This window comes from Kitasatospora sp. NPDC056800 (assembly GCF_042789775.1).
GTDB lineage: Bacteria > Actinomycetota > Actinomycetes > Streptomycetales > Streptomycetaceae > Kitasatospora.
Genome location: NZ_JBHUAL010000046.1, coordinates 1 through 46,439 on the forward strand (window position 1 = coordinate 1; position 46,439 = coordinate 46,439).

Consider the following 46,439-nt stretch of genomic DNA (forward strand, 5'->3'; position numbering starts at 1 on the left):
CGCGATCAGGCCGGTCCGGTCGCTGTCCGCACCGGTGGAGGCCAGGTTCGCGTCCACCGGCCGGGCGGCCGCGGCGGGAACGTTGTCCGCGGACAACACGCCGGGCTGCGAAGCGGCCGGAGCGGGGGCGGCGGGCGCCGTGGTGGTGTCGCCGGCCGGCTGGGCGACGCCCGCGCCGCCGTCCGGCTTCGACTGCGAGCCGTCGGAGCCGGCCGGCCCGGTCGGGGGCTCGCCGGCCTTGTGGGTGCCGGTCGGGGAGGGCTTCGGCGCGGGGGCGACGACCTCGGTGGTGGCGCCCTGCGAGCACATGGTGGTGCCCCGGAAGGGCATCTCCTCACCCTCGTTGACGAACACGCAGGGGTTCAGCGCCGTCCTGCCCAGCGGGCTGTCGGCGGGGTAGCTGACCCGGACCCGCCGGGTGGTCGAACTCTGGGGCGCCGCCGAGGAGTTGCGACCGTCCAGGTAGTGGCCCGCCACGGGCTCCGCCGGGGCCGTGACGCCCGGCACGGTGGTCCACTTCCCGTCGGCGCCGCGGACCTCGACCTTGGCGAGGCGGTCGGTGAACAGCACGTTGCCGAGGTTGGTGTAGGCGGACGGCGTCGGGTTCGAGAGCACCGCGTCGAACTCGACGGGCTCGCCGCCCGCGACGACCTCGGCCGGGACCCCGGACACGCCGTTGCTGATCCCCTCCACCTTGACCACGTGGCTGTCGGTGAGCGGCGGCTCGACCGGGGAGTCCTGCGACCAGCCCTTGACGCCGGTGCGGAAGGTGAGGCTCGGGCCGGTGCCGCCGTTGGTGGCCCCGTCATGGGGCCTGCCCATCGGGACGCCGAGGCGCAGCCGGACGTCGGTGCCGCCCGCCGGGACCACGACCTTGCCGGTGCCGCCCGCGTTGACCACCTTGTCCGCCCCGGGGCGCTCCGTCAGCTCCACCGGCAGCCAGCCGCCGGTCAGCTCGCTGAAGTAGTCGAGGCTCAGGGCGTTCGGCGGCGTCCCGAGGTCGCTCTCGATCTCGAAGTCCAGCACGACGGAGGTGCCCTGGTCACCCGGGTTGCCGAGGTGCTCGGTGAACTCGACCGGCCCGCCCGCGAAGCCGACCACCGCCGGGGTGTGCACGGTGAGGCTGAGCGGCCCGGCGGCGGCGAAGGCCGGGGGCGCGGTCACGGCGCCGCCGGCGAGCAGCGCGGCGGTCAGCGCCAGCGCCGGGGTGAGCCGGCGGGCCCGGTTCAGGGCACGGTTGGTCTTGCGCATGGGATTTCCCCCTGGATATCCGTCCCGGACCGGTACGACCGGATCCGGGCAGCACGAAGCGGGCCTGATGAGTAGTGTGATCGCGTCCGTGCCCGACGGGCCGGCCGTTCCGGCGGCGTTTCCCGCCGCTCACTCACAAGGACGTGCGGGGGGCGCGGAGGTTGCGGGTCGTCCCGAAGCTTTTTCCGGGAATCCCGCCCGACCCCGCCGGCCCGCTCTCAGGCCTCGCCGGTCCGCTCTCAGACCTCGTACACCGCGCCGGCCCGGGCGACCTCGACCGGCCCCGGGTAGGCGGCCGCGGCGTCCCGCCGGTTGTGCTCGGCGTCGGTCCACGGGGGGATGTGGGTCAGGACGAGCCGGCGGGCGCGGGCCGCGGCGGCGTGCTCGCCGGCCTCGCGGCCGTTGAGGTGGACGGCCTGGTAGGTGTCGCGCCCGTCGATGTACGCGGCCTCGCAGAGGAAGAGGTCGGTGTCGCGGGCGAGTTCGACGAGTTCGGCGCTCTCGCCGGTGTCCCCGCTGTAGACCAGCGAGCGGCCGTCGTGCTCCAGCCGGAAGGCGAAGGCGTCGACGGGGTGGTTGACCTGGGCGACGTCGATCCGGAACGGGCCGAGCCGGAAGCCGCCGGGGGTGAGGGTGCGGAACTCGAACACCTCCTTCATGCCGGGGTTCTCCGGCATGTCGTAGGCGCGGGCGAGCCGCTCGGCGGTGCCGGCCGGGCCGTACACGGGCAGCAGTTCGGGGCAGCCCTCGGCGCGGTAGTTGCGGGCCACCCAGTAGGCGCACAGGTCGACGCAGTGGTCGGCGTGCAGGTGGCTGAGCAGGACGGCGTCGACGTCGTAGAGGCCGGTGTACTTCTGGAGGGCGCCGAGGGCTCCGTTGCCGAGGTCGAGGACGACGCGGTAGCCCTCGGCCTCGACCAGGTAGCTGGAGCAGGGCGAGTCGGCGGCCGGGAAGCTCCCCGAGCACCCCACCACGGTCAGTTTCATCCGAGCCCCTCCGCCCCGACACATCCTGGCTGCTGCTGGAAAACGGCATCGCCGTCCTCCACGGGCACAGCGTGGAAAACAGCATGGAAAACGGCAGGCCGGGCCCGGTGGACCGGCCGGTAGCACTGCGTTGGTGTGTCGAGGGTAAGGGCGGAGCGGCACTTTGCCCCCGTCCCCGTGCCGGGCTGTGGGCGGAATCACCAGAACGCCCGGGGCGGGGGCGCGGGCGGTTGACGGGCCGGGGGATCAGCGGCGGCGGGGCCGGTTGCGGGCCCAGCTGCGGATGGTGAACGGGTACCACCGCGGGTGGCCGCTGCCGTCGATCACGTCCGGATCGGGCAGCAGCCGGTGCCTCCGGTAGCTGCGGACGGTCTCGCGCCGGACGTTGATGTGGCGGGCGATCTCGGCGTAGGACCACAGCTCGGGGCCACGGGCCACGGGGCACCTCCGGGGGACGGGGGCGGACGTTCGTGACGCAGCCTTGCCGGGACGGCCGGGGCTCCGGGCGCAGAACGGGCATTGTGGCAGTTCCGTGACGAACCGGGAGCAATGCGCGGACAAATGCCCGGACGGGTGTCCGGCCGTCGCGGTGGTGGCGTTCACCCCCGGCCCGGTACGGTTCGCCGCATGAACGGCATGACCGCTACCTGGCTCGTCCTGTCGCTGCTGGGCGTCGCGCTGCTGGCCGCCGCCGCGGCGGCGCTGGTGCGGCGCACCCGTCCGGCGCCGCGTCCGTCCGGGCCGGCCGGTCCGCGGCCGCGGCCGGGGCCGGGGCCGGGGGCCGGCCCGCGGCCGCAGGAGGTCTGGTGGGCGCTGGTGCCGTTCGAGGACGGCCCCGGTGCCAAGGACCGCCCGTGCCTGGTGCTGCGGGTGCACGGCCGGACCGCCACCGTCGCGAAGATCACCAGCAAGCACCACGCGGAGCGCCCGGGCGTGCTGCCGCTGCCGCCCGGCGTGGTGGGCGACCGGCAGGGCCGGGCCAGCTGGCTGGAGACCGACGAGCTGCGCGAGGTGCCGCTGGCGGACTTCCGCCGCCGGGCCGGCACGGTGGACCGGCAGGTCTGGGCCCGGGCGCGGAAGGTGTTGCAGGGCGGATAGGCCCTACGCCCAGAGCTGGCCCTGCAGCGCCTCGACCGCGGCCTCGGTGGACTCGGCGGTGTAGATGCCGGTGGAGAGGTACTTCCAACCGCCGTCCGCGACCACGAAGACGATGTCCGCGCGCTCGCCGGCCGCCGCCGCCTTGCGGCCGACGCCGATCGCCGCGTGCAGGATGGCGCCGGTCGAGACGCCCGCGAAGATGCCCTCCTGCTGGAGGAGTTCACGGGTGCGGCGGACGGCGTCCGCGGAGCCGACCGAGAACCGGGTGGTGAGCACCTCGGCGTCGTACAGCTCGGGGACGAAGCCCTCGTCCAGGTTGCGCAGCCCGTACACCAGGTCGTCGTAGCGCGGCTCGGCGGCGACGATCCTCACGCCGGGGACCTTCTCGCGCAGGTAGCGGCCGACGCCCATCAGGGTGCCGGTGGTGCCGAGGCCGGCCACGAAGTGGGTGACGGTCGGCAGGTCGGCGAGGATCTCGGGGCCGGTGCCGGTGTAGTGGGCGCCGGCGTTGTCGGGGTTGCCGTACTGGTAGAGCATGACCCAGTCGGGGTGCTCGGCGGCGATCTCCTTGGCCATCCGGACGGCCGTGTTGGAGCCGCCGGCGGCCGGGGACGGGATGATCTCGGCGCCCCACATGCGCAGCAGCTCGCGCCGCTCCTCGCTGGTGTTCTCGGGCATCACGCAGACCATCCGGTAGCCCTTGAGCTTGGCGGCCATGGCCAGCGAGATGCCGGTGTTGCCGCTGGTGGGCTCCAGGACGGTGCAGCCGGGGGTGAGCCGGCCGTCGGCCTCGGCGCGCTCGATCATGTGCAGGGCCGGGCGGTCCTTGATCGAGCCGGTGGGGTTGCGGTCCTCCAGCTTGGCCCAGAGGGTCACCAGGCCGTCGGCGTTGCCGGGGACGGCGGCGGACAGCCGCGGCAGGCGGACCAGCGGGGTGTTGCCGACGGCTTCGAGCGGACTGTCGTAACGCAAGGGAGGCCTCCGGCCACGGCGGTGAGGGTGGAGAGGGATGGTTCCCCCGCCGTGGCGACGGGGGAACCGGTCAACGCTAGCGGGCGCCGCCGGCCACGGCGGGCAGGATGGTGACGCTGTCGCCGTCGGCGAGGACGGTGGAGATGCCCTCCAGGAAGCGGACGTCCTCGTCGTTCAGGTAGACGTTGACGAAGCGGCGCAGCTCGCCGCCCTCGACCAGGCGGGCGGCGATGCCCGGGTGGCGGGCGTCGAGGTCGGTGAAGAGTTCCCCGAGGTTGCTGCCGTTGCCCTCGACGGCCTTGGCGCCGTCGGTGTAGGTGCGGAGGATGGTCGGGATGCGGACCTCGATGGCCATGGGTGCGCTCCTGTGCGAGTCGTGGAGTGGGTGGGCCGCGGCGGACGCGGCGGGGCGGGCGCCCGGGCCCGGCGTCGCCGCGGGGCGGTGGGCCCGGGTGAGGTGGTGAAGCGGCTCTCAGCGCGAGCGCGCGGGCGTGCCGGGACAGATCGCACCGGCGTGCCGGCACAGGTCGATGTGCAGGCGCGCCACGAGGCGGGTGCCCGGGGCCTGGGTGCTCACATCGACGGAACGCATGGGCTCATCGTATAGATTCCCGGGCTCGCTTCGACATGCCCGTCTCGGGATCCGGATGTTCCCGTTCCCAGGGCTGAGACGACGACGGCCCGCCGCCCCCACGGAGGGGTCGGCGGGCCGGGTCCGCGCCGGTACCGGTCACACCTGGTAGGCCTCGACGACCTGCACGTCTTCCTCTGTGATCTCGCCGTCCACGATGCGGAACGAGCGGAACTGGTAGGGGTCCTCCTCGCCGTTGCCCTCGGCGGTGGAGACCAGGACGTAGTGGGCGAACGGCTCGGAGGCGTAGCTCACGTCGGTGCGGGAGGGGTAGGCCTCGGTGGCGGTGTGCGAGTGGTAGACGATCACCGGCTCCTCGTCCCGGTCGTCCATCTCGCGGTAGAGCTTGAGCAGGTCGCCCGAGTCGAACTCGTAGAAGGTGGGCGAGCGGGCCGCGTTGAGCATCGGGACGAACCGCTCGGGCCGGCCGCTGCCGGCCGGTCCGGCGACCACGCCGCAGGCCTCGTCCGGGTGGTCGGCGCGGGCGTGGGCCACGATCCGGTCGCGGAGTTCTCGGGTGATGGTCAGCATGCGGTCAGGATAGCCACGCCCCGGCGGCCGTCCGCCGGGTGTCCGAGGCTCGGTCAGCGGGCGTCCACGTTCCCCTCGAGGGTGTTCCCGGTGGAGGCGGGCGCCCCGTCCGGCGCGGCGCCGAGGACGGCCTGCGGGTCGCGGCGCTTGAGCACCTGGTAGCCGCCGACCAGCAGCAGGGCCCAGACCGGGAAGACGAACAGCGAGATCCGGTTGTCCCGGTCCAGCGCGATCAGCACCACGACCACCGCGAGGAAGGCGAGCGCGGCCCCGCTGACCCAGGTGCCCCCGGGCGCCTTGAAGGTGGGCGGCGGCAGGTGGCCGGCCCGCCAGGCCCGGCGGTAGCGGATCTGGGAGATCAGGATCATCGCCCAGGTCCACAGGCCGCAGACCGTGGCGACCGAGGTGATGTACTCGAACGCCCGCGCCGGGACGACGCCGTTGAGCACCACGCCGATGCCCATCAGCAGACAGGAGACGGTGATCGCGAAGGCCGGGGTGCGGCGGGAGTTGAGCCTGGTGAGCCGTCCCGGGGCCTGCCCCCGCAGCGCGAGGTCGCGCAGCATGCGGCCGGTGGAGTACATCCCGGAGTTGCAGGAGGAGAGCGCGGCGGTGAGTACCACGAAGTTGATGATGCCGGCCGCCGCCGGGATGCCGATCTTGCCGAAGGCGGCGACGAACGGGCTGACGCCGGGCCGGAATTCGGTCCACGGCACGAGCGAGAGGATGACCACCAGGGCGCCGATGTAGAACAGCATGATCCGCCACGGCAGGGTGTTGATGGCCCGCGGCAGGGTCTTCTCGGGGTTCTCGCTCTCGCCCGCGGTGACACCGACGAGCTCGACGCCCAGGTAGGCGAACATGACGATCTGAAGGGTCATCACGGTGGAGCCGATGCCCTCGGGGAAGAAGCCGCCGTCCTGCCAGAGGTGGCCGAGTGACGCGGTGTCACCGGCCTTGCTGAAGCCAAGGGTCAGCACGCCGACGCCGATCAGGATCATGCCGATGATGGCGGTGACCTTGACCATGGAGAACCAGAACTCGATCTCGCCGAACAGCTTCACCGAGATCAGGTTGGCCGCGTAGAGCAGGACCAGGAAGGTCAGCGCGCTGGCCCACTGCGGTATGCCGGGCGCCCAGAACCGCACGTAGACGGCGGCGGCGGTGGTCTCCGCCATGCCGGTGACGACCCAGAACAGCCAGTACGTCCAGCCGGTCACATAGCCGGCGAAGGGACCGAGGAACTCCCGGGCGTACTCGGCGAAGCTGCCGGAGACCGGGCGGTAGGTGAGCAGTTCGCCGAGCGCCCGCATGATCACGAAGATCACCAGGCCGGCGACGGCGTAGGAGAGGATCAGGCTGGGACCGGAGCGGGAGATCGCGGTGCCCGCGCCGAGGAACAGGCCGGTGCCGATCGCACCGCCGATCGCGATCATCTGGATCTGGCGGCTGCCGAGCCCGCGCTCGTAGCCCTCCGCATCCGGTGGAGTATCGACCCTTTCGTCGTACAACTTCTCGGCCACTGTGCACCGTCCTGGTCGGTCTCGGGGGTGGAGAAGTCGTACCACGCAGGGTTCGGATAGCGGCGTCCATCTGAGCGTTATTTGAGCATGACCTGGTATGTTCTGTCCCATTTTGATGGGAAAAGCCCCGGCTGATCGTCCATATTCTGGACAAAACGGCCGGGGCTTGCCCGGAATCGGGCAGGATCGACCCCGCAGGGCGATCCGTGCGACACGGTGCGCATACGGCGACCCCCGCGGAGCGGTCCGCGCGTAGCGGTCCGCGCAGGTCAGTCCGCCATCGCCTCCAACAGCGACTCCTGCAGCGCGCCCAGCCACAGGTACGCCATCACCAGCGGCTTGCGCTCGTCCTCGTCGGGCAGCTCGTAGAGGCCGTCCTCGTCGTCCTCGGTGACCTCCAGCCGGACGCCGACGGCCAGCCGCAGGTCGTTCAGCGCGCCCAGCCAGCGCAGGCAGTCCGGCGCGGCCAGCTTGAGCACCCCGCCGCCGCCGAGCCCGTCCAGCGCCCGGACGACGAACAGCGCGTCGTCCCGCTTGCGGGCCCGCAGGTCCAGCTCGGTGAAGCGGCGGAACTCCCCGGACGCGACCTCGGCCTCCTCGTCCGCCGGCTCCTCCGGGTCGCTGTAGGCGTCCGGGAAGAACCGGGCCAGCACCGGGTCGGCGGGCGCCTCGGTCGGGCCCTCGGCGAACAGCGCGGCCAGCGGGTCGTCGCCCTCCCCGCCCGGACCGGGGCCGATCAGCTCCAGCACCTGCACTTCCAGCGAGCGCAGGATGGAGGCCTCCCACTCGTCCAGCGCGATCGCCGCGCCACCACCGCCGGCGCTCTCGAACAACCCAGCCATCTGTATCGGTCAGCCCGTCTTCGTCGTCTTCGGTCGTACGGCCGGCGCCGGTCGGCCCGGTGTCAGTCGGCTCGGCGTCAGTCGGCCCGGCATCAGTCGTGCTGCAGCGTCGCCCAGAGGCCGTAGCCGTGCATCGCCTGGACGTCGCGCTCCATCTCCTCGCGGGAACCGCTGGAGACCACCGCCCGGCCCTTGGTGTGGACGTCCATCATCAGCTTCCGGGCCTTGTCCTTCGGGTAGCCGAAGTAGGCCTGGAAGACGTACTGGACGTAGCTCATCAGATTGACCGGGTCGTTGTGCACGATGGTCACCCAGGGCGTGTCCGGCTCGGTCACCGGCACCCCCTCGACCTCCGGGCGCTCGATCTCCACGGGCGCGACGCTCACCCCGGTCCTCCTCGCTGCACAGTCGTCCGTAACCACTCATGCCCCATGCTGCCATCCGGGGGACACCCGGGCGATTCCGCCCCGGCACGCTCGACGAGAAATCGTCACTCTGACGCTAAGTGGTAGTAGCATCATCCGTATGGACGCCACTTCCGTGCGAGCGGCCGCTTCGACCGCCCTGCTCACCGACCGCTACGAGCTCACCATGCTGCAGGCCGCCCTGCGCAGCGGGGCCGCGCACCGCAGCTCCGTCTTCGAGGTGTTCACCCGCCGCCTGCCGAGCGGCCGCCGCTACGGCGTCATGGCCGGCACCGGCCGGGTGCTGGACGCCGTCGAGAACTTCCGCTTCACCTCGCCCCAGCTGGACTGGCTGGCCGACCAGGGCGTGGTCGACGAGGAGACCCTGCGCTTCCTCGCCGACTACCGCTTCCGCGGCGACATCCACGGCTACCCCGAGGGCGAGGTCTACTTCCCCGGCTCTCCCCTGCTCACCGTCGAGGGCACCTTCGCCGAGGCCGTGATCCTGGAGACGGTGATCCTCTCGATCCTCAACCACGACTCGGCCATCGCCGCCGCCGCCTCCCGGATGACCGCCGCCGCCGGCGGCCGCCCGGTGATCGAGATGGGCGCCCGCCGGGCCCACGAGCACGCCGCCGTCTCCGCCGCCCGGGCCGCCTACGTGGCCGGCTTCGCCGCCACCTCCGACCTGGAGGCCGGCTTCACCCACGGCATCCCGACCACCGGCACCGCCGCCCACGCCTTCACCCTGGTGCACGACAGCGAGCGGGACGCCTTCAAGGCGCAGATCGCCTCCATGGGCAAGGGCACCACCCTGCTGGTCGACACCTTCGACCTGCGCGAGGCCGTGCGCACCGCGGTCGAGGTGGCCGGCCCCGACCTGGGCGCCGTCCGGATCGACTCCGGCGACCTCACCCTGCTGGCCCACCGGGTCCGCCGCCAGCTGGACGACCTCGGTGCCGACCGGACCAGGATCATCGTCACCTCGGACCTGGACGAGTACGCGATCGCCGCCCTGGCCGCCGCCCCGGTCGACGGCTACGGCGTCGGCACCAGCCTGGTCACCGGCAGCGGGCACCCGACCTGCGCGATGGTCTACAAGCTGGTCGCCCGGGCCGAGACCGACGGCGGGCCGCTGATCCCGGTCGCCAAGCGCGCGGCCGGCGGCAAGACCAGCATCGGCGGCCGCAAGTGGGCGGCCCGCCGGCCCGACGCCGACGGCGTGGCCGAGGCCGAGGTGGTCGGCACCGGCCCCGTCCCGGACTACCTGCGCCCGCACCTGACGCAGGTGCCGCTGGTCCTGGGCGGCGAGACCGTCGGCCGGGAACCGCTCAGCGCCGCCCGCGACCGGCACGTGCGCGCCCGCGCCGCGCTGCCGCTGTCGGCCACCCAGCTGTCCAAGGGCGACCCGGTGCTGCCGACCGAACTGGTCCTGCCGGCCGGCCCCGGCCGCTGACCGGAACCCGGGGCCGGACCACCGGACCGGCCCCGGGTCTCCCGTCGCCGCCCCCGTCCCTGTCCCCGTCCCCGCGGACGGGATGTCCCGGACCGGCCCCGGGGCTTCCGCCCCCGGGCGCCACTCCCTAGAGTCAGCCGTAGAGTTCCCCGAGTTCCCCCGGAGCTCCCCGAGTACCCCCCGCGCCCGGCACGGCCGGGCCGCGTACTCCCGAGGGCTCCCCCACCGGGGCGCCGCCTCCCGCGGGCCCCCGAGATCCGAGGATGCGAGTCATGCACCGGGCACTGATCGTCGTCGACGTGCAGAACGACTTCTGCGAGGGCGGCAGCCTGGCCGTCGCCGGCGGCGCCGAGGTGGCCGCCGCCATCACCGACCTGATCACCGAGTCCTCCCCCGGCTACCGGCACATCCTCGCCACCCGCGACCACCACATCGACCCGGGCGACCACTTCTCCGCCGAGCCGGACTACGTCGACAGCTGGCCGCCGCACTGCGTGGCCGGCACCGAGGGCGTGGGCTTCCACCCCAACTTCGCGCCCGCCGTCATCTCCGGCGCGGTCGAGGCGGTCTTCGACAAGGGCGCCCACTCGGCGGCGTACAGCGGCTTCGAGGGGCTGGACGAGAACAACCGCGGTCCGGTGGAGTGGCTGCGCGAGCGGCAGGTCGACCAGGTCGACGTGGTCGGCATCGCCACCGACCACTGCGTCCGGGCGACCGCGCTGGACGCCGCCCGGGCGGGCTTCACCACCCGCGTGCTGCTGGACCTCACCGCCGGGGTCAACCCGGAGACCACCGCCGCCGCGCTGGCGGAGCTGCGGGCGGCCGGGGTCGAGCTGGTCGGCGCACCGGTGGTCCGTTCGTAACGGCATTCGGGGGCGTGCCGTGCGGGCGTGTTGTGGGTGCGGCCGGCGTGTCCCGGTCGGCGGCGTCGCCCGCTCAGACCACCAGCAGCTCCACCACGTCCGTCCCGCCGACCCGGTACGCCTCGCGCAGTTCGCCGCCGACCGCGTCCGGGTCGGCGGCCAGCGCGGCCCCGCAGACGTACACCACCCGGATGCCCAGGTACTCCATCCGGTGCTGCCCGCCGCGCACCCAGGCGGCCTCGCCCTCGCTCACGCTGCGCAGCTCCGAGTCCACCTCCACCGCGACGCCCCGCTCCGGCCAGTAGAGGTCCGGGACGGCGATGTACGTGCCGCCGCGCATCCGCAGCTCGGGGGCGTTCAGCGGGGCGGGCAGCAGCCGCTCGTCCACCAGGCGGCCGATCCGCTCCAGCGCCAAGTCCCGCTCGACGGCCAGCAGTTCGTCCAGGGCGGCCCGCACCCGCGGCTCGCAGGTCAGCCCCGAGTCGGTCAGCTCGGACACCAACTCCCGTACCGTGCAGCGGTTCCCGGGCAGGGCGACGGCCTCCCGCAGCACCTCGCGCACCGGCGCCGCGCCACCCGGCTCCGCCGTCCACTCGACCAGCGCGTCGGCGACCGCCCGGGCCACCGGCGCACAGGCCAGGCCGTGCACCGAGCGGGCCACCAACTCCCGTTCGGTGCGCCGGATCCGCACCTCGCCGACGTCCTTCAGCCGGCGCTGCCGGGGCACCAGGACGTCCACCCCGGTCACCGCGGGCAGCCGGGGCACAACCGTGAAGCCGTACAGCGCCAGCGCGGCCGTACCGGTGATCACCGCGCCCTCCCGGCGGCCCTCCTCCCGGCCGTTCTGCGCGGCGTACAGCAGCGCGGCCCACATCCGCTGCTCCGGGGTGGGCTCGGCGGACTGCAGCAGGTAGACCCGGGGCAGCACCCGCCGCCAGGGGCCGCCCCGGCGGCAGTGCTCGGTGATGATCCGGGCCGGCACGCCCCGGGCGCGCAGCTGGCTCGCGGTGACGACGTTCTGTTGACGCTTCGCCAGCTCCTCCAGGGACGGCGGCGGCGACGGAATCCGGTAGCTCATGCCGACACCATCCCCAACCGTCCGGACCCGCCACCGAGACCCTGACGCACTGTTACCCAACCGTCGCGAAACCGGGATCAGCTCGCACTAAAGTCCTCATACCCTCACTCATTTGGAGTAATTGACGCTCATCAGGTTGTCATATGTGATCGAAAACGATCGCCGACCTGGTCGCCTGACCCAGAGTGATCAAAGGCATACGGCGAGGGACCCCCAAGGCGTCAATCCCGCCCCGGGGATTGCCTAGGCTTACGTCATGTCACGTGACGAGACCGCCGGCCTCCGCGCGGCCCAGCTCCGCCTCGGCCGTCTGCCCGGATACGTCCGCCGCCCGGACCCCGCCCGCCGCAGCGGCGAGAAGGGGCATACGTACAAGAAGGGCTGGGAGGTCCGCTTCACCGCCCGCAGTGAGGCCGAGATAGCAGAGATCCGCGACCTCGTGGTCGCCGCCGGGTTCGCCCCGGCCAGGCCCTTCTTCAAGGGCCACCAGCTCATCCAGCCCGTCTACGGCATGGCGGCCGTACAGGCCTACCTGGCCGCTAGACAGGCCGCCGAGGAGCATGCCGCCCGGGCCGCGCTCGGCCGCCGACGACGGGCCACCGGACACGCCCCCGGGGCGCTCACGGGGGGCGTGCACGCCCCTGCCGCGCACGCCACAGGTGTGCACGCGGCGAGTGCCCACGCCGCGGGTCCGCATGCCGCCGGCGCCCACGCCACGGGCGCGGCGCACGCGGGCCCGGCGCACCGGTGCGAGCGCGAGGAGGCGGCCGCCGGGGCAGCTGCGGCGGCTGCGGCCGCGGCCGCCGCGGCGGCGCAGGCGGCCCGGCGACGGGCCGTCGAAGCCTTCCCGACCCAGGTCGAACGGGACACCGCCGTCGACCGGATCTCCCCCACGGAGGCCCGGACGACCTCCTGACGGACAGCCGGCCGCTCCGCCCGCCCTCCCGCCCCCGGCGTTCCGCCCGGCCCGATCCGGGCCGCCGGGGTGTGGCGGACGCGCCCGGCGGCACACCGGCGGTCGCGGGACCACCCCGTCCAACGGCCGCCCCACCAGCGCGCCCTCCGCCCCGGCGCGCGGCGGGCGCCGGGTCCACCGCGTCCACGGCGCACCCGTTCCGCGCACGCCGTCCGGCCCGCCCGCGCGGACGTCATCGCGGTGACGACCATGCCCTCTTCCGTGGCGATCTTCCCCACGATCGTGAGTGCGGTTGTGCGGGTGGTTGTGCGCACCCAGGTTCGCGCCCTGGGCGTGGACGCCAGCCTCCACAGGGCCTACGGTGGCACATCAACCGCCCTGCGGCCGCCGTCGCCCCACACCCTCTGACCAGCCGCGACACGCTCGCACCTACGAATCCCGCGCCACTGCGCAGCACCGCCCCACCGGCCCTCGCCGGCCCTCCGCCCGGCCGTCCCGCCACCTCGCCGCACCCGGTCGCCACCGGAACCGGCCTGGCGGCGGCGGGTTCCGGGCATTCCATCGGATTGGTCACCCAGCGCACCGAGGGCCTACCGTAGAGTGAGCACAGATGATCGACCGTCAGAAACCCATCTCCCTTTCCGAGAAGCCGAGATGACCAACCGTCACGAGAGTTCAGCCGAGCCGCCCCCGAGGCCCGGCGAGCCGGCGGAGGTGCCCCTGGAGTTCACCGCGTTCTGCGAACTCCACCGCCCCCGGTACCTCAGCTACGCGCGCGTGTGGCTGACCGAGCACAGCGCCGCGGCCGTCGCCGTCCAACAGGCCTTCGCGGAAATCGCGGTGCACTGGCGGGAGTTGATGGGCAGCTCCAACCCCACCGCGCACGCCTGGGAGATCCTGCGCGGCACCGTCGCCGACCACACCCGCCAGGCGACCCCCGCCCCGGACCGCCACCCGGCCGACGACGACCTGGCGATCCTGCACTACGTCGTCGGCCTCGCCGCCCCCGAGATCGCCGACGTCATCGGCACCGACGCCGCCAGCGTGGCCGGACGGCTGCGCCGCACCATGCTGCGCGAGGCCTCCGGCTGGTGACCCCGCGCCCCGGCCGCGTCCGGTCCGGCCTCAGACCGGGCCTCGGCCCCGCTCCCGGGGCCGGCTCCAGGACCGGCTTCAGACCCGCTCGCCCGTCACGTCGAACAAGTGGTGCACCGGGTCGTGGATCAGGTACCGGGAGAACGACTCGACCGTGAACCGCGCCCCGTCGCTGCGGTTCCCGGTCCGCGCCCACTGCGCCCCCGCCACCCGCTCGAAAGCGGCAGCGAGCGTCTCCGCGGCCTCCGCCAGCTCCCCGGCCACCACCTTCGGGTCCTGCTCCCCGTAGCGCTCGGCGACGGCCGTCTCGTCCTGGTCCCAGTTGGGGAACAGCGGGTCCTCCAGGTCCAGCATCAGGTTCAGCCGGACCTCGAACAGCCGGAAGACGTCCCGGACGTGGCACGCGTACTCCAGATCCGACCACACCCCCGGAGCCAGCCGCCTGCGCAACCCCTCCACGTCCCCCGCCAGCACCGCCAGCCAGCCCTCCGCGTTGGCCCGGACCATCCCGGCGACGTCCTCCCGCACCACCTGCGGAGTCTCCAACCCGCACTCGGGGCACGGGCGTTCCAGCACCCAGGTCCAGTCCTTGGTGTCGGGGACGATCCCGTCGTCGGCGGTGTTCGTGGCGGCGATCGACGTGCTCTCGACCCGCGTGCGCTCAGGAGTGCTCATGGGCCCAGCATCTCCGCCACCGGGGGAACCCCACCAGCGGCAATGACGCCAGCGGTCGCCGAAATACTGCCACCCCCGGCGCATTCACCCGGCGCGTCCGCCCGACACACGCCCCTGTCCCCGCGCGCACCCCAACCGGTGCGCGCCCGCACGCCAGGACTAAACACGTGGACGAACCGGAAGCCGACCATCCATCCTGGCCGCCATGACCGCTCCCACCGATCTCGCCGCCCTCGCCGTGAAGCCCACCCTGCACGGCCCCACCATCCGACTCGTCCCCCTCGACGAACGGCACACCGACCCGATGTGGGAACTCTGCGCCGACGAGACCACCAGACGGCTCACCGGCACCCGCACCGCCTTCACCCGCGACCGGATCCACCAGTGGTGCACCACCCGCGCCCAACAGCCCGACCGCCTCGACCTCGCCGTCGAAGACCCCGCCACCGGCCGCTTCCTCGGCGAGGCCGCCCTCAACGACGTCGACCCCGACAACTCCTCCGCCGGCTACCGGATCGCCCTCACCCCGGACCACACCGGCCGCGGCATCGGCACCGAAACCACCCTCCTGGTCCTGCGCCACGCCTTCGAGACCATCCGCCTCCACCGCGTCCACCTCGAAGTCTTCGAGTTCAACGAACGCGCCGCCCACTCCTACCTCAAGTCCGGCTTCACCCTCGAAGGCCGCTCCCGCCAAGCCCACCACTGGGACGACCGCTACTGGGACATCCTCCAGATGGCCGCCCTACGCGACGAATGGCTCGCCACTCACTGACCCAGCCCCCGCCGCCTCCGCACCACCAACACCCCGACGAGGGCAACCACCAACACCAACCCCCCGGCCGCCACCCCCACGACCACCCCGACCCCGTTCCCGCCGTTCCCCTTGTCCCCCTCGGGGACCATGGGCACGACGGCGGGCTCGTCGGTCTCCTCGTCCACCGGAGGCGGAGTGCCCTTCGCCTCCATCCGCCCGAGCAGGGGGTTCTCCCGGGGCCCGTTGTCCACAGCGGGATTCGCCTCCAGGGCCTTCGCCGGCGCGACGAGCCCGTAGCCGTACTGACCGTTGGGCACCGCCGGCCCACCGACCGGGCTCGTGGCCGACTTGATCATCCGATTGATCACCTGCCCAGCGGACAGGTTCGGGTACTTGGAGCGGATGAGCGCCGCCGTCGCGGAGACGTAGGCAGTGGAATCCGAAGTACCGTTCCTCCGCTCGTAGCCCGTCGAGGACTTCGGAGCGGAACGGTAGATCCCCACGCCGGGTGCAGTGAGCGTGGTCTCGGGGCCGGACGTGGAACGCTCCCACACAACCCCGTTGGAGTCCACGGCTCCCACCGCCACCACGCCGGGGAAGGCGGCCGGATACTCGACCCCCAGACCGGCCCCGTTGCCCGAACTGGAGACCAGCACGATGTCCTTGGACACCGCGTAGTTGACCGCCTTCCGCAGCTTCGAGTCGAAGCGCGAATATCCTCCGATGGACATGTTGACGACCTTCGCACCGTGGTCCGCCGCGAAGCGGATCGCGTCCGCCAGGTCGTTCTGCTGAGGATCCGGGGTCGGCTGCGGCTCGGAGGTGGACTGGGAGTCCGGGCCGTCGCCGCCAGACTTGATCTTCACCGGGAGGATCTTCGCCTTCGGGGCAAGGCCCATGATCCCGTCCTGGGAGCCGTGTCCGTGTCCGGCGATCAGGCTCGCCATCCCGGTGCCGTGGCCGTCGTTGTCCACTCGACCGTCCGTGTTGCCACCGGAGAAGTCGCCCCCGGGAAGCACCTGTCCGGTGAGGTCCGGCTGATCCTGGCTCACCCCCGTGTCGATCACGGCGACGACCACACCATCGCCTTGGCTCGTCGGCCAGACCTTCGTCTCCGCCTCGAGCGCCTTCAGAGCCCACTGCTGGTCCCTGATCTGATCGGCCGATGCCACCGGTGCCCCGACACCCCAGATCAGTGCCCCAGCGGCAAGGGCCGCCGTACCACGTGCCAACCGGCGGCTCGTCAAACCTGGTCACCCCACTCAGCGCGGCATCCCACAGGTCACCGACCTGCGGGATGCGATCAGAACCGTTGTCCGCTCACGGACCGGCTTTCATTCCACCACGTTCGGATTCGCGGGCTTCTTCGACGCCCAGGTCTCCTCGTCCTCAACGAGGTAGTCGGGCCGCTTGCCGTCCTTCCCCCGCTCCTTCTTGCGTCCTTGTGCTCCACCCAGCGGGATACCGGGAGACGCGCCGTTCGTCGTAGCGGGGCCCGACTCACCCCTGAGGCGATTGCGTGCTCCCAGCCCGGACCCGCCTTCCGTGAACGACTGCTTGCCCTGTGCGCCACCCGGCTTCGCCGTCTCTCCCGCGACCCCGCCAGGTCGCGCCAGAGAACCCCCGGACTGCCGGCCACCAGAAGCTCCAGTGCCTCGGGCGCCCATGACCGGACTGACCTCACCGGAACCACCGGGAGCCCGACCGCCACGCGGACCGGAACCCTCGACCGGCACCACACCACCCGCGATCTCCCGGCCTCCGGGGCCGACCTTCCCCGGGCCGACGATCGGCGCGGCCGGAGAGACGGTCGTCGGGCCGGTGGTGCGAGGCGTCTCCGGACCGTTGGCACCCCCGAACGGCCCGGTGGCGGTGCCCCCGGCCTGCACGAGCTCCACTCCGGAGGTCTGTGTCCCGGCCAGCGCCGGACTCGGCATGCTTCCGCTCGCGGGCGCCACTGGCCTGCCGGAGATGCCGTCACCGGAACCACGACCCGGTGGGACCGAGGGCTTCGACGGAGTCTGCGCCGTACCGCCCTTGATCCCCGAGTCGGTCGGAGCAGGCGTACTCCTCGCCACGGGCCGAGCCGTCATCGGCGGCTGGGCGGAACTACGTTGAGAAGGCGGGACGGTCGTCGGCCGTGTCGATGCTCCCGCCGCTCCCACCGAGGTGCCCGACATCATCGCGGCCGCCGTCGCCGCGGCACCACTCGGATCACCCTGGGCGCCGTCTGCGGGGTCGTCCCGGATCGGCTGCCGCGGCCTCGTATCCAACGCCGGCGGGGGCTTCAGGGCCGGGGTGGCGACGCGGTAGTGCATGGCGAGGGTTTGCATGATGGCGGCCGCTTCAGCCTTCTTGCGGTCGGCGAGGGGGATGTGTTCGTCGTCGTCGCCGAAGAGGGCGTCGCCGACGGTGTCCTTGACCTTGTCCCAGTTGCCGGGTTCCTCGGGCATGTCGCGCTTGGCCTTGGCCATGGCTTCGGAGGTGTTGTGGAGGGTGTTGGCCGCGTCGTTGGCGTAGGCGGCGGCGTTGTTGATGCTGGCGGCCAGGGTGAGCATGCGGGTGTGGAAGGCGTCGCTGGTGGTGCCTTCCCAGGAGGTGGCGGCTTCGGTGCTGGCCTTGGTGAGGGTCTGGCGGATCTGCTTGAGGGTGTCGGCGGCCTTGCGCCAGGGGTCGCCGGCGGCCATCACCGCGCCGGGGTCGAGGGCCTGTGCCATGGTGCGGAGCTGGGCGTGGCTGTACTTGGTGAAGTCGGTGTAGACCACGGGCGGTCGGCCTCCGTTCGGGGCGGGCGGGCGGCGGTCAGACGGTGGCGTTGCCGCGGGTGGACGGGGTGCGGTTCTGCTGGGCCGCGGCCTGGCTGCTCGCGGAGGGCTGGGCGACGGACCAGCCGTCGTCGCCGAGCTTGAGCTTCGTGGCGGTGTGCTGGTCCTGCTCCTCGTAGTTGGTGGCGGTGAGGTCGGCCTTCTGCTGGGCCTCGTTCACGGCTTCCTGGAGCTGGTTGAGGACGTCGCGCAGCGCGTCCCGCATGGTGCCGTAGCGGCCGTGGATCTCGGCGGCCTCGGCGAAGGTCCCGAAGGCGGTCTTGCCGATGCCGCTGCGGCCGTGGGCGTCGGTGCCGTCGGCGTGTTTCTGGAAGTCGGCGAGCAGCAGCCGTACTTGGCCGGCGAAGGCGCGGAGCTGTTCGACCTCGACGCGGTAGCCCTGTCCGGCTCCGCCGGTCGATCCGGTTCCGGTGGTTCCTGTGCCCATGTCGGCGCCTCCCCCGTGCGTCCGTCCCCCTGGCGGCCGGGGCCGGGCCCCGGTGTCTCATGTCTAACACACCGGGCCCGAATCCCGCCGGGGGCATGGTCAGTTCGCGTTCGTCCCGGTGCGGCGGGCGTCGGCGAGGGCGCGGCGGCAGAGTGAGTCGGCGTGCCGGGTGGTTTCGGGGAGGCGGTAGTGGCGGGCGAGGTCGAGGGTGGTGCGGACGGCGGTGTCGAGGCCGGTGCGGTGGCCGACGGAGACGAAGACGGGTTTGACGCCGGCCCTGGTGCGTACGGCGCGGCCGACCTCCTCGCCGGTGGCGGGGTCGGTGAGGGGGGTCCAGGAGCCGCGTGGTGCGTCGGGTTCGTGGTGGTCGAAGGTGAAGGGGGTCTTGGCGACGCCGAGGGTGCGGAGTCCGGTGAGGATGCCGAGGTGGCTGGCGAGGCCGAGGCGGCGGGGGTGGGCGAGGCCGTAGCCGTCGCAGACGACGGTGTCGGGGGTGCGGGTGAGGGCGGCCAACGCGTCGAGGACGGCGGGGAGTTCGCGGAAGGCGAGCAGTCCGGGGACGTACGGGAAGGCGATCCGGCCGACGGCGGTGGCCTGTTCGACGACGTCCAGGGTGTCGCGGTCGAGCAGGACGGCCGCGGCGGCGACGAGGTCGTGTTCGTCGTCGTAGGCGACGTCCACGCCGGCGATCAGGGTGCCGGGGGCGGCGGGGTCCCGGCCCGGGTCGTCGTGGGGCTGGACGAGCGGGCGCAGCCGCTCCTGTTCGGCGAGTGCCTCGGCCTCGGTGGTGGGCCAGTCGGCGGGGATGGGCATGGTCGGTTCCCCCGGGTACGTGGTGCTCGGTGATACGTGCTCTGCGACAGTGCGTGGCAGGTGCCGGTCTCACCGTACCGAGCGGGCCGGACGACCCCGGGGTGAGCCCGTGCGCCCCCTGTGCCCCCGCCTCCGGGGGCTAGCCTGGACGTACCCGTCCTCCCCGCGGGGTAGCACCACTGGAACCGGCTCCACTCCCGCCCGTTTCCCCCGACGTGCGAAGGACCCCCGCCATGCCGCGCCCCTCCGTCGCCCAGGCCTGCCTCGGCTCGTTCACCGTCGTCGCCACCACGGTGGCACTGCTGGCCGTCTCGGGCGCCTCGGGCGTCCTGGCGGTCGTGGTGCTGGTGGGGTTCGCGCTGGCGCTCGGCACCGTGGTGACGGTGCTTTCGATGTCCGCCGCCGCGGCCAGGTCCGCCACCGTGGCGTCGGGCCCCGGGGCCCCGGCCGCCCCGCCGCACCCCACCGCGACCGCTGCCGGGCACGCGTACGCCCGGCAGCGCTGATCCGCCGCCGGGCGCGGGCGCGTCCCGCCGCGCCGCTCAGACCTCCGTGGTGACCACCACGGTCTTCGCGGCCTTGTCGTGCAGGCACTGCCGGTAAGGCTTGTCGAAGACGCCGAAGAGGCCGTCGACGATCCACCAGAGCGCGGCGCAGCAGAGCACGGCCGGGAGGATGAAGACGGCGGCGCGGGTCCAGGCGGCGGACTGGGTGGGCTTGTTCCCGTCGACGAGCATGGCGACGCGGATCTTCATCGCCTTCTTGCCGAGGGTCTGGCCGTCCCGGCTGAGCATCAGGGCCTCGTAGACGAGGTAGATGGCGCAGCCGAGCCAGAACGCCTCGGTGGAGCCGTTGCGCGTGCTGAGGTCGGTGAAGGGGCCCACGATGATCACGCCGACGGCCTGCATCAGGAGGTAGTCGATCAGCCGGGCGAGGAACCGCTTGGGCCAGGTGCCGATCGGCGGCATGCCGGGGACGGGGCCGGCGCCGGGGGTGCCGTACGCGCCGGGGCCGTAGCCGGTGCCGTGGCCGGGCGGCGGCTGGTCGTACGGGTTCTGGCCGTACGGGTTCTGACCGGGGGTCGGTTCGCCGTACGGGCTTCCGCCGTAGGTGCCCTGGTAGGCGCCGGGGCCGCCGGACCGGTCACCGGACGAGTCACCGGACGGGCCGTGGGACGGGTTCGGGCCCGACGGCTCGCCTTCCGGCGTGCCGCCGCCCGGCTGCGGGGGCTGCTTGTCGAAGGAGGGCGTACCGCCCCCCTCCGGCTGGGGGCCTGAGGGGTCGTGGGTGCTCATGCCCCCGAGTAGAACATCACACATTCTTGATGTTCGGGACATTTTGTCCGTTTTGCACCGGGCCCTACCGGCCCTCAGCCGCGCACCACCCGGGTCCGGGCCACGCGGTCCTGCCAGCCCCGCCGCGCCGTACGGTCGAACACCGGCCAGACCAGGCCGAGCAGCAGCACCGCGCCCAGCTGCCGCACGGCCCAGCGGAGCAGCGAGCGGCCGAGGCTCAGCCTGGTGCGGGCCGCGGGGGCGGCGGCGTCCACCACGCGGATCCGGACGATCCGCTTGCCGAAGGTCTGTCCGGTGCGGGCGACCGGCAGCACCTCGTAGAGCAGGCTGACGAACAGCAGGATGCCGATCAGCACGGCGATCTTGCCCAGCACCACGTCGTCCACCAGCCAGACCTGGACCTGGCGCCGGGTGAGGGCGCTGGCCATCCGGGCCTGGTCGACCTTCTGCCGGAGGTGGTCGGAGACCGAGTTGCCGAGCGGGATCCCGGCGGCGACCGCGACCACCAGCAGCACGGCGGTGTCCACCGTCCGCGCCGCCAGTCGGCGGCCGAGGCCGGCCGGCCCGGGGATCCGGGTGGTCCGGGCGGCCCGGGAGGGCGCGGGGACGGGGGTGGCGGCGGACGGGCGGGGCTGGACGGCGGTCTCCCGGACCGCCCGTACGGCGGGCAGCGGAGCGGCGTGGGCGGAGGCGGTCGCCGCCGCCGCGGCCAGGGGCTTCGAGGCGGCCGCGGTCGGGACCGGGGCCGGGGCCCGAAGCGGGCTCCGGAGCATCTCCTCGCCGACCACCGGCACCGGGCCCGAGGCCAGGACGGCCGGCACCGGGGCCTCCCGCACCGCCACCGCCACGGCGGGAGAGCCGGCGGCGGCCAGTTCCGCGGCAATCGGAGCACGCTCGGGCTCCGCACGCCCCTGTTCCGCGTCGGGCGCCTCCGGAAGCACCCCCCAGGAGACCCAACGCGGCGCGTCGCCCGTCTCCATCAGGCCCCGCTGCGCCCGCGGATCGGCCTGCCAGCCGGACTCGAAATCCCCGGCGACCGGAGCGGCGGCCGGGGCCGGAGCCGGGCCCAGCCCCAGCCCCGGGACGGGGGCCGCCTCGGGCACCGCGCCGAAGGCCACCGACGCGTCCACGACCCCGGGCGGCTCGGCACCGGCGAAACCCGGCGGCCCCCCGGACGGCACCCCGAACGGCACCCCCGGCGAAACCCCCGACAGCACCCCCGGCCCGTCGACCGTCCGGAACACCGGCCCGCCGATCACCTCCGCCACCCGCGGCCCGAGCACGAAGGACGCCCCGCCCGAGGTCTGGTCGAAGTACACCGGCCCGGTGTCGCCCCCGCCCGCCGGCAGCCCGCCCCGCACCTCCGCCACGGACCCCGGGGGCGCCACCCCGGAAGGCACCGCCCCCAGGGCCACCTGCTCCGGAGCCACCGGTTCCGGAGCCGCCGGCCCCGCACACCCCGCCTCCGGCGCCACCGCCTCCAGCAGCACCACCGGCGGCGGCACCGCCCGCGCCGCCGGCCCGCCCGGGACGGGAGGGCGGGTCGCGTACCGGGGCGGCGCCGGCACCTCGCCCTCGGCGGGCGCGGGCCGACTGGTGCCGGGCACCCAGGCCGAGCCGCCCCAGTACCGGATGAAGCCGGGGATGGAGGGGTCGGGGTAGTAGCCGGGCTCGGGTGCGACGGCCGGGTCGCCGGCGGCGGCGAAGGGGCGGTCCGTCATGGGGGTCTTCTTTCCTGGCAGGGCCTGACGAGGACGGTGCGGGCCGACCGGGCCCGACCACCGCAGACGCGTCCCCCCGCGCGCACGACCAGGCGCGCGCCCGGCGTTCGGCGCGCGTGGGGGAGCCACCGATGGGCGGACAGTCGCCGGGCAGTCACAAAGGGTAGTACCTCATCGAAGCCGTGACGGAAAGTTCGCGAATCCCCGGACAGTGGAGGGTGGCTCAAGGTAAGGAACCCAGCGCACGACGATGGCCCGCGCGCCGTGCCACCCGCCGTTCACCACCCCTCACCAAACTTCCCGAAGAAATCCCGGAAACGTGTGTAAGAGCCGGTGCGGACCGCCCTCTCAAAGGTCACAGGGGCCCGGAACCGGGCACCGCCCGAAGGCAGAGAGGAAGACGATCATGGAGCGTCCCGTCAGCGTCGTCGAGCACGAGCTGGAGCTCAACCTGGTGCTCTCGCCGGAGCACAGCGTCCCCGTCCCGGCCCGACTGTCCTACGGCAGCCACGACCCGTACGCGGTGTACATCACCTTCCACCTGGACACCGGTTCCCCGGTGACCTGGGTGTTCGCCCGCGAGCTGCTGGTCGAGGGCACCTTCCGCCCGTGCGGCCAGGGCGACGTGCGGATCTGGCCGACCCGCTCGGGGCGGCGCAGCGTGCTCTGTCTGGCCCTGAGCTCGCCCGCCGGGGACGCCCTGCTGGAGGCCCCGCTGCCGATCGTCGCGGCCTGGCTGGAGCGGGCGCACCGGCTGGTCCCGCCGGGCAGCGAGCTGGCCGCGCTGGACATGGACGGCTCGCTCGCCGAGCTGCTCGCCTAGGCGTGCGCCGCAGCGTGCACCGGCACGGACAGCAGCAGGGACACGAACACGGACACCTGCGAGAGCACGGCCACGACCACGACCACGACCACGAGCACGGGCAGCGGGCTCGGCAGGAACCGCGAGCGCGGGAACAGGGAAGCAGGAGCGGCGCCCCCGCCGGCTCAGCGGGCCGCGGGGGCCTGCTGACGACCGCGGGCGGCGTCCGGGCCGCCGGTCTCCCGCTGTCCGGGCAGCCGGACCAGCGGCGCGCCGGCCGAGCGCCGTCGGGCCCTTATCCGGACGGCGGCGGCGATCAGGAAGCAGAGTCCGACCCACGGGTAGACGGAGGTCGGCAGCTGGCGCCACGGTGACATGTCGAGGACGGCCAGGCCGACCGGCTTCGCGGCCCACATCGCGAAGGACAGGAAGGCGACCAGCGTGGCCCAGAAGGCGGCCCGCCAGCGCAGTCGGCGGACGCCGGCCGGGCGGGCGTGCTCGACCGAGGCCTCGGCGGCGAGCAGGACGAGCATCGGCACGCACCAGACCCAGTGGTGGGTCCAGCTGATCGGCGAGATCAGGACGGCGGTGACGGCCGCGCAGCAGACGCCCCAGGCCTCGGCCCGGGGCAGCCAGCGGCCGCTGCGCGCGGCCCAGGCGGCGACGGCGAGGCCGGCCACCGCGACCAGGCCGGCGCCGAGGGTGGCGACGGTGCCGGGGTCGGCGCTGTGCAGCAGGCGGGCGAAGGCGCCGCGCATCGACTGGTTGTCGACGATCCAGGTCTTGCCGACCCGGGAGGAGTCGTAGAGGTACTTGGTCCAGAAGCCCCAGGTGGCGTCGGGCAGGACCAGGGCGCCGAGCAGGAAGGTGCCGAGGAAGGTGAGGCCGGCCACGAAGGCGGCCCGGATCCGTCCGGTGACCAGCAGGTAGACCGCGAACAGGCCGGGGGTGAGCTTGATGCCGGCGGCGATGCCGATCGCCACGCCCTTGCTCCGCCGCCCGTCCGGACGGGTGAGGTCCCAGAGGATCAGGCAGGCCAGCGCGAGGTTGATCTGGCCGTAACGGAGCGTGGTGAAGACCGGTTCGAGCCAGACCCCGAGGCCGGTCACCAGGATCACGCCGATCGGCCGCAGCTCGCGGCGCGGCCACCCGGCCAGCTTGAAGGACAGGTGGGTCAGCAGGGCGAGCAGCCCGATGTTGCCGAGAGTGATCGCCACCCGGAGGAAGGGGACCGGGAACCAGGTGGTCGGGACGAACAGCATCGCCGCGAACGGCGGGTAGGTCGCGGGCAGGTTCCACTCGGTGACGCGCAGCGCGTACAGGTCGGTGCCGTTGGCCACGGCGGCGCCCTCAGCCCGGTAGACGATCATGTCCACCATCGAGGTGTGCACGAAGTGGCGGACCACCGCGTACACCAGCAGGGACAGCAGCGCGACGGCGGAGGCCGCCAGCAGCGGGCGGCGGGGGGCCTCGCGCAGCGCCCGGACGGGGGCGCCGAGGGCCCGGCGCAGCCGGTCCGACAGGGGGGCGGGCGAGGGGTCGGGTGCGGTCCGCACCGGGCTGCGCTCGTCTTGCACCGCTGTCACTGTCCACTCCGTCCACGGCTGGGCCAACCAGCGACGATACCGGATGCCGCCCGGACGGAACCGGACACGATCGACTACCCGGCGTGACGAACCGGCCCTGACCAGCCGTCCTCCGCCGCGAGCGGGGCACGGACGGCCAGGGCCGGGAATCACGCGATCACGCGATCGCGACCCTCAGCCCGTGTACGCCCCCAGGGCCCGGGTGAAGTCCAGCTGCTGCTGGACGACGCTGGAGCACGTCGCGTCGGCATGGGCCTTGGCCCCTGCGACCAGGTCGTACGGCGGGTGGAGCGGGGTGTCCACGCACAGGGTGTGTCCGGCCCCGGCGCCGACCGGGGGAACGGGCACACCGGTCGCCGTGGGGGTGACGGCCGGGGTGGGGTCGGCGCCGGGGTGGAGGTCGGCGCGACCGACGCTAGCGGTGGGCCGGGGGCGCGGCGGGCGGGCTGAGCGAGCGGTAGAGGTCCCTTAGGCCGCCGTTAAGGAAGAGCGCACGGGCGCCGTACCGCCACACCTGGCGCCCGGCCACCCCGAAACCCCGTCACTTCTGGAACAGCGCGCCCCGGCTCCGCCGCCGTCCGCCCCGCGCGGGCGCCGCCTCCTGCGGCCCGGTGCGCAGCCGCAGCCGGGTCTCGGCGCCGCCGAGCACCGCGGAGCGGCCGAGCGCGAGGTCCCCGCCGGTGGACTCGGCGAGCTTGCGGACGATGTCCAGGCCGAGGCCGGTGGAGCCCTCGCCGCCGTGCCCCTCGCCGCGCTTGAGGGCGGCGGCCGGGTCGCTGTACCCCGGTCCGGCGTCGCCGACCAGCACGATCACCGAGCAGTCGGTGGCCAGTACGTCCACCGAGAAGGCGGTGCCGACGGCGGTGTGCCGGAAGACGTTGCCGAGCAGCGCGTCGACGGCGGCCGCCAGGTCGCCGCGCTGGACGGGCACCGGCGCCGCCCGCTCGGCGCCGGCCAGCTGCCAGCGGCGCCCCTCGTCCTCGGCCAGCGCCGACCAGAAGGCGACCCGTTCCCGGATCACCTCGGCGGCGTCGCAGCCGACCACGACGACGGGCGCGTCCTCGGGGGCGCGGCGGGCCGAGCGGATGATCTGGTCGACCTCGCGCTCCAGTTGGGCGACCGCGTGCCGGGTGGCGTCGGCCGCGTCGCCCTCGCCGAGCGAGGCGGCGTTGAGCCGCAGCACGGTCAGCGGGGTGCGCAGCCGGTGCGACAGGTCCGCGGCCAGTTCCCGTTCGGCGGCGAGGAGTTGGACCACCCGGTCGGCCATGGTGTTGAACGCCTGGCCGGCCTCGCGCAGTTCCTCCGGGCTGCCCGCGACCAGCCGGCCCTCCACCGGGACCCGCACCGCGAGGTTCCCGGCGCCGAGCGAGCGGGCGGCGGCGGCGAGCTTCCGCGCGGAGGCGACGATGCGGCTGCCCATCCGGTCGGCGACCAGCACCGAGATGGCGACCAGGCCGAGCGCCACGGCGGAGAGCACCTGCCAGGCGGTGGCCACGCCCCGGGTGAGGTCGCTCTCGGCCACGAACACCTCGACCACCGCGGTCCGCCCGGTGTCCACCGCGACCGGCTGGAGCAGGGCGTACCCGCCGGCCACCTTCACGGTGAAGGAGCGGCCCTTTCCGCCGGCCGTGGCCACGTCGGCCGCGGCGGCGCGCCCCTCCCCCAGCATCGGGCCCTCGGGCTCGCCGGTCCCGGCGGCCGCCACACCCGGGCCACCCCCGCCCGTCCCCACGGCCGCCGCCTCGGCGCCGCCCGCTCCGGCGGGCTGCCCGGCCGCCGGAAGGTGCACCGCCATCCGCCCCTGCCCGCCGGCGTCCGTACTGGCCAGGGCCCGGTTGACCGCGTCCTCGTCGGTGGTGATGGCCAGGGCGGGCCCGAGCGCCGCGGCCTGCCGTTCGGCGGCGGTGAAGGCCCGGTCCCGCGCGGTCTGTTGGACCATCAGCCCGAGCGGGATCAGGAAGGCCAGCGCGACCATGGTGGTCCCGGCCACCGCGGCCTTGATCAGGGCCCAGCGCAGCGAGCGCCCGAACCGCCTCATGTCCGGTGCTCCGGCAGTCCTCCGGCGGCCTCCAGTCGGACCCCGACGCCCCGGACGGTGTGCAGGTAGCGGGGGTTGGAGGCGGTCTCGCCGAGCTTGCGGCGCAGCCAGGAGAGGTGGACGTCGATGGTCTGGTCGCCGCCGTAGGTCTGCTGCCAGACCTCGGCGAGGATCTCCTTGCGCGGCACCACCACGCCGGGCCGGGCGGCCAGGAAGGCCAGCAGGTCGAACTCACGGCGGGTCAGGTCGAGCGGCCGTCCGTCCAGCGCGGCCTCCCGCCGCTGGAGGTCGATGGCCAGTCCGCCGACCCGCAGCACCTGGGCGACGGGGGCCGCGCCGCTGCCGAAGCGGCGCAACACGGCGGTCATCCGGGCGCTGAGGTGCTCCCCGGAGAAAGGTTTCACCAGGTAGTCGTCGGCGCCGTCGTTGAGCAGCCGGATGATCTCGGCCTCGTCGTCCCGGGCGGTGGAGATGATCACCGGAACGTTGGTCAGGCCCCGGATCATCTTGAGCGCCTCGCTGCCGTCCAGGTCCGGCAGGCCGAGGTCGAGGATCACCAGGTCACAGCCGACCTGGGCGACCTCCCGCAGCGCCTCCAGAGCCGTGCCCACACTGCGGACCGCGTGACCGGTGTCGGTCAGGTGCCGGATGAGGGCGGATCGTACGAAGGGGTCGTCCTCGACCACGAGCACTGTTGCCATGGGCCTGCACGGTACGCCATCGCCGGTCAGTGGTCTGTACCTCGGGGGTGGGTCCGGACATTGTGCAACTGCCCTGCTGAATACCGGGGGTGCCGGTCTCCATCCGTATGGAAATACGGCAGGATGTGCGGACGATGCGGAACGGACTGGTACAGCTCGGCGCCTGGGCGGCGGCCACCGGGGCGGCGGTGGCGCTGTCCTGGCTCGGCGTGCACGCGGTGCTGACCGGCGCCGCGTTCGAACGGCCCACGGCGCTGCCGCTGCCCTCCCCGAAGGCCGACGGCACGCTGCACTCCGCGCCCGCCACCGCGGACCAGCCGCGCTCCGCCGCACAGTCCACGACCCCTTCCCCGGCGGCCTCCCCGACCACCGGCACCACCAACGCCGCCACCGCCGCCACCGCCCCGCACGGCCCGGCCCCCGCCACCACCGCCGCCGCGCCGCCCACCCGCCGGCCCGTCCCCACCGCCACCACGACGTCCACGGTGAAGAGCTACCCGATCCCGGGCGGCAAGGTCGCGCTGGACCTGAAGCCGGACCGGGCCACCCTGGTCTCCGCCACCCCGGACCCGGGCTGGCAGATGCAGGTGTGGACCGACGGCCAGTGGCTGCGGGTCGACTTCACCCGGGGCGACGAGGCCAACTCCGTCTTCGCCTCCTGGAACGGCCACCCGCCGATCGTGGAGACGGCGATCCGCTGAGGCGCTCCCGGCGGACCGTCAGGAACCGGTCCGCCACTCGACGTCCCGTCAGAGGCCGTCGCACGGCACGTACCCCGGCAGGTACGGCCCCACGTACCCCGCCCGGTCCACCAGCGTGTGCCTGGTCCCGCCCGGCACCCCGATGGTGGCCAGCACCACCGCGCCGTAGTCGTCCCGCGCCTCGTACGGCTCGGCCAGCGACAGCGCGCCCCGGTCCACCGCGTAGTCGTAGGCGTAGTAGACGTCCGGCACGCTCACCGCGAGGTCCAGCACCCCGTCCCCGTACCGGTCCAGGTACGCGGTCAGCTCCCGGCCGCGCGGGCCGCCGGTCCGCACCCGGGACGCGGTCCGGGAGGCGGTCCGCACCGGGGCGGCGGGCCCCGGCGAGGCGGCGGGCACCGGGGAGGTGAGCACGATCCGCGTCCCCGGAGCCGCGAGCACGTACGAGAGCAGCTCCGGCTCGCCGGTCTCCGGCCCGGCGTACGCGGTACATCGCAGCCCGAGCGCGGCGCAGTAGCGGCGGGCCGCCCGCTCGGCGTCGGCGACCGCGAAGACCACCGCGTCGGCGCGGCCCATCGGCAGCGGCCCCGCCTCCGCCGGGTCCGCTGGGAGGTCTGCCCCGAACAGGGCGGGTTCGGCGGCGGTGTCGGTCATGACTGCCCTCCCGGTAGGCGTACGGACCATCGTGGCCGCCCCCGGCACCGGGGGTGGGGCCCTGCGCACGGGGGTGTGGCTGGAGGGTGTCGCCGGGCCGACCCGCGCGCAACTGTTCCGTTTCCTCCTGGTCAAGCTGTGCCCCGGAGCGGGAGAATCGGCCGCGCCGCTGTACAGAATGCCCACCACAGGACGGTGCCGCGAATGCCCCCCGCCCACTCGCCGAGCTCCCCCGGCTCCCCCAACTCCACTGCCCCTCAAGGGAATTCCATCGTGGGCAGTACGAACGACACGATCGACCCGCTGGACGGCCGGCTGATCCGGCTGCTCGCCGAGGAGCCCCGGATCGGGGTGCTGGAGTGCTCGCGCCGGCTGCAGGTCGCCCGGGGCACCGTCCAGGCCCGGCTGGACCGGCTCCAGGCCAAGGGCGTGATCGGCGGCTTCGGCCCGGAGGTGGACCCGGCGGCGATCGGCTACCCGGTGACGGCCTTCGCCACCCTGGAGATCTCCCAGGGGCAGGGCGCGGACGTGCGGGCGCACCTGGCGAGCGTGCCGGAGGTGCTGGAGCTGCACACCATCACCGGGATCGGGGACATGCTGGTGCGGATCGTGGCCCGGTCCAACGCCGATCTGCAGCGGGTGATCGACCGGGTGCTGGGCTTCGACGGGATCGTCCGCTCGTCCACCGCGATCGTGCTGGAGAACCCGGTGCCGTACCGGATCCTGCCGCTGGTGGACCAGGCCGCCGCCGAGTAGGAGGGTCCGCGCCACGCCACGCGCCGATTCGGCATAGGCAGGAGGCGTCGGGGGCCGCAAGATTTATGTATGAACGTTCTACAAATCCTGGCGCCGCTCTCCGGCCCGCTGATACCCGTGGCGGCCGCGCCCTCCCCCTGGTCGGCCCCCGCATGACGAACGCCGTCGCGGCCGACGGTACCGCCCCCACCCTCATCGCCTCCGCCCAGCGCGCCCTGCGCCTGCTGGCGGCGGCCGCCCGCTACCCCAAGGGCGCCACCGCCAAGCAGCTCGCCCGGGACACCGACCTCGCCCTGGGCACCGCCTACCACCTGCTGCGCACCCTGGTGCACGACCACTACCTGGAGCGCCACAGCGGCCGCTACCTGACCGGCCCCGCCGTCACCGGGCTGGTCCGGGACGACGGCCCGGCCACCGACCGGGCCCGGCTCAGGGCCCTGCTGGGCCTGCTCGCCGACGAGCTGTCCGCCGCCGTCTACTTCACCTGGTACCGGCACGGCGAGGTGGAGCTGATCGAGGCCGCCGAGGCCCCCGGCGCGCCGCTGATCGACCGGCACAGCTGGCGGGTCGGCGCCCACGCCCACGCGGCCGGGAAGACCCTGCTCGCCCTGATGACCGCAGAGGAGCGCCGGGCCCACCTGGCCCGCTACCCGATGGTGCCGTTCACCCCGTACACCCTGCGGGACCCGGCCTGCCTGCCGCTGCTGCCCCGCCAGGGCCCGCGGCGGGCCGTCCCGATCACCCAGTTCCAGGAGTACGCGCTCGGCTCGGCGGGTGCGGCGGTGCCGATCGTCGCGGGCAACGGCATCGGCGCGATCTCGGTCTCCCTGCCGATGGCCCAGGCCCACCGGCTGGCCGGGATCGCCGCCGAGCTGCGCACCCGGCTCGGCGAGGACTTCGCCGCGGTCGCCTTCGGAATCTGACCGCGCGGGCCGGGCCGACCCCGTGCGGGGGGACGCCCGGCCGGTCGGAGGCCCGCACGAGGCCGGCCGGAGGTCAGCAGGACGGGACGCTGCCGCCGCTCTTCAGCGCCTCCAGGGCGGAGACCGCCTCGCCGAGGGTGCCGACCGGCACCAGCCGCAGCGACTTCGGGGTGTTCACCTTGGCGTCCGAGCACTCGTCCTTGGGCAGCAGGAACACCGTCGCGCCGTCCCGGGCGGCCGCCTGCGTCTTCAGGGGGACGCCGCCGACCGGGCCGACGGTGCCGTCCGCCTCGATGGTGCCGGTGCCGGCGACGGTGAGCCCGCCGGTGAGGTCGCCGCCCTTGCCGTCGCCGGCCAGCTTGTCGACGATGCCCAGCGCCAGCATCTGGCCGGCGCTCGGGCCGCCGACCGCGCCCAGGTCGACCTTGACCTTCACCTGGTCCGGCGACAGGCGGAGGTAGTTCAGCGCGGCCGCGGTGGCGGCGTCCTGCGACTCGGCCATCTGCGCGGCGGTCACCTCGTCGGCCTTCACCGGGTTGCTCTCCGGGTAGACCGTCTCGGTCGGGCGCACGGCCTCCTTCGGGTCGAACCAGGCCTGCATCGAGCGCCAGAAGGTGTTCTTCTGCCCCGGGTTGGTCGCCGTGATGGTGACCATCCGCAGCTCGCCCTCGGTGGTGCGCAGCGGCGCGCCCGTGATCGTGAGGACCGGCTTGTCCTCGTACGAGCCCAGGGTGTCCGCGGTCAGGCCCGGCCAGGTGATCGTGTACGGCAGCGGGACGAAGGCGGCCACCCCGAACAGCGCGGCGACCAGCACCCCGCACAGCGTGAGCGCGCGGGTCCGCGGGGAGGTGAGGGCCTTGGAGAGCTTGGTGTCGGACACAAGGGGAATCCAAACACACCCGACACCGGGTGCGGGCGCTACCTCAGGGCGTCGGCCACCTCGGTCGCCGCCTCCACCACCCGGGGGCCGACCCGCTCGGGCACCATGCCGTTCAGCATCACCACGCCGACGCTGCCCTCGATGCCGCTCAGTCCGACCAGCGCGGCGGCGGCCCCGCTCGCCCCGGACTGCTCCTCCGCCCGGGTGATGACGAAGCCCTGCTCGGGCCGGCGCTGGCTGGGGAAGGTGCGCGCCTCCAGGATCGCCCGGCCGGCCGCGCTCTCGGTGAGCGGGTGGCGCAGGCCGGTCCGGTAGGCGACGTGGAAGTCGGTCCAGCTGGGCTCGACCACGGCGACGGCCAGCGCCTCGTTGCCGTCCACCAGGGTCAGGTGGGCGGTGGCGCCGAGGTCCTCGGCGAGGCTGCGCAGGGCCGGCAGCGCGGCCTCGCGCAGCAGCGGGTGCACCCGGTGCGCGAGGCGCAGCACGCCGAGGCCGACCCGGGCGCGCCCGCCGATGTCCCGGCGGACCAGGCCGTGCTGCTCCAGGGTGGCCAGCAGCCGGTAGACCACGGTCCGGTTGACGGCCAGCCGGGCGGCCAGCTCGGTCACGGTGAGCCCGCGCTCGGAGTCGGCGAGGAGCTTGAGGACCCGGACGCCGCGGTCCAGGGTCTGGGAGGTCTCGGCTGTCACGACGGGCAATCCTTTCCGCGGCGCTCGCGGGGCGGGCGGCGCCGTTCCAAGGTCGGTGTCGCGCGCAGGTGGGGGTGGCCGCGCTCGGGCCGTACGGCGTCGTCGTTGACGCGCACGGCCCTGCGACGCCGTCCCGCAGGGGTTGCCCGACGGAAGAGCGTGGGGGAAAGGTAGTGAAGGAAATGACGCGACGGAAGTGGTTGTCCAAAATTCGGGCGTGATCAACTCCAACAGCGCCTCGAATTCGGGACGAACCCCCGCGATTCGCCGGGTGCGTCGGGCTCCGGACGCGCCCCCGGTCCGATGACCGGACGCACCGCCCTTCGAAGCCCCTCCGCCGACAGGCCCCGCCGGGCCGCCGCCCGGACTAGTTGGCCCACTCCCGGATCTTCACGATCCGCGCCTTGAGCTGGTTGGCGGTGGCCTGCGCGGTGAGCGGCCCGCCGCACTGGCGGCGCAGCTCGTTGTGGATGGTGCCGTGCGGCTGGTTGGTGCGGTGGTGCCAGGCGGCCACCAGCGCGTTCAGCTCCTTGCGCAGCTCCCGCAGCTCCTGGTGGGTGACCACCGGCCGCTGCTCGGCCGGCAGCTCCAGCAGGTCGGCCTCCTCGGCGGGCCTGGTCTTGCTGCGCTGGATCTGCCGGTGCTGGCGCTTCTGGAGCAGCATCTGCACCTGGTCCGGCTCCAGCAGGCCCGGGATGCCGAGGTAGTCCTCCTCCTCCTCGCTCCCCGGGTGGGCCTGCATGCCGAACTCCATGGCGTTGTACAGGACCCGGTCGAAGACCGCCTCGGAGCCCAGCGCCTCGTAGGAGAACTCGTCGCCGCCCGCGCCGTCCGGCCCGTCGTTGGCCCGCTCGGCCTCGGCGAGCAGCCGGTCCTCCTCGTCGAAGAGGCCGTCGCCCTCCTTCTTCGGCCGGTCCAGCACGTGGTCGCGCTGGAGCTCCATCTCGTTGGCGAAGCCCAGCAGCATCGGGATGGTCGGCAGGAACACCGAGGCCGTCTCGCCGCGCTTGCGGGCGCGCACGAAGCGGCCGACGGCCTGGGCGAAGAACAGCGGGGTGGAGATCGAGGTGGCGTAGACCCCGACGCACAGCCGGGGCACGTCGACGCCCTCGGACACCATGCGGACGGCGACCATCCAGCGCGAGGTCCCCTCCGCGTAGTCGGAGATCCGCTTGGAGGCCTCGGTCTCGTCGGAGAGGACCAGGGTGACCTTCTCGCCGCTGATCTCGCGCAGCATCTTGGCGTAGGCGCGGGCCACGTTCTGGTCGGTGGCGATGACCAGTCCGCCGGCGTCCGGGATCGCCTTGCGGACCTCGGTGAGGCGCCGGTCGGCGGCCTGGAGGACGGAGGGGATCCACTCGCCCTGCGGGGACAGCGCGGTGCGCCAGGCCTGGGCGATCAGGTCCTTGGTCATCGGCTCGCCGAGCCGGGCCTCCAGCTCGTCGCCGGACTTGGTGCGCCAGCGCATGTTGCCGCTGTAGCTGAGGAAGATCACCGGGCGGACGACGTGGTCGGCGAGCGCGTGCCCGTAGCCGTAGGTGTAGTCGGCGATGGACTTGCGGATGCCGTCGCTGCCCGCGTCGTAGGCCACGAACGGGATCGGGTTGGTGTCGGAGCGGAACGGCGTACCGGTCAGCGCCAGTCGGCGGGTGGCCGGTTCGAAGGCCTCGAAGCAGGCCTCGCCCCAGGACTTGGAGTCACCGGCGTGGTGGATCTCGTCCATGATCACGAGGGTCTTGCGGGCCTCGGTCCGGTTGCGGTGCAGCATCGGGTTGACCCCGACGCCCGCGTAGGTGACCACGATGCCGTGGTAGTCCCGGGAGAGCGGCCCGGAGGAGTACGCCGGGTCCAGCCGGATGCCTATCCGCGCGGCGGCCTCGGCCCACTGCTTCTTCAGGTGCTCGGTCGGTGCGACGACCGTCACCTGCTGCACCAGATGGTTGTGCAGCAGGTACGAGGCCAGGGTGAGCGCGAAGGTGGTCTTGCCTGCGCCCGGGGTGGCGACCGCGAGGAAGTCGCGCGGCTGGGTCTCGATGTACTTGTCCAGCGCGCCCTGCTGCCAGGCCCGCAGCTTGCCGGCGGTGCCCCAGGGGGCGCGGCCGGGGAAGGCCGGGGAGAGGTGGTGCGAACCGGCGGGCGCGGCGTGGCCGACGGATCGGACGGGCGCCTGCGGCTCCGGTACGTCGGAGAACAGCGGCATCGAGGAGGCGGCGGCAGTACTCACGGTCTCCGAGGGGGATCATCGCAGGTCAGAGGCGGTTTTGCGGCCTCACCCCGCGGTCGGGCGGCAATCGGACAACCCGCCCAGCGTACCGGGTCCGGCGCCGTTCGGGCCTCCAGGCGGCGCTCCGCGCCGGGCCCGCGCGGCCGGAAATCGATGTGACCCGGATCACACCGATTGCCTCGTGGAACCCGGTAAGCACCACCCGTCCCGGGACTCTCACCAGGGTGAGGCCGCAGCAACCCTCACTGCTGTCACGCAGCCTCGCACCGAACCGAAGGGACCCCGCCCGTGCGCACCGTCGAAGAGACCGTCCAGGCCCGCCTGATCCTCTCCTCCCACCGCTCCGTCCGGCTGCGGGTGGGGCTCTCCTACCTGCCGGAGGACCCGCTGGCCGTCCGGATGGCCTTCCCCGCCGAGTTCTCGCTGGACGACCCGGCCGAGCGCCGGGGCTCCGAGGACATCGTCTGGGTCTTCGCGCGCCAGCTGCTCTCGGCCGGTCTGGAGCTGCCGTCCGGCGCCGGGGACGTCCACGTCCGGCCTGCGGTCGGCCGGCGCACCATGGTCGAGCTGCGGGCGCCCGAGGGCACCGCGCTGCTCCAGTTCGACGCCGCCGACCTGCGCCGCTTCCTGTGGCGCAGCCGGCTGGTCGTCCCGGAGGGCGAGGAGCACCTGCACCTGGACGCCGACCGCGCGCTCGCCCAGCTGCTCGGCTGACGGGGGCGCCGGCCCGCGGAAGCGCCCCCGTGCTTCCGGGCCGTGACGCGCCCGCCCGCGTGGTGAACCGTCCGTCCGCGTCCGTCGCGCGGCGACCCGGGTCCGGGGCCCGGGAAGCCCGTACGGTCGCGCCCCCAGGGGCGGGTCAGCCCGAGAGCTTGCGCATCAGCCGGACGCCCTGGGCCGCCGTCAGGTGCGGCAGGTACGCCTTGCCGATCGCCCTGGTGATGCCGGGCAGCGCGGCCGGGTCGGGGTACGCCATGTACATCGGCCGGTACTCCGGCTGGAACTTCGCCTTGAACGCCAGCAGCGAGCGGAAGCCGTACACCGGCTCCAGCACCTTGCCCATCCAGTCCAGCATCCGCTGCAGGCCGGTGGGCTCCTCGTCCTGCCCGGTCCGGGCCAGCGGCGCGCCCGACAGCGACAGGAAGCGCGCGCCCTCCTCCTTGAAGCCGAGCGCCGCCGAGGCGATCAGGAACTCGCTGACGCCGCGGAAGCCGTCCGAGCGCCGGCGCATGAAGTCCAGCGTCCAGCCGACCGGCACGCCGTTCTCGTACACCGGCATCCAGCTGGTCAGCCCGTGCACCACCCGCTGCTCGTCCACCGCGATCAGCACCCGCACGTCCGGGTCGTCCAGCTCCTCCAGCCCGCCGAGCGTGAAGCCCATCTCCGGCAGGCCCTTCTCGGAGACCCACTCCTCGGAGATCGCCCGGATCTGCTCCCGCAGCGCGAGCGGCGCCTCGTGGTACGCCCACCACTCCGCGGAGATGCCCTGCTTGCCGGCCTTGTTGAGGGCGGTGCGGATGTCCTGCCACTTGCGGCCGGTGAAGGCCAGCTCGGGCAGCGGCACCACGGTGTCCTCGGCGACCTGCACCGAGCGCCAGCCGAGCTGCGCGGTGGCGGCCCTGGTCTCGCCGCAGACGCTGTAGAAGCACGGCGTCCAGCCGCGCGCGTCGCAGTACCGGGCGAAGCCGGCCACCGCCCGGGCCCGGTCCTCCGGCGCGCCGAACGGGTCGCCGGTGGTCAGTGCGACGGTGCCCACCACCCGGTAGGCGACGGCCGCCCGGCCGCCCTCGTCGAACCAGTAGTGGTTGCCGTCCCAGGTGGCGATGAACGAGAGCGTCCCGCCGCCGTGCTCGGCCAGCAGCGCCCGCGCGCGGGCGGCCGCCGCCGCGTCGGTGTGCAGCACCGGCCGGCGGAAGACCGACAGCAGCACGGCCAGCGCGACCGCCCAGAACGCCAGCCCGCAGTACGTCTCCAGGAAGCGCGCCACCGGCCCGACCGCGATCGGGTAGTCCGGCAGCAGGTCGTTGTACGCGGGCGGCAGGAACTGGGCCGGCAGCCCGGCGACCAGCCGGCGGGCGGACGCCCCCGGCTCGAACTCCCCGGCCACCAGCCGCCCGACCCCCACGTAGGTGGCCGCGGAGGCGAGCGCCGCGCCACCGAGCACCAGGGCCAGCCGGCGCACCGAGCGGCCGGACAGCCGCAGCAGGAACCGCTTGCGGGTGGCCACCAGCAGCGCGGTGGTCAGCAGCGGCAGCAGCAGCGCCTCGACGAAGTACTGCACCACGTCCCGGCTGACCGGCCCGGCGTCCAGGTAGAGCCAGCACAGCAGCGCCGCCCAGAGCAGCTCGGTGGCCACGGTGACCAGCCAGGCGAACCGCAGGCCCCGGCGCAGCCCCTCGGCGAGCACCAGCAGCAGCGCCGGGATCAGCGCGGCCATCATCCGGCCCGGGGTGTCGAAGATCCGGACGACGGCGTGCGCCCGGGCGCAGTCGTGCGCCGACTGCGCGCAGAAGTCGGCCACCTCGTCCGGGCTGAGCCGGTGCGAGAAGTACAGCTCGGAGAAGGTGTTGAACGGCCCGCTGGCGTTGTCGTACAGCGAGGCCAGCAGCGGCCCGAAGGCGGCCGCGACCAGGCAGAGCGCCACCAGCACCCGGGTCTCCGAGTGCGAGGAGCGGTGCGTGCGCAGGTGCGGGCGGCCCCGGCTGACCAGCGCGCCCAGGCCGAGCCCGGCCAGCGCGGCGGCGCACCGCTGGACGCTCTGCAGGTGGCCCACGTACAGCGTCATCACCAGCGGGACGAGCAGCACCAGCAGGTGCAGCCGGCGGCGCCAGAGCACGGTGAGCCGGTACCCGAGGACCCCGGCCAGCGCGAACACGCCGACGCCGGGGCCGACCGAGATCTGGTCGGCCACCGAGGCGGTCCACTGCTCCCCCGCCGAGGAGCCGAACGCGACCAGCCCGGTGCCCAGCAGGGTGCCGACGACCTGCCCGCCGACCAGCACCGCGAGGGTGCGCAGCCGCCCGAGCCGGTGCTCGGCGGCCGGGCCGACCAGGAGCAGCAGCAGGCTGGTGAACACGTACGAGCCTCGGCCCGAGCACCAGAACATCGAGGTGACCGGCGTCCACCAGTGGCCCTCGGCCAGCGTGGACAGGCCGATGCCGGCCCGCTCCAGCAGCCGGTCCGACGGGCCGTGGCCCAGGCTGCGGGTGGCCGCGCCGAGCAGCCAGAGCCCGGCCAGCAGGGCCAGCGTCAGCGGCGCCGAGCGCAGCCTGGCGCCGAGCACCCCGGCCGCCCGCCGGACCTTCTGCGGGCGCGGCTCCGGCGTCCGGGTGACCGGCGCCCGGTCGGCCCGGTCGGTGCCGCGCTCGGCCGAGCGCTCCGCGTCCGGCCCCGGCCCGCGCTGCTCGCCGACGGTGGCCAGCGCCGTCCCCGCCCCGGTCACCGGGTCAGCCCGGTCTGCTGGGCGAGCCACGGGAGCTGCTGGGCGATGCCGGGCCGGAAGACGACCCAGCCGTGGCCGCCCGGCATCAGTTCGAACTTGGACTTCATTCCGGCCGCCTGCGCGGCCTGGTAGACCTTCTCCATCTGCGGTCTGAACTCCTCGTCGGTCTCGCCGACGACCAACGCGACGTTGGTGTCCGGGAACTTCTTGCGGGCCATCACCTGGAGCGGATCGACCGCGTCGAACTTCTTCTCGTCACCACCGAAGGCGGCCTTGACGGTCTGTTCCCGACTGCCCAGGGTCGGTTCCTCCTGCCCGGACATGTCGAGGACGGTGCCGTACACGTCGGAGGCGTTGACGCCGAGCTGGAGGGCGCAGGTTCCACCCATCGAGGCGCCCCCGATCGCCCAGGACTTCCGGCCGGCCGCCGTCTGGAGGTGCTGGTGCACCCACTCGGGGACGTCCACCGCCAGGTAGGTCTGGGTCTTGGCGATCTTGGAGTCGAGGCAGAGCGTGTTGGCCCAGGTGGAGCCGAGCTGGTCGGGCATCACCACGATCGGCGCGAGGCCGCCGTGGTCCGCGGCGTAGGCGTCCAGCGCCTCGTTGATCTGCGCGGAGAGCACCCAGTCCCCCGGGACGCCGGGCTGACCGGTGATCATCACGACCACCGGGAGCAGCGGCCGCGGGGTGGCCTGGTAGGCGGGCGGGAGGTAGACGTACGCGTCGCGGGCCTTGAAGCCCGACTTGGTGCCGGGGATCGGCACCACCGACACGGTGCCCTTCTCGGGCAGGTCCGCCGGGGGCTGCCAGACCTCCTCCAGCGTCCTGCCCGGCGGGGCGGCCACGGTCTGGCCCGCCTTGTCGGCGACCAGCCCGTCGGTCTTGGTCAGCCACGGCGCGAGCATCACGCGCCCGCTCGGGAACTGGCCGAAGCCGATGTTCACCTCGGAGGAGGCCATCAGCACCACCAGGCCGCACAGGCCCAGCGCGAGCCCCCGCCGCCGCCAGGTGAGCCGGCGCATCCGGTAGCCGGCCAGGCAGAGCCCGGTCAGGGCGATGGCTATCCACCAGGTGACGTACTTGGGCGTGCCCTCCGGGAAGGGGTGCCACCAGCCGTCGACCACGACGTCCAGCAGCCAGCTGAGCGCCGCGGCGGTGATCAGGGCGGCGGGCAGGCGGACCCGCCACCAGCTCCGGCCGCGGCCGACGGCGAGCGCGATCAGCGCCGCCCAGCCGGCCGCCAGCACGGCGTGCGGGATCAGGCCCTCGGTGAGCGGCCAGTCGATCGGGTTCCAGCGGGAGGCAAGGGTCAGCGTGCTCATGCGGCTTTGCCCGGCGGGGTGGTGTCGGCCAGGAAGCCGTAGGCGACGACGTTGCCGTCGTAGCCGTGCTCCTCGCTGTACGAGCCGCCGCAGGTGATCACCCGCAGCTGCGCGTCAGTGGCCTGACGGTAGACCCGATCGTCCGGGAAGTCCTTTCGGTCGTGCACTTCGATGGCGTAGAGCTGGTAGACGGCGGTGGCGCCGTCCGCCCGGGCGATCTCGATCCGGTCCCCCCGACGGAGCGCGCCCAGATGATAGAAGACCGCGGGGCCGGTCTTGTTGTCGACGTGTCCCGCCAGGATCGCGGTACCGCGCTGGCCGGGGCTGGCCCCGCCCCGGTACCAGCCCGCCAGGTTGCGGTCCGCCTCGGGCGGGGTCTGCAGGTGGCCGTCCGCGTCCAGTCCGAGCGCGGTGACCGGGGCGTCCAGGCGCACCGCCGGGATGCGGATCCGGGTCGGCGCGGACGGGCCCAGCGGAGGGACGACCGAGACCGGCGTGATCCCGGCCTGGGCCTGGCCGGCCCCCGGTGCGGGCGGCAGCGACGGGCCTCCGTCGTGCACGAGCCAGGCACCGAGCACCAGCGCGGCACCCGCCGCCAGGGTGCCCGGCCAGGGCCCCCTGCTCTGCTGGACGCCCACGGGCGCTCCCCTCTGCCGACGGAACCCCGCTTCCTGGGAGTTTCCTGGGAAACAATTCAACCGGAACGGACTGTAAGGCACGTCCATACGACGGTCGTACCGGCACCCGCCGATCGGCAGGGCTGACGCCCTCTTTCGTGCGCCCCGTGGGCACCCGGTCGCGGAGCGCGACGGCCGCCCCCCGCATACGATCGCCGCAGGAACACTCCCGACACGAGCTACCGACGGTTCTACGGACCCGATCGGTTGCGGCGTTCGGGCGATCGCTCCGGACGACGCGCTGCGCCTCTCCGACCGGCCCCGCCCCCGTGCCATGCTGACCCGGCCACGGGTTGTATCACCCACTTGTCCGACCGGACTCCGCACTCCCGCACGCCGCCCCACCGCCCCACGAACGGAGTGACCATGGAAGCCCTCTCACGCCGCACCCTGCTGGCGGCGGGCGCCGCCACCGCCGCCACCCTGGCGGCCGGCTGCGGCAGCGACCACGCCACCGGCGGAGTGCGGGTGCCCGGAGCCGTCGTCCCGGCCACCGGCGCGGCCGACGAGCGGGGCGACACCCCCGCCCCGGCCCCGGCCCCCAAGCCGCAGGCCGTCCTGATCGGCGACGGCTCCACCTCGGACACCGGCGCCCAGCCGCACCAGCCGGTCCCCGACCGGCTGCAGCCCGGCCAGCGCCCGCCGCAGTTCGTGGTCTTCTCCTGGGACGGCGCCGGCGAGCTCGACAACGGCCTGTTCGCCCGCTTCCGCCGGCTGGCGCAGGAGCACGACGCGAAGATGACCTTCTTCCTCAGCGGCCTCTACCTGCTGCCGGAGTCCAAGAAGGACCTCTACCGCCCGCCGCAGCACAGGGCCGGCGCCTCCGACATCGGCTACCTGAGCGACCAGCACATCCGCGACACCCTGGAGAACGTGCACGCGGCCTGGCTGGAGGGCCACGAGATCGGGACCCACTTCAACGGCCACTTCTGCGGCTCCACCGGCGTCGGCAAGTGGTCCCCCGAGGAGTGGGACAGCGAGATCCAGCAGGCGATGGACTTCGTGACGAACTGGCGCACCAACACCGGCTTCACCGACCTGCCGGCGCTGCCCTTCGACTACCGCAAGGAGCTGATCGGCAGCCGCACCCCCTGTCTGGAGGGCCAGCGCAACCTGCTGCCCACCGCGGTCAAGCGCGGCTGGCGCTACGACAGCAGCGGCAACGGCACCCAGGTGTGGCCGCAGAAGATCCAGGGCGGCGCCCTGTGGGACCTCCCGCTGCAGTCCATCCCGTTCCCCGGGCACACCTTCCAGGTGCTCTCGATGGACTACAACATCATGTACAACCAGTGCGGCCCCAACACCAAGGCCGACCCGGCGCTCCACCCCGGCTTCCAGACCCAGGCCCGCGACGCCTACCTGATGGGCTTCGACCGCACCTACAACGGCAACCGGGCGCCGTACGTCATCGGCAACCACTTCGAGGAGTGGAACGGCGGCATCTACATGAACGCCGTCGAGGACGTCCTCCGGACCATCGCGGGCAAGCCGGAGGTCCGGCTGGTCTCCTTCCGGCAGCTGGTCGACTGGCTGGACGCCCAGGACCCGGCGGTGCTGCGCAAGCTCCAGACCCTCGCCCCGGGCCAGGCGCCGGCCGGCGGCTGGGAGGCCTTCCTCGGCGCCCCGGCGGGGGCCGGAGCCCCCGCCGGGTCCTGACCGTCAGGCCTTCGCCCGCACCCGGCCGGCCAGCAGCGCGCCGAGCAGCGCCACCCCGGCCATCGACAGCAGGATCACCGCGAAGGCGCCGGGCGAGCCGGCCGCCCCGCCGCCCTCGTGGGCGGCGGCGAGCGAGCCGCCGCCCAGCGCCGCGAACAGCACCCCGGCCATCCCGGTCAGCAGCACGTTGCCCAGCGCGTCGCTCATCTGCAGGGCGGCCGAGTTGGCCCCGGCGTCCTCCGGCGTGGAGAGCTTCATCATCAGCACGCTGACGCTCGCGATCGCCATCCCCATCCCGATGCCGCCGACGCCCCAGGCCACCGACGCGACCCAGGCCGGCACCGCCGGGAACAGCACCAGCGCGGCGCCCCCGATCGCCACCGCGGTCAGCAGCAGGCCGCCCCGGATCATCGCCTCGCGGTAGCGCTCCGCCCCGGGCCGGCCCTGGAGCCAGGAGCCGACCGCCCAGGTGAGGCCGCCGCTGGTCAGGGTCAGGCCGGCCAGCGTCGGCGAGAGGTCCCGCTGGGTGGTCATCATCAGCGGGACGAAGGCCTCGGCGCCGAGGAACGCCCCGGCCGCCATCCCGCGCAGCAGGATCACCGCCGGCAGCCCCCGCCCGGCCCGCAGGGTCCCGGTCGGCAGCAGCCCCAGGACGGCCGGCACCAGCAGCGCCGCCCCGGCGATCCCCGGGAGCAGCCCGATCAGGTCGCGCCGCTGGCCCGCGTACTGCAGCAGGCCGGCGCCGACCGCCGCCATCGCGGCCAGCAGGGTGCGACGGCGGTCGAAGGCCGCGCCCCGGACCACCGGGCGCTCCCGCTCCGAGCGGGCCAGCGCCGGGCCCATCACGGCCAGCGGCAGCAGGATCAGCGCCGGCACGGCCAGGAACACCCAGCGCCAGCCCAGGTGCTGGGTGACGGCCCCGGAGACCAGCGGGCCGATGATCGAGGGCAGCACCCAGGCGGAGGAGAAGGCCGCGAACACCGCGGGCCGCAGCCGCTCCGGGTAGGCCCGGCCGACGACCACGTACAGCGCGACGATCACCAGCCCGCCGCCCAGGCCCTGGATCGCCCGGCCGGCCACGAACACCCACATCCCGGGCGCCGTCCCGGCCACCACCAGCCCCACGCCGAACACCGCGATGCCGCTGAACAGCGGCCTCAGCGGGCCGCTCCGGTCGCACCACTGGCCGGAGACGACCAGGGCGAACAGGGTGGTGGTGAAGTAGCCGGAGAAGGCGAAGGCGTACAGCCCGAGCCCGTTCAGCTGGCGGGCCGCGGTCGGCATCGCGGTGTTGACGGCCGTCGCCTCGAAGGCGATCACCAGGACCACCGAGACGATCCCCAGGGTCAGCGCGCGGTAGCGGCCGCCGAGCACCCCGCCACCGGGGTCGTCGTCGAGGGGTATCGGAACAGGGTCGACCGAGGTGGGGGAGGCAGTGGTCATACGTAACATCGTAAGAGCCGTCCGCCTCGATGACCCCTGACCCCGGTCGGTGATCGACTCCGCCCCGGGACCTACGCCGCGGGCCCGCCGGGGCTCAGTGCAGCACCTTGAGGCCCACCACGCCGGAGACGATCAGCAGCAGGCAGCCGATCCGGGCCATGGTCACCGCGTCCCCCAGGACGGCCATGCCGTAGACCGCGGTGCCGACCGCGCCGATGCCGACCCAGACCGCGTAGCCGGTACCGATCGGAATGGTGCGCATCGCGTACGCCAGCCCGCCCATGCTGAACAGCAGGGCGACGCCGAAGACGAGGCTGGGAACGAGGCGGGTGAAGCCCTTGGACGATTCCAGGGCGACCGCCCAGACGGTTTCGAGGAAACCCGAGAGGATCAGAACGAGCCAGGCCATGACGGTGGTGCCTCCGCAGTCCACAGCGGCCGGATTGCCGCTGAACTGCGCCGTCTTGTCGTCACCGGGTACGACGCGCTCGTCCGGGGTGGCGGAAATGCCGCCACCGGTCTCCGACGGTAGCACACACTGCCATACAGAATTTACAAAGGAGCGTTGACCGCTCTCTCCGGATCGGCCACTATGAATTCACTGGCCGTGTGCCCGAGTGGCTTAGGGAACCGTCTGCAAAGCGGTACACGCGGGTTCGATCCCCGCCATGGCCTCGTGGAGAAAGGAATTGCCGGTCGACCCGGAAAAGTCGGCCGGCAATTCCTTTCCGCTGTTTGCACCGCTTTCCGTCGCCTTTCCGAACAGTCCGGTCAGGCGGTGACGGCGTCCTCCGCCCGGATCGGCAGCCGGCCGACCGGCAGGCCGGTGGCGGCGCGCACGGCCGCGGCGACGGCCGCCGGGGCGACCACCGCGGGGACGGCGCCGACCGCCTTGGCGCCGAACGGGGCCACCACGTCGCGCTCCTCCAGCAGCGCGGCGATCCGCACCTCCGGGGTGTCCAGCGCGGTGGGCAGCCGGTAGCCGGTGAGCGAGGGGTTCTGCAGCACCCCGCCCTCCGTCCGCAGGTCCTCCAGCAGCGCCAGGCCGACGCCCTGGGCCACCCCCGCCTCGATCCGGTCCTCGATCTGGCGCGGGTTCAGCGCCCGGCCGACGTCCTGGGCGACGGTCATCTCGACCACCCGGACGGCGCCCAGCTCGATGTCCACGTCCACCACCGCGCGCATCGCGCAGAACGAGATGGAGACGAAGGCGTCGCCCTGCCCGGACTCGTCCAGCGGCTCGGTGGGGTGCGGGCGGCACTGCGCGGTCGCCCACAGCTCCTTGCCCTCCAGCGCCTCGGCGACCGGCATGCCGAGCACCCCGTCGTACGAGGTGATCTTGCCGTCGGCGATCTGGAGCAGCTCCGCCGACATCCCGAAGTTCGCCGCGATCGGCTGCAGCAGCTGGTGGCGGACCATCAGCGCGGCCCGCTCGACGGCGCCGCCGGAGACCCAGGTGTGCCGGCCGCGGGCGGACGGCCCGGCGATCGACTGGTCGCTGTCGGCCGGCGCGATGTAGACCTCGCTGACGCCCAGCACGGTCTGCACGATCTGCCGGGCCAGCGTGGCGAAGCCCTGCCCGGCGTCGACCGCCGCGCAGATCACCGTCGCGTGGTCGCCGCTGACCCGCACCGTCGCGGTCGAGACCTCGTCCTCGCCCTCGGCGCCCAGCATGTGCACCATGCCGACGGCGTAGCCGATGCCGCGCCGCACCGCCGCCGGGTCGCCCGCGCCGCCGGGCCCGCCGGGCAGCAGCCACTCGGCGTCCGGGTCGTCCACCGGCAGGGCCGGCAGCGGCTCGGCCGCGACCGCGTCCAGCAGGGCGCGCACCGGCGCCGGGCAGGTGACGGCCTGTCCGGTGGGCAGCGGGTCGCCGGTGGACATCGCGTTGCGGCGGCGGATCTCCACCGGGTCCACGCCGATCCGGGCGGCCAGCTGGTCCAGCTGGGACTCGTAAGCGAAGCAGGCCTGCAGGGCGCCCTCGCCGCGCATCCGGCCGGCCGGCGGGTTGTTGGTGCGCACCGCCCAGGCGTCCACGAAGACGTTCGGGCAGACGTACGGACCGGCCGAGAAGGCCGTCGCGGCGGCCAGCGCCTCGGCGGAGACGTCCGCGTAGGCGCCGCCGTCCAGCAGGATCTGCGCCTCGACCTTCACCAGCGTGCCCTCGGCGTCGGCGTGGTGGCGGTAGCGCAGCAGCGCGGGGTGGCGCGAGGTGTGGGTGTGGAAGGACTCCTCGCGGGTGAGCGTCATCTTCACCGGGCGGCCGGTGCGCAGCGCCAGCAGGGCCAGGGTGACCTGGAACGAGAGGTCCTCGCGGTCGGTGGTGGCGCCGGGCACGCCGGTGGCCACCAGCCGGACCCGGTCCGGCTCCAGGCCGAGGCAGGCGGCGGTGCGGTCGCGGTCGCCGTGCGGGTCGGTGGAGGACAGGTGCAGTTCGACGCCACCGTCCGGGCGCGGCACGGCCAGCCCGGCCTCGGCGCCGAGCGGGGCCGGGTCCTGCCGGCCGACCTGGTAGAGGCCCTCGACGATGATCTCGCCGACCGCGTCCGGGTCCCCGGTGCGCAGCGGCAGGTGGCGGAACAGGTTGCCGTCGGGGTGCAGCGGCGGCGCGGTGAAGGACTGCTCCGGGTCGGTGACGGCCTCCAGCGGCTCGTAGTCGACCGCGATCAGGCCGACCGCCAGCCGGGCGGTGTCCGGGTGGTCGGCGGCCACCGCGGCGATCGGCTCGCCGTGGTGGCGCACCACGCCGGCGGCCAGCACCGGCCGGTCGGAGACGATCGGCCCGGCCGGGGCGCCGTCGGGGGTGCCGTCCGGGCCGGGCGGCAGGTCGGTGGCGGTGACCACGGCGTGCACCCCGGGCAGCGCCAGCGCGGCCGAGGTGTCGATGCCGCGGATCCGGGCGTGCGGGTGCGGCGAGCGCAGCACCGCGCCCCACAGCAGGCCCTCGGCCCACAGGTCGGCCGCGTACGGGTAGATGCCGAGCGCCTTCGGCAGCGCGTCGCCGCGCAGCGGGGAGCTGCCCAGGCCGATCGGCTCCGGTGCGCCGCCCTCGCCGCCGTCCTGCTGGAGTGCTGCGCCGATGTCGGTAGGCGACGTCATGATGCGTGGTCGTCCTCGGGGAGCCGGATGCCGTGGGCGGGGGTGGCCCCGTACGGGACACCGGCCGGGGCGCCGCCCTCGGCCGGGGCACCGTGCGGGTGCGGAGCGGGGTACGGGGTGCCGTGCGGCGGCGTGCCGTCGTAAACGGTGCCGGGCAGCGGGGTGCCGTGCGCGGGGGTGGGCTCGTAGACCGGGGCGTCGTACCCGGTGTCGTAGCCGTTCTGCTGCTGGTGGCCGTCCGGGTAGGGCAGGTAGGTGCCGTGCGCGGGGGTGGCCTGGTAGGGCTGCTCGGGGTAGCCCTGCGGCGGGTAGTACACCTGCTCGTCGGCGGCCTGGGCGGGGATGGCGTCCCGGATCGGGGCCAGCACGGTGGTGTCGTACACGCCGGTGTCGTAGCCGCCCTGGGGGTCGCCGTACGGCACTCCGGCCGGGGCCGGCCCGACGCCCGGCTGCCCCACGGCGTGCTGCGGGACGGCGTGCTGCTCGACGGGCTGCTGCGGGACGGGCTGCTGCTCGACGGCCTGCTGCGGGACGTGCTCGATCCAGTCCCCGGCGTCGGCGTAGACCGGCGGCTCGACGGCCTGCCCGGGCTCGACCGGCGCCTCCGCCGGCCGTGCGGCGGGCGGCTCGGCGACGGGCTCGGCGACCGGCTCGGCCGGCGCCTCGGCGGCGGGCCCGGCGGCGGCC

General features: G+C 73.9%; 45 protein-coding genes, 1 tRNA gene, 1 pseudogene and 1 riboswitch. Of the genes and pseudogenes, 14 read left to right on the top strand and 33 right to left on the bottom strand.

What is annotated here, in order from left to right:
* From ACFRQN_RS13245 to ACFRQN_RS13255, 3 genes are all read right to left on the bottom strand, one after another.
* Positions 1 to 1,251, bottom strand: a 1,251-nt coding sequence (locus ACFRQN_RS13245; protein ID WP_380740308.1) for a hypothetical protein, incomplete at its 3' end; no start/stop codon positions are given.
* Between the two features lie 239 nt (positions 1,252 to 1,490).
* Positions 1,491 to 2,237, bottom strand: coding sequence for an MBL fold metallo-hydrolase (locus tag ACFRQN_RS13250; RefSeq protein WP_074005047.1), 747 nt, complete (start codon positions 2,235 to 2,237; stop codon positions 1,491 to 1,493).
* Between the two features lie 246 nt (positions 2,238 to 2,483).
* Positions 2,484 to 2,675 (bottom strand): MarR family transcriptional regulator, encoded by a 192-nt coding sequence (locus ACFRQN_RS13255; RefSeq protein ID WP_079272642.1) that lies wholly within the window; start codon positions 2,673 to 2,675, stop codon positions 2,484 to 2,486.
* Between the two features lie 189 nt (positions 2,676 to 2,864).
* Here ACFRQN_RS13255 and ACFRQN_RS13260 point away from each other — a divergent pair, with 189 nt between their 5' ends.
* Positions 2,865 to 3,335: a type II toxin-antitoxin system PemK/MazF family toxin gene (locus ACFRQN_RS13260; protein ID WP_380740310.1), complete on the top strand. Its 471-nt coding sequence runs from the start codon at positions 2,865 to 2,867 to the stop codon at positions 3,333 to 3,335.
* 3 nt (positions 3,336 to 3,338) lie between these two features.
* On the opposite strand, the gene ACFRQN_RS13265 is transcribed toward ACFRQN_RS13260, so the two are convergent.
* The 7 genes from ACFRQN_RS13265 to clpS form a co-directional block, all read right to left on the bottom strand.
* Positions 3,339 to 4,307, bottom strand: coding sequence for a PLP-dependent cysteine synthase family protein (locus tag ACFRQN_RS13265; RefSeq protein WP_049654320.1), 969 nt, complete (start codon positions 4,305 to 4,307; stop codon positions 3,339 to 3,341).
* Between the two features lie 76 nt (positions 4,308 to 4,383).
* Positions 4,384 to 4,662 (bottom strand): MoaD/ThiS family protein, encoded by a 279-nt coding sequence (locus ACFRQN_RS13270; RefSeq protein WP_380740312.1) that lies wholly within the window; start codon positions 4,660 to 4,662, stop codon positions 4,384 to 4,386.
* Positions 4,663 to 4,779: 117 nt separating this feature from the next.
* Positions 4,780 to 4,899 carry a putative leader peptide gene (locus ACFRQN_RS13275; RefSeq protein ID WP_310593142.1) on the bottom strand — a complete coding sequence of 40 codons (120 nt, stop codon included), beginning with the start codon at positions 4,897 to 4,899 and terminating at the stop codon, positions 4,780 to 4,782.
* Between the two features lie 138 nt (positions 4,900 to 5,037).
* A complete protein-coding gene (locus ACFRQN_RS13280; RefSeq protein WP_049654318.1) occupies positions 5,038 to 5,469 on the bottom strand; it encodes a Mov34/MPN/PAD-1 family protein in 432 nt (143 codons plus the stop codon).
* Positions 5,470 to 5,522: 53 nt separating this feature from the next.
* The gene (locus ACFRQN_RS13285; RefSeq protein WP_380740315.1) at positions 5,523 to 6,992 is read right to left on the bottom strand and encodes an amino acid permease; all 1,470 of its coding nucleotides are present in this window, start codon (positions 6,990 to 6,992) and stop codon (positions 5,523 to 5,525) included.
* Between the two features lie 269 nt (positions 6,993 to 7,261).
* Positions 7,262 to 7,834, bottom strand: a complete 573-nt coding sequence (locus ACFRQN_RS13290; RefSeq protein WP_380740316.1) for a DUF2017 domain-containing protein — start codon at positions 7,832 to 7,834, stop codon at positions 7,262 to 7,264.
* A gap of 92 nt (positions 7,835 to 7,926) precedes the next feature.
* Positions 7,927 to 8,220, bottom strand: a complete 294-nt coding sequence (clpS, locus tag ACFRQN_RS13295; RefSeq protein WP_049654313.1) for an ATP-dependent Clp protease adapter ClpS — start codon at positions 8,218 to 8,220, stop codon at positions 7,927 to 7,929.
* Between the two features lie 139 nt (positions 8,221 to 8,359).
* On the opposite strand from clpS, the gene ACFRQN_RS13300 reads away from it, so the two are divergent.
* A complete protein-coding gene (locus ACFRQN_RS13300; RefSeq protein WP_049654311.1) occupies positions 8,360 to 9,694 on the top strand; it encodes a nicotinate phosphoribosyltransferase in 1,335 nt (444 codons plus the stop codon).
* Positions 9,695 to 9,966: 272 nt separating this feature from the next.
* On the top strand, positions 9,967 to 10,557 hold the full coding sequence (locus ACFRQN_RS13305) for an isochorismatase family protein (protein ID WP_074005044.1): 591 nt from the start codon (positions 9,967 to 9,969) through the stop codon (positions 10,555 to 10,557).
* Positions 10,558 to 10,630: 73 nt separating this feature from the next.
* Here ACFRQN_RS13305 and ACFRQN_RS13310 read toward each other — a convergent pair whose 3' ends face one another.
* Positions 10,631 to 11,635: a hypothetical protein gene (locus tag ACFRQN_RS13310; RefSeq protein ID WP_049654308.1), complete on the bottom strand. Its 1,005-nt coding sequence runs from the start codon at positions 11,633 to 11,635 to the stop codon at positions 10,631 to 10,633.
* Between the two features lie 256 nt (positions 11,636 to 11,891).
* On the opposite strand from ACFRQN_RS13310, the gene ACFRQN_RS13315 reads away from it, so the two are divergent.
* A complete protein-coding gene (locus tag ACFRQN_RS13315; protein WP_380740318.1) occupies positions 11,892 to 12,551 on the top strand; it encodes a hypothetical protein in 660 nt (219 codons plus the stop codon).
* A 654-nt stretch (positions 12,552 to 13,205) separates the two neighbouring features.
* Positions 13,206 to 13,646 (top strand): hypothetical protein, encoded by a 441-nt coding sequence (locus ACFRQN_RS13320; protein WP_049657761.1) that lies wholly within the window; start codon positions 13,206 to 13,208, stop codon positions 13,644 to 13,646.
* 78 nt (positions 13,647 to 13,724) lie between these two features.
* Here ACFRQN_RS13320 and ACFRQN_RS13325 read toward each other — a convergent pair whose 3' ends face one another.
* Positions 13,725 to 14,321, bottom strand: a complete 597-nt coding sequence (locus ACFRQN_RS13325; RefSeq protein ID WP_380740320.1) for a DinB family protein — start codon at positions 14,319 to 14,321, stop codon at positions 13,725 to 13,727.
* 205 nt (positions 14,322 to 14,526) lie between these two features.
* Between ACFRQN_RS13325 and ACFRQN_RS13330 the strand changes: the two genes are divergently transcribed.
* A complete protein-coding gene (locus ACFRQN_RS13330) occupies positions 14,527 to 15,096 on the top strand; it encodes a GNAT family N-acetyltransferase (RefSeq protein ID WP_380740322.1) in 570 nt (189 codons plus the stop codon).
* Here ACFRQN_RS13330 and mycP read toward each other — a convergent pair.
* From mycP to ACFRQN_RS13350, 4 genes are all read right to left on the bottom strand, one after another.
* A complete protein-coding gene (gene mycP / locus ACFRQN_RS13335; RefSeq protein ID WP_380740324.1) occupies positions 15,090 to 16,250 on the bottom strand; it encodes a type VII secretion-associated serine protease mycosin in 1,161 nt (386 codons plus the stop codon). The genes ACFRQN_RS13330 and mycP overlap by 7 nt on opposite strands.
* A 162-nt stretch (positions 16,251 to 16,412) precedes the next feature.
* A complete protein-coding gene (locus ACFRQN_RS13340; protein ID WP_380740326.1) occupies positions 16,413 to 17,843 on the bottom strand; it encodes a hypothetical protein in 1,431 nt (476 codons plus the stop codon).
* 37 nt (positions 17,844 to 17,880) lie between these two features.
* Positions 17,881 to 18,330 (bottom strand): hypothetical protein, encoded by a 450-nt coding sequence (locus ACFRQN_RS13345; RefSeq protein WP_049657753.1) that lies wholly within the window; start codon positions 18,328 to 18,330, stop codon positions 17,881 to 17,883.
* 99 nt (positions 18,331 to 18,429) lie between these two features.
* Positions 18,430 to 19,143: an endonuclease V gene (locus ACFRQN_RS13350; RefSeq protein ID WP_049657751.1), complete on the bottom strand. Its 714-nt coding sequence runs from the start codon at positions 19,141 to 19,143 to the stop codon at positions 18,430 to 18,432.
* 233 nt (positions 19,144 to 19,376) lie between these two features.
* Between ACFRQN_RS13350 and ACFRQN_RS13355 the strand changes: the two genes are divergently transcribed.
* A complete protein-coding gene (locus tag ACFRQN_RS13355; RefSeq protein ID WP_380740328.1) occupies positions 19,377 to 19,649 on the top strand; it encodes a hypothetical protein in 273 nt (90 codons plus the stop codon).
* Positions 19,650 to 19,685: 36 nt separating this feature from the next.
* Here ACFRQN_RS13355 and ACFRQN_RS13360 read toward each other — a convergent pair whose 3' ends face one another.
* Positions 19,686 to 20,438, bottom strand: coding sequence for an RDD family protein (locus ACFRQN_RS13360; protein WP_380740329.1), 753 nt, complete (start codon positions 20,436 to 20,438; stop codon positions 19,686 to 19,688).
* Between the two features lie 74 nt (positions 20,439 to 20,512).
* Positions 20,513 to 22,159, bottom strand: a complete 1,647-nt coding sequence (locus tag ACFRQN_RS13365; RefSeq protein ID WP_380740331.1) for an RDD family protein — start codon at positions 22,157 to 22,159, stop codon at positions 20,513 to 20,515.
* A 406-nt stretch (positions 22,160 to 22,565) separates the two neighbouring features.
* Between ACFRQN_RS13365 and ACFRQN_RS13370 the strand changes: the two genes are divergently transcribed.
* Positions 22,566 to 22,982: an SsgA family sporulation/cell division regulator gene (locus tag ACFRQN_RS13370; protein ID WP_049658875.1), complete on the top strand. Its 417-nt coding sequence runs from the start codon at positions 22,566 to 22,568 to the stop codon at positions 22,980 to 22,982.
* Between the two features lie 164 nt (positions 22,983 to 23,146).
* Here the strand turns inward: ACFRQN_RS13370 and ACFRQN_RS13375 are convergent, their stop codons facing one another.
* From ACFRQN_RS13375 to ACFRQN_RS13390, 4 genes are all read right to left on the bottom strand, one after another.
* Positions 23,147 to 24,547: a glycosyltransferase 87 family protein gene (locus ACFRQN_RS13375; RefSeq protein WP_117488016.1), complete on the bottom strand. Its 1,401-nt coding sequence runs from the start codon at positions 24,545 to 24,547 to the stop codon at positions 23,147 to 23,149.
* A gap of 174 nt (positions 24,548 to 24,721) precedes the next feature.
* A complete protein-coding gene (locus ACFRQN_RS13380) occupies positions 24,722 to 24,895 on the bottom strand; it encodes a hypothetical protein (protein ID WP_380740333.1) in 174 nt (57 codons plus the stop codon).
* A gap of 193 nt (positions 24,896 to 25,088) precedes the next feature.
* Positions 25,089 to 26,585, bottom strand: coding sequence for a sensor histidine kinase (locus ACFRQN_RS13385; RefSeq protein WP_380740335.1), 1,497 nt, complete (start codon positions 26,583 to 26,585; stop codon positions 25,089 to 25,091).
* Entirely contained in the window at positions 26,582 to 27,286 is a 705-nt protein-coding gene (locus ACFRQN_RS13390) for a response regulator transcription factor (RefSeq protein WP_074005033.1), read from the bottom strand. Before ACFRQN_RS13390 ends, ACFRQN_RS13385 begins: the two co-directional genes overlap by 4 nt.
* Positions 27,287 to 27,420: 134 nt before the next feature.
* Here ACFRQN_RS13390 and ACFRQN_RS13395 point away from each other — a divergent pair, with 134 nt between their 5' ends.
* Complete coding sequence (locus ACFRQN_RS13395; protein ID WP_380740336.1) at positions 27,421 to 27,987, top strand: hypothetical protein; 567 nt, start codon at positions 27,421 to 27,423, stop codon at positions 27,985 to 27,987.
* A gap of 48 nt (positions 27,988 to 28,035) precedes the next feature.
* Here the strand turns inward: ACFRQN_RS13395 and ACFRQN_RS13400 are convergent, their stop codons facing one another.
* Positions 28,036 to 28,641: a VOC family protein gene (locus tag ACFRQN_RS13400; protein ID WP_380740338.1), complete on the bottom strand. Its 606-nt coding sequence runs from the start codon at positions 28,639 to 28,641 to the stop codon at positions 28,036 to 28,038.
* Between the two features lie 273 nt (positions 28,642 to 28,914).
* On the opposite strand from ACFRQN_RS13400, the gene ACFRQN_RS13405 reads away from it, so the two are divergent.
* On the top strand, positions 28,915 to 29,397 hold the full coding sequence (locus ACFRQN_RS13405; RefSeq protein ID WP_181970601.1) for an Lrp/AsnC family transcriptional regulator: 483 nt from the start codon (positions 28,915 to 28,917) through the stop codon (positions 29,395 to 29,397).
* Positions 29,398 to 29,549: 152 nt separating this feature from the next.
* A complete protein-coding gene (locus ACFRQN_RS13410; RefSeq protein WP_049654774.1) occupies positions 29,550 to 30,320 on the top strand; it encodes a helix-turn-helix domain-containing protein in 771 nt (256 codons plus the stop codon).
* Positions 30,321 to 30,393: 73 nt separating this feature from the next.
* Here the strand turns inward: ACFRQN_RS13410 and ACFRQN_RS13415 are convergent, their stop codons facing one another.
* From ACFRQN_RS13415 to ACFRQN_RS13425, 3 genes are all read right to left on the bottom strand, one after another.
* Positions 30,394 to 31,200 (bottom strand): S16 family serine protease, encoded by an 807-nt coding sequence (locus ACFRQN_RS13415; protein WP_380740340.1) that lies wholly within the window; start codon positions 31,198 to 31,200, stop codon positions 30,394 to 30,396.
* 38 nt (positions 31,201 to 31,238) lie between these two features.
* Entirely contained in the window at positions 31,239 to 31,889 is a 651-nt protein-coding gene (locus tag ACFRQN_RS13420; protein WP_049654777.1) for an IclR family transcriptional regulator, read from the bottom strand.
* A 367-nt stretch (positions 31,890 to 32,256) separates the two neighbouring features.
* Complete coding sequence (locus tag ACFRQN_RS13425) at positions 32,257 to 34,089, bottom strand: DEAD/DEAH box helicase (RefSeq protein WP_380740347.1); 1,833 nt, start codon at positions 34,087 to 34,089, stop codon at positions 32,257 to 32,259.
* A gap of 312 nt (positions 34,090 to 34,401) precedes the next feature.
* Between ACFRQN_RS13425 and ACFRQN_RS13430 the strand changes: the two genes are divergently transcribed.
* On the top strand, positions 34,402 to 34,827 hold the full coding sequence (locus ACFRQN_RS13430) for an SsgA family sporulation/cell division regulator (protein ID WP_049654781.1): 426 nt from the start codon (positions 34,402 to 34,404) through the stop codon (positions 34,825 to 34,827).
* Positions 34,828 to 34,972: 145 nt separating this feature from the next.
* Here ACFRQN_RS13430 and ACFRQN_RS13435 read toward each other — a convergent pair whose 3' ends face one another.
* From ACFRQN_RS13435 to ACFRQN_RS13445, 3 genes are read right to left on the bottom strand one after another with little or no spacing between them, the layout of a single operon-like run.
* Positions 34,973 to 37,585: a rhomboid family intramembrane serine protease gene (locus ACFRQN_RS13435; protein ID WP_147409113.1), complete on the bottom strand. Its 2,613-nt coding sequence runs from the start codon at positions 37,583 to 37,585 to the stop codon at positions 34,973 to 34,975.
* Entirely contained in the window at positions 37,552 to 38,877 is a 1,326-nt protein-coding gene (locus ACFRQN_RS13440; protein ID WP_380740342.1) for an alpha/beta hydrolase, read from the bottom strand. Before ACFRQN_RS13440 ends, ACFRQN_RS13435 begins: the two co-directional genes overlap by 34 nt.
* Positions 38,874 to 39,515 (bottom strand): class F sortase, encoded by a 642-nt coding sequence (locus ACFRQN_RS13445; protein ID WP_049656930.1) that lies wholly within the window; start codon positions 39,513 to 39,515, stop codon positions 38,874 to 38,876. Before ACFRQN_RS13445 ends, ACFRQN_RS13440 begins: the two co-directional genes overlap by 4 nt.
* Before the next feature lie 405 nt (positions 39,516 to 39,920).
* Here ACFRQN_RS13445 and ACFRQN_RS13450 point away from each other — a divergent pair, with 405 nt between their 5' ends.
* Entirely contained in the window at positions 39,921 to 41,210 is a 1,290-nt protein-coding gene (locus ACFRQN_RS13450; RefSeq protein ID WP_198959474.1) for a hypothetical protein, read from the top strand.
* 3 nt (positions 41,211 to 41,213) lie between these two features.
* On the opposite strand, the gene ACFRQN_RS13455 is transcribed toward ACFRQN_RS13450, so the two are convergent.
* Together ACFRQN_RS13455 and ACFRQN_RS13460 are read right to left on the bottom strand one after the other, a co-directional pair.
* A complete protein-coding gene (locus tag ACFRQN_RS13455) occupies positions 41,214 to 42,653 on the bottom strand; it encodes an MFS transporter (protein ID WP_049656932.1) in 1,440 nt (479 codons plus the stop codon).
* Between the two features lie 94 nt (positions 42,654 to 42,747).
* The gene (locus tag ACFRQN_RS13460; RefSeq protein WP_049656934.1) at positions 42,748 to 43,062 is read right to left on the bottom strand and encodes a multidrug efflux SMR transporter; all 315 of its coding nucleotides are present in this window, start codon (positions 43,060 to 43,062) and stop codon (positions 42,748 to 42,750) included.
* A 44-nt stretch (positions 43,063 to 43,106) separates the two neighbouring features.
* Positions 43,107 to 43,172, bottom strand: a riboswitch (guanidine-III (ykkC-III) riboswitch).
* Positions 43,173 to 43,256: 84 nt separating this feature from the next.
* Between ACFRQN_RS13460 and ACFRQN_RS13465 the strand changes: the two genes are divergently transcribed.
* Positions 43,257 to 43,328 (top strand) — tRNA-Cys (locus tag ACFRQN_RS13465).
* A gap of 96 nt (positions 43,329 to 43,424) precedes the next feature.
* Here the strand turns inward: ACFRQN_RS13465 and ACFRQN_RS13470 are convergent.
* Together ACFRQN_RS13470 and ACFRQN_RS13475 are read right to left on the bottom strand one after the other, a co-directional pair.
* On the bottom strand, positions 43,425 to 45,752 hold the full coding sequence (locus ACFRQN_RS13470; protein WP_380740345.1) for a xanthine dehydrogenase family protein molybdopterin-binding subunit: 2,328 nt from the start codon (positions 45,750 to 45,752) through the stop codon (positions 43,425 to 43,427).
* A pseudogene (locus ACFRQN_RS13475) lies at positions 45,749 to 46,439 on the bottom strand (hypothetical protein); the annotation flags it as partial. The gene ACFRQN_RS13470 and the pseudogene ACFRQN_RS13475, both read right to left, overlap by 4 nt.

What these genes read in the sequence shown, in the direction of transcription:
- ACFRQN_RS13250 (WP_074005047.1), bottom strand. Translation starts at nt 2,237, where the DNA reads ATGAAACTGACCGTGGTGGGGTGCTCGGGGAGCTTCCCGGCCGCCGAC.
- ACFRQN_RS13260 (WP_380740310.1), top strand. Translation starts at nt 2,865, where the DNA reads ATGAACGGCATGACCGCTACCTGGCTCGTCCTGTCGCTGCTGGGCGTC.
- ACFRQN_RS13270 (WP_380740312.1), bottom strand. Translation starts at nt 4,662, where the DNA reads ATGGCCATCGAGGTCCGCATCCCGACCATCCTCCGCACCTACACCGAC.
- ACFRQN_RS13275 (WP_310593142.1), bottom strand. Translation starts at nt 4,899, where the DNA reads ATGCGTTCCGTCGATGTGAGCACCCAGGCCCCGGGCACCCGCCTCGTG.
- ACFRQN_RS13280 (WP_049654318.1), bottom strand. Translation starts at nt 5,469, where the DNA reads ATGCTGACCATCACCCGAGAACTCCGCGACCGGATCGTGGCCCACGCC.
- ACFRQN_RS13290 (WP_380740316.1), bottom strand. Translation starts at nt 7,834, where the DNA reads ATGGCTGGGTTGTTCGAGAGCGCCGGCGGTGGTGGCGCGGCGATCGCG.
- ACFRQN_RS13300 (WP_049654311.1), top strand. Translation starts at nt 8,360, where the DNA reads ATGGACGCCACTTCCGTGCGAGCGGCCGCTTCGACCGCCCTGCTCACC.
- ACFRQN_RS13305 (WP_074005044.1), top strand. Translation starts at nt 9,967, where the DNA reads ATGCACCGGGCACTGATCGTCGTCGACGTGCAGAACGACTTCTGCGAG.
- ACFRQN_RS13310 (WP_049654308.1), bottom strand. Translation starts at nt 11,635, where the DNA reads ATGAGCTACCGGATTCCGTCGCCGCCGCCGTCCCTGGAGGAGCTGGCG.
- ACFRQN_RS13315 (WP_380740318.1), top strand. Translation starts at nt 11,892, where the DNA reads ATGTCACGTGACGAGACCGCCGGCCTCCGCGCGGCCCAGCTCCGCCTC.
- ACFRQN_RS13320 (WP_049657761.1), top strand. Translation starts at nt 13,206, where the DNA reads ATGACCAACCGTCACGAGAGTTCAGCCGAGCCGCCCCCGAGGCCCGGC.
- ACFRQN_RS13325 (WP_380740320.1), bottom strand. Translation starts at nt 14,321, where the DNA reads ATGAGCACTCCTGAGCGCACGCGGGTCGAGAGCACGTCGATCGCCGCC.
- ACFRQN_RS13330 (WP_380740322.1), top strand. Translation starts at nt 14,527, where the DNA reads ATGACCGCTCCCACCGATCTCGCCGCCCTCGCCGTGAAGCCCACCCTG.
- ACFRQN_RS13345 (WP_049657753.1), bottom strand. Translation starts at nt 18,330, where the DNA reads ATGGGCACAGGAACCACCGGAACCGGATCGACCGGCGGAGCCGGACAG.
- ACFRQN_RS13350 (WP_049657751.1), bottom strand. Translation starts at nt 19,143, where the DNA reads ATGCCCATCCCCGCCGACTGGCCCACCACCGAGGCCGAGGCACTCGCC.
- ACFRQN_RS13355 (WP_380740328.1), top strand. Translation starts at nt 19,377, where the DNA reads ATGCCGCGCCCCTCCGTCGCCCAGGCCTGCCTCGGCTCGTTCACCGTC.
- ACFRQN_RS13360 (WP_380740329.1), bottom strand. Translation starts at nt 20,438, where the DNA reads ATGAGCACCCACGACCCCTCAGGCCCCCAGCCGGAGGGGGGCGGTACG.
- ACFRQN_RS13365 (WP_380740331.1), bottom strand. Translation starts at nt 22,159, where the DNA reads ATGACGGACCGCCCCTTCGCCGCCGCCGGCGACCCGGCCGTCGCACCC.
- ACFRQN_RS13370 (WP_049658875.1), top strand. Translation starts at nt 22,566, where the DNA reads ATGGAGCGTCCCGTCAGCGTCGTCGAGCACGAGCTGGAGCTCAACCTG.
- ACFRQN_RS13385 (WP_380740335.1), bottom strand. Translation starts at nt 26,585, where the DNA reads ATGAGGCGGTTCGGGCGCTCGCTGCGCTGGGCCCTGATCAAGGCCGCG.
- ACFRQN_RS13390 (WP_074005033.1), bottom strand. Translation starts at nt 27,286, where the DNA reads ATGGCAACAGTGCTCGTGGTCGAGGACGACCCCTTCGTACGATCCGCC.
- ACFRQN_RS13395 (WP_380740336.1), top strand. Translation starts at nt 27,421, where the DNA reads ATGCGGAACGGACTGGTACAGCTCGGCGCCTGGGCGGCGGCCACCGGG.
- ACFRQN_RS13400 (WP_380740338.1), bottom strand. Translation starts at nt 28,641, where the DNA reads ATGACCGACACCGCCGCCGAACCCGCCCTGTTCGGGGCAGACCTCCCA.
- ACFRQN_RS13410 (WP_049654774.1), top strand. Translation starts at nt 29,550, where the DNA reads ATGACGAACGCCGTCGCGGCCGACGGTACCGCCCCCACCCTCATCGCC.
- ACFRQN_RS13425 (WP_380740347.1), bottom strand. Translation starts at nt 34,089, where the DNA reads ATGCCGCTGTTCTCCGACGTACCGGAGCCGCAGGCGCCCGTCCGATCC.
- ACFRQN_RS13440 (WP_380740342.1), bottom strand. Translation starts at nt 38,877, where the DNA reads ATGAGCACGCTGACCCTTGCCTCCCGCTGGAACCCGATCGACTGGCCG.
- ACFRQN_RS13450 (WP_198959474.1), top strand. Translation starts at nt 39,921, where the DNA reads ATGGAAGCCCTCTCACGCCGCACCCTGCTGGCGGCGGGCGCCGCCACC.
- ACFRQN_RS13455 (WP_049656932.1), bottom strand. Translation starts at nt 42,653, where the DNA reads ATGACCACTGCCTCCCCCACCTCGGTCGACCCTGTTCCGATACCCCTC.
- ACFRQN_RS13460 (WP_049656934.1), bottom strand. Translation starts at nt 43,062, where the DNA reads ATGGCCTGGCTCGTTCTGATCCTCTCGGGTTTCCTCGAAACCGTCTGG.
- ACFRQN_RS13470 (WP_380740345.1), bottom strand. Translation starts at nt 45,752, where the DNA reads ATGACGTCGCCTACCGACATCGGCGCAGCACTCCAGCAGGACGGCGGC.